This window comes from Bacillus sp. 7_6_55CFAA_CT2 (assembly GCF_000238655.1).
In the GTDB taxonomy this organism is placed as follows: Bacteria; Bacillota; Bacilli; order Bacillales; family Bacillaceae_G; genus Bacillus_A; species Bacillus_A cereus.
This window is the reverse complement of record NZ_JH414710.1, coordinates 393,929-439,908: the sequence shown is the minus strand read 5'-3', so window position 1 is coordinate 439,908 and position 45,980 is coordinate 393,929. Positions and strand designations below refer to the sequence as shown.

The following is a 45,980-nucleotide window of genomic DNA, read 5'->3' as shown; positions in this document are numbered from 1 at the left end:
CCTTATTTTATCTATTATTTATACGATTTAAATACTAATACTGCGTTATGACCACCGAATCCTAATGAATTACTTAACACTGCGTTTACTTCTTGATGTCTCGCATTATTCGGTACATAATCTAAATCACACTCTGGATCTGGTGTTTCATAGTTAATTGTTGGAGGAATTACTCCGTCTGTAATTGATTTAATAGAGAAGATCGCTTCAACAGCACCAGCTGCTCCTAATAAGTGACCTGTCATTGATTTCGTTGAACTGATCGCTACTTTATACGCGTGCTCACCGAACGTTTCCTTAATTGCCATCGTTTCATACTTTTCATTCGCATCCGTACTTGTACCATGCGCATTAATGTAATCAATATCTTCTGGCTGTAGGCCTGCATCAGCTAAAGCTTGACGCATTGCACGCACGCCGCCTTCACCGCCAGGAGCCGGCATTGTAATATGGAATGCATCACCAGTTGCACCGTAACCAGCAATTTCCGCGTAAATGTGAGCACCACGAGCTAATGCGTGCTCTAATTCTTCAAGAATTAAAATACCTGAACCTTCACCCATTACGAAACCACTACGGTTTTTATCGAATGGACGACAAGCTGTTGCTGGATCTTCATTAAATGTTAATGCTTTCGCTGAGCTAAATCCTGCGAATGCCATACTTGTTAACGGCGCCTCTGCCCCGCCCGTAATCATTGCATCAGCATCACCGCGCTGAATCGCTTTAAATGCATCACCAATTGAGTTTGCACCAGATGCACAAGCCGTTACAGAACAAGTGTTAATTCCTTTTGCTCCTGTTGCGATCGATACTTGACCTGCTGCCATATCTGGAATCATCATCGGTACGAAGAATGGGCTCACGCGGCGCGGGCCTTTCTCAGTAAAAATCTTAAATTGTTCTTCGTATGTTTCCATACCACCAATACCAGAACCAATCCACACACCAATTCGCGGTCCGTTTTCTTCTGTAATTTCAAGCTTTGCATCTGCAACTGCCATTTTCGCTGCTGCTACTGCATATTGTGTAAAGCGATCCATACGGCGCGCTTCTTTTTTATCAATATATTTCTCGACTTCAAAGTCGTTAATTTCTGCTGCTACTTTTGCTGGAAATAGTTCCGGATCAATTCTTGTAAGTCGTCCGATTCCAGATACACCCTTTTTAATGTTTTCCCACGCTGTTTCAACATCTGTACCGACCGGTGTAACAGCTCCTAGTCCTGTAATTACGACCCTCTTTTTTTCCATACAAAATACACTCCTTTTTTTCTCTCAGTCCTTATTTACCCCAACGAAGAGCGACTGCTCCCCATGTTAATCCGCCGCCAAAACCAACAAGTATAATTAAATCACCATCTTGAATACGTCCGTTTTGCAATTCCTCTACCATTGCAATCGGAATTGAAGAAGCCGATGTATTACCAAACTTTTCAATTGTCATACTCATTTTTTCTTGTGGCAAATTTAATCTCTCTCTTGCAGATTCCATAATACGAATATTCGCTTGATGCGGTACTAAGAAATCCACATCCTCTTTTGTAAGACCAGCCTTATCCAGCACGCGAAGACAAGATTCACCAAGTTGACGAACGGCAAATTTAAAGACTTCTCTGCCATTCATCATAACATACTCATCTTGATATAGATGCTTACCGCCGCTTCCGTCTGCTCCTAATTCGAAAGATAGAACGCCTCTTCCTTCTGAAACTGCTCCCATTACGATAGCACCGGCTCCGTCTCCAAATAATACCGCTGTATTTCGATCATTCCAGTCTACAATTTTAGATAGCTTATCACTACCAACTACTAATACGTTTTTATAAGTCCCCGTTTGAATAAATTGCTGCGCTGTAATCATTCCGTACATAAAACCAGCGCATGCTGCACCTACATCCATTGCAGCTGCATGTTTCGCTCCAATCGCTTCTTGAATGACACAAGCTACTGCTGGAAACGCACGATCTGGTGTTACTGTCGCCACTAAAATAAGATCGATATCTTCTCCGCTAACCCCTGCATCTTCAAGTGCTTTTTTTGCAGCCTCTACGGCCATATATGAAGTATCTATTGTATCATCGGCAATGCGTCTTTCTGCAATTCCCGTTCTCGTACGAATCCATTCATCGGATGTATCCATTATTTTTTCTAAATCGTGATTTGTGACTACTTTTTCTGGCACATATCTTCCGATCCCTAAAATGCCCACGTTCACATCGCAGCCCTCCGTTTTATATCAATTATTATGACTTGGTACTAATTTTAAAACATAAATGTATTTTTGTCTAGAATATATTTCGCATAAAACAGAAAGCTAACGCATTATCCACTTTATTTTTCATTAAAAGAAACAGAAACATACCTCTCAAATATAAAAAGACTCAAACCGCTTCTGTTCACGGTTCGAGCCTCTCTTCCATCTAAAAAGATGCTTTTTATTCTTTATCTGCTTTCCCGAGCTCATAAGCCTCGTTCATAACTTTCATTAACAACTCTAACACCGGCTGTGCCTTCTCCATATCAAGTGCAATTCCATTATCATCTAAAATTGCCTTTGCTTCCGGTAAATGCTTCATTGCGATTTGTAAAAACTGCATGCTTTTTTCGTTCATATTATACTCTTCCTCTCCATTAAAACTTTCACATACAATAGTGTAACACGCGTACTACCCTTCGTATAACTCTTTATATTTTTTCATGTGTGCCAGTTGCTTATTTAAACCGTATTCTAACGGAGTATTTCTTTTTATCGAAATTACTTCGATAGCCTCATCTCTTACTTCGCTATTATTTTTATTTACTTTATCATCCGCGCGTAAAAGATTCATACCTTTTTCCCATAATGACTGTTTACCACTAAGTAAATTGTATATACCAAGATGCGCCCCGTTCGTTCCATGTTCCCATAAGTATTCACATACATCTTCAACGTAAAGTAAATCATTCCCCTTTTCCTCAATCGTACAACGGCACTCTTTTTCAACTAATTCTGATAAAATAAGCTGATGAAACATCATAAAGGACGGTTGCCACGGTCCATATAATGTTGGAACTCGAAATACACTATATTGTAAATTCCCTTTTTTCAATCCTTCTTCTACTTTCAAAAATAGGCGCTTATTTTCGGATTCATCTGTACTTCCTACTTCAATAGAAGAAATTAAATTTAACTTCACTTTTTGTTCTTCACACATTCTTATAATTCGCTTTAAATATTGTAATATGACTCTTTCATTCCGAAATCCACTTTGCTGATTTGGCTCATATAAGCAAAAGTAAACAGTATCGAATCTCTCTTCCTCAACCGATCTCCATCCATCTTCATCTCTTATCGAATAATACGTAAATAACGCATTTCGCCCAATTAATAATAACTTCTCTTCATTAATTTTGGTCATACTATCGAATTCATCAAAATCAAGACCATAGACTTCCACTTCTTCTGCAATCATTTTATTTACAAGGTGATAACCTACAAACGTAAGTGCACCTATTATCAGCACGCGTTCCATACCACCAACCCTTTCCCTCTGAAACAAATAGCTCCTCATTTATGTATATGGGAGCTTCATAATTCTTCTTCATATTTTTTAAAGAAATCGGTCGTTTGCCTAACCATTTTATATTTCACATCTTGCAGATGGAACAAGACAGAAGTATCACATTGATTTAGTTGCCTCATTTTCTCATATCTACGCAACTGCTGTTTTCTTCCTCTTTTTTCTTGTGTTGATACGAAAATTTTGACAGGTACACAAGATGGAAGAAGCGTAAATGATTTCTTATTTATTTTTAATTCTAATTCTTCTTCTTTGGAATCATACGCCAAACTTAATTCCTTCACCAGTCTCTTGTAAAAAAACTTATGCTCTTTCTCAAACTCCACATATTCTGGTAAATCTAAACACGGATTTAACATAATGACAGAGCGTATACACTCAGGATATTTGTTCATCATTTCAAGTGCTACAAGTGCTCCCATACCATCTGCCATAATGTGCATTTTCGCATTCAATGTCTCTTTTCTCAACACAACGTCATATAAACGTTTTGCTAGACGAACAGATTGGTCGTTTCCCCAATGTCTTCCGTATAAATTAGAAGAAAAGACAGTGTAGCCTTGCTCAATAAGGCCATGTAAAAAATAAGATCTACCCGCATGCTGTGTCCATAAACTTGTACCATTCTCAATAAAGTAGTTGTAATCACCAAGAAGCATTACAGAAAATCCATTTGGCTTCTCCGGTAAATAAATGACACATGGTTCTTTTTCTAAGTAAAAAAAACGTTCCGTAATACTCATTTTTCCCCCGCCTTATTTTCTAAACATATAAAACCACTCTTTTATAATGTATGAACGGAATGCAAATTTGCGTTGAAAAATCTACAAATATTTTTCTATATTCTTTTTTCAATTGTGTTACAATAAGGACAGATTGAACGAATAGAGGTGTAAAATATGCGTTTCATTTGGGCATTAATTTGGTCGTTCTTACTTGTACATATGATGAGCTATGTAATCGGCTCTATGACTGGCGGTACATACGACTTTAACCAAGCGTCTATTTTCTCAGTTGTTCTTGCTGTGTTAGTACTCGCAATTTCAGCTGCAATTCCAAACGAGCCAGTAGAACAACACTAAAAAAAGAGTCCGGATTTTATCCGAACTCTTTTTTTATTTTTATTTCACATGAACGACTAATTCGTTATTTTCTACATCAACAACTACGTGACTATTGTCAGTAATTGTTCCTGCAATTAATTCTCGTGCTAATTTCGTTTCCACTTGACGTTGTACGTATCGTTTTAATGGACGAGCTCCGTACATTGGGTCGAAACCAGCTTCCACAACAAATTCTTTTGCTGCATCTGTTAATTCTACTGTAATGTGACGGTCAGCTAGACGACCTTGTAGTTCTTTTACAATTTTATCAACAATGCTTTTAATTTCATTCGTTGTAAGAGGTTTGAATAAAATAATTTCATCAACACGGTTTAAAAATTCAGGGCGGAAATGTCCTCTTAATTGTCCCATTACAAGGTCTCTTGATTCCTCTTTAATCGAACCATCTTCTTCTAATCCATCTAGTAAATGAGCAGATCCGATATTTGAAGTCATAATAATAACTGTATTTTTAAAGTCCACTGTACGACCTTGCGAATCTGTAATGCGCCCATCATCTAACATTTGTAATAAAATGTTGAATACTTCTGGATGTGCTTTTTCAATTTCATCTAATAAAACAACGGAATATGGTTTACGTCTTACCGCTTCAGTTAATTGACCACCTTCCTCATATCCTACATATCCAGGAGGTGCACCAATTAAGCGTGACACTGCGTGTTTCTCCATATACTCAGACATGTCAATGCGAATCATTTGCTCTTCACTATCGAATAAAGACTGGGCTAGCGTTTTTGCAAGTTCTGTTTTACCAACACCTGTTGGTCCTAAGAAGATGAAAGAACCAATCGGGCGGTTCGGATCTTTAATACCAGCGCGAGCACGAAGAACTGCGTCTGACACTAAGCTTACTGCTTCCTCTTGTCCGATGACACGCTCTGATAAGATTTGCTCTAAGCGTAATAATTTCTCGCGTTCACCTTCCACGAGTTTCGCAACAGGAATACCAGTCCAGCGTGAAACAATATCTGCAATTTCTTCTTCACTTACTTCCTCACGTAATAAACGATTTTCTTGTTTATTATGCGCGCCCATTTCTTCCGCTTCTTTTAACTCTTTTTCAATTGCTGGAATTTTTCCGTGACGAAGTTCGGCTGCTTTATTTAAATCGTAATTACCTTCTGCTTCTTCTAATTCACGACGCAGACGTTCTAAATGTTCACGTAAGTCACGAACTTTGTGAATTTCTTCTTTTTCTTTCTCCCATTTCGCTCTCATACCACTTGCAACTTCTTTTAAATCCGATAATTCACGTTGCAATGTTTTTAGACGCTCTTGGCTACCACGATCCGTTTCTTTTCCAAGAGCCGCTTCTTCAATTTCCAGCTGCATAATGCGGCGCGTTACTTCATCTAATTCTGTTGGCATAGAATCGATTTCTGTACGAATTGTTGCACACGCTTCATCAACAAGGTCAATTGCTTTATCAGGTAAGAATCGATCTGAAATATATCGATCTGATAAAACTGACGCTGCTACAATCGCACGGTCATGAATATTTACACCGTGATAAATTTCAAAGCGTTCTTTTAATCCACGTAAAATTGAAATTGTATCTTCAACAGTTGGTTCTTCTGCTAATACTTGTTGGAAACGTCTTTCTAGCGCTGGATCTTTCTCAATATATTTGCGATATTCATCGAGCGTCGTCGCCCCGATACAATGCAGTTCACCACGCGCAAGCATCGGTTTTAACATATTTCCTGCATCCATGGCTCCTTCTGTTTTACCAGCTCCAACTATTGTATGAAGTTCATCAATGAATAATAAAATGCGTCCTTCACTCTTTTTAATTTCATTTAATACAGCTTGCAGACGCTCTTCGAACTCACCACGGAATTTCGCACCTGCTACGAGTGCACTCATATCTAACGCAAAAATCGTTCTATCTTTCAATCCTTCAGGTACATCCTTTTTCACAATACGCTGTGCTAATCCTTCAACGATTGCTGTTTTACCAACACCTGGCTCCCCAATTAAAACCGGATTGTTTTTCGTTTTACGTGAAAGAATACGGATTACACGTCGTATTTCACTATCACGGCCGATTACAGGATCGATTTTCCCTGCTCTCACTTCCGCCACTAAATCACGGCCATATTTTTCTAACGCTTCATAAGTTGCTTCTGGATTTTGACTCGTCACTCTTTGATTCCCCCGAACTGTCATTAAAGACTGTAATAAGTTATCTTTCGTAATATGCAATCTTGTAAATAATTGATTTATATCGCCTTTTTCTTCAGAAAAAGCAAGCAATACATGTTCTACTGAAATGTAATCATCCTGCAGTTTTTCTGCTTCTTTCCCTGCTCTTACAAGCAGTTGTTGCAGAGCGCTCGTTACATACAATTTTCCAACTTCTGCACCGCTCCCCGTTACAGAAGGTTTCTTTTTAATTAAACTTTCTGCACCTTGCTTTAATGCTTCTATATCAACATTCATTTTTTGAAATATACGTACTGCTAATCCATCTTGCTCTTCTAATAATGCAAGTAATAGATGAACAGTATCCACCTCTTGGTGATGATGAGATACCGCTAAAGATTGGGCACTCATAATCGCCTCTTGTGTTTTTGTTGTCATTTGATTTAAGTCCATCTTTACAGCCCTCCAAAAGTTTGACTTTCTTTGACCTTTGATTTGATTATACGCCAACTGACTTTTTTATACAATAATTTTGCCTATGTATTTTCAAACTTATTATTTGAAAAAGAAAAAGAGAGCATTCATTATACTGCTAAAAAATACGGTAAATGAAATTACAATGTATAACGACAAAAAAGCCGCAATAATGATTGCGGCTTCTGTTACGGTTTTCTTTTATATGTCCACTGGCGGTTATGATTCGTGTTATCCGGAAACTTTTCACCGGCAGTTAATTTCACCATTTGCGGATCTTTCACCATACTTCCCGTTTCACCAATTTCTACGTAAATGCCATCATTCGGCGCTTTTTGTCCAGAACGAAACCTGCGATTTTGTCCCATCTTCATTCTCCTTCCATGACGTCTTGCCTCATTAGTATATCCATTTTAAAAGAAAGCTTTTCTGTCATGTTTAGGAAACAGTACTACATCTCATTCTTGTACATATATATGAATGACACAAGCGTAAGCAGGGATTTCTTTCCTACTTGTAGAAAAAAAAGAAACCAACCTACTCTAGGCTAGTTTCAAAGGAGAGTCAAACATATACGAGAAGATTACATGTTCATTATATGCCTCATCACACGAGCAATGTAACCCTTTTCACAATTTGTACATAATGAAAGAAACATTGTTTGAACTTTCTAAAAAGATGTTGACTTTTCTTAATTTCCAACGATAAATAGTAGACACCACAGCACTTTGAGACGTAAGATGGATATATAGTGAAATTTCCATCTATGGTGATTCCACCGAGTCTAACCTCTTATTTCTGCATATTAAAAACGGAAATACAGATAGATACAAAAAAATTATTATAAGAGGTGAAATTATGAACAAACAACATTTAATCGCATTAGACTTAGACGGCACTTTATTAACAGACAACAAAATAATTTCCACTCGAACGAAACATACAATTGCAAAAGCAAAGGAACAGGGACATATTGTTGTTATTTCAACAGGACGTCCATTCCGTGCTAGTTACGATTACTATAAAGAACTTGATCTTAACACACCTATCGTAAACTTTAACGGCGCTTACGTACATCATCCTCTTGATTCAAACTGGGGAACACATCACTCTCCTCTTGAGCTAGCAACAGCGCAAGAAATTGTCCGAGCTTGCTTTGATTTTGGCGTAAAAAATATATACGCGGAAGTAATGGACGATGTGTATGTTCGTGAAATTGATGAAGATAAAAAACATATTTTCGAATTCGGCTCTCCTAAGATTTTTACCGGAGACTTATTAAATATTTTAAACGATCATCCAACTTGCTTATTAATTGACGCACATGACGAGCATTCTACTGCAATTCGTCAACATTTAACGGATATGCATGCGGAAGTAATCGACCATAGAAAATGGGGCGCACCTTGGCCGATTATTGAAATTGTGAAAAGCGGATTAAATAAAGCAGTTGGATTACAAAAAATTTCTAGTCATTACAACATTCCACAAGAGCGAATTATCGCTTTCGGTGATGAAGATAATGATTTTGAAATGATTGAATTTGCTGGTCACGGCATCGCAATGGGAAATGCCATCCCTGAATTAAAATCACTCGCAAACCATACGACGTTAACGAACGAAGAAGATGGTATTGCTTTATATTTAGAAGAGGTTCTTGGGTTGTAATCTAAAAATTCCCTACTTATAGTTTCCTGCCAAATGTCCATACTATAAGTAGACGCATGAGACATTGCGTCGATTGTTTTCAGCTAAATAAAGGGGGTTTTTCGAATGGGTAAAAAGAACAAATCAAAACGTTTTATCCAACAAGGAGCCGATGCTGTTATGAAGCATGATGCAAGATTCCCGTACAGAGGTACATTAGCTGAGGCAGAAAAAGCAAGAAGTAACTCTTCTTTTGGAGGGGTTTAAATGGGGAACTTACTATTCCAACAAGCTAGAGATGCTGTTGAAAATGCCGTATCTTGTTCAAGCGGTACTGAGCAACAAGATCTCGTGTATAGAGCAAAAAATGCTTTGCAATCCGCTTACGCAAACTCTTCAACTGCTGAAAAAGTTCAGCTCCGTGAAATGCAAGAGCAATTGCAAAACATCACGAATTTACATTAAAAAAGAGGACCAACTTTGGTCCTCTTTAATCTTTCCGAAACAATCCGAACACCCCAACTGTTTGCAGTATATTTGTAAATGCACCTGGGTCCACTTGTTTAATAATCCTCTCTAATTCGTATAACTCGTAACGGGTAATAACCATCATTAACATTTCTTTATTTTCATTCGTATAAGCACCTGTTGCTGGTATCGTTGTAATCCCTCTTACTAATCGCGAGTGAATCGCCTTTCTTACGTCTGCCCCATTCTTCGTAACAATTAATGCTGTAATCTTTACATGACGAGTATGAATTGCATCAATAATTCTCGTTGATACATATAAAGTCACTAGCGTATACAACGCTTTTTCCCATCCATATACATAGCCAGCAGCGATAATGATAATTGCATTAAAAAAGAAAAAGTATGTACCGACAGGCTTATCTTTTATTTTTGATAAAATCATGGCGATAATATCTAATCCACCTGTAGAAGCACCCCACTTTAAAGCAATCCCTACTCCAATTGCCGAAATAATCCCGCCAAAAATCGCATTTAATATGATATCATTCGAAACCGCTCTAACAGGGATGATCTCTAGAAACAAAGTCATAAATATAACACAAAGAAAACTGAAAAAGGTGAAGGCCTTTCCAACCTTTTTCCACGCTAAAATAACGACAGGAATATTAAATAAGCTAAACAATACTCCCGTAGATATGTGAATCGATAAAAAATCACCTAATATTTGTGATAATAATTGAGACAATCCAGCAAAGCCGCTCGCATACACTTTTGCTGGCGTTAAAAATAAATTCATCCCAATCGCGTTTAATAAACCTGCGATGATTACAACGATTAACTTCTTTATAAGTTCAGTATAATTCAACTTCAAATCCATTTCGAATCCACCTTTACCCTTCATAAATGCACCGCTATACATAGTCTTTACGAAAAAGGAAATGATAAACGTACAACGTTTAGAAATGGAGTTGATACATATGCCACATACGAGTGATAACGACAAAAAAGCACGCGATAATAACGCAAAACGCACACAAAAAAATGAGCAAGAGCAAAAAAATAATTCAGCAAGGTAAACGTGCATACTCTAAAAAGACCGATCACCTTTGATTCCATCGTACATCAACAATTATGTTGATGTACTTTTTTACATTTTAAAGGAAAAAAACATTAAAAATTCACTTCATGTTCACTTCTATATTCTACAATAGCGATAACATATTCGGATGAGGTGTTGGCATGAGAGGGAAACATATTTTCATTATTACTGCACTAATAAGTATATTGATGCTATCTGCTTGCGAACAAAAAAATGGCTCAGCTACAGTCGCTACAGCAACAGACTCGACCATTACAAAGGATAACTTCGAAAAACAATTGAAAGATCGTTACGGAAAAGACATGCTATACGAAATGATGGCACAAGACGTCATCACAAAAAAATATAAAGTACCTGATGAAGAGGTAAATAAAGAAGTAGAAAAAGTAAAAAAACAATATGGAGATCAATTCAAAAAAGTATTAGAAAATAATGGTTTAAAAGATGAAGAGGATTTTAAAAATCAAATTAAGTTCAAACTTGCTATGAATGAAGCGATTAAGAAAAGCATTACAGAGAAAGACGTAAAAGACCACTATAAGCCAGAAATTAAAGCGAGTCACATTTTAGTAAGTGACGAAAATGAAGCGAAAGAAATAAAGAGTAAACTAGATGCTGGTGCTTCATTTGAAGAATTAGCAAAACAAGAATCACAAGATCTACTATCAAAAGATAAAGGCGGAGACCTTGGATACTTCAATTCAGGTACAATGGCTCCTGAATTCGAAACGGCTGCCTACAAACTAAATGTTGGACAAATTAGCAATCCCGTAAAATCATCAAACGGTTATCACGTTATTAAATTAACTGATAAAAAAGATTTAAAACCTTACGATGAAGTAAAAAACTCTATTCGCAAAAACTTAGAGGAAGAACGTACTGCTGATCCTGTATTCAGCAAAAAATTGTTACAAGAGGAATTAAAAAAGGCAAATATTAAAATAAATGATAGTGATTTGAAAGATACATTTACTCTTGTTTCTCCGCAAGGAAATTAAAAAAAGCACACCCTTATCTTTTTAGATAAGGGTGTGCTTTTTAATCTTTCATCTTATTTCTTAAAGTAAGTCCAACCTTCTTCTTGGTAAACCTTTTCTTCTTTCATCAACTTACCAAGTGCGCGCTTAAATGCAGCTTTACTCATGTTAAAGCGTTCTTTAATATCTTCTGGATGGCTCTTATCCCAAAACGGCATTGCTCCGCCTCGTTCTTCCATATATGCATAAATTACTGCAGCATCATCTTCCATTCCTTCTTCTTTACGAGGAAGAAGTGAAATGTTAATTGTACCGTCATCTTTTACGTCAATAATACGGCCCGTTACACGCTGACCGATGCGGACTTGTTCTTTTCTTTCTGTATGGTGTAGGAAAGCACGGAAATGCTCATCCGTTAGTATGAATGAACCAACTTGAAGTGAACGATATACACGTCCGTTTACGTTTTTATTACGCATAGATGGCGTTGCATCTACGATAATTTCTTGCATATCACTGTCTCTTGCCGGAAGAGCAATTAAACGATCACGATTCGTTAATTTTAACGTACAATATAATTCGTCGCCTACTTCTGGCCATACCGGCATATAAATCGGGAACTCATCAGCTGGAATTAGTATATCTTTTGACACACCAATATCAACAAACACACCTAAACTAGGAATAACTTCTACAACCTTTACCCAGTTCCAATCATAAGTTGTAATAATTGGTTCCTTCATTGTTGCTGAAATACGATTTTGGTGATCAAGGTATAAGAATACATCAATCGTATCGCCTTCTTCAATTTCTCCAGCCACTTCGTTTTTATGTAGGAAAATTTCTTCATTTTCATTCCCAACCATATATCCGATTTCCGTTTCGCGTAAAACAGTTACCTGTTCAATCGATCCTATTTGCAAATACATATTTTTTAATTCCCTTCTATATATATAAAATTATCTTTTTTATCATTCCAAACAAAAGTTAATTATAACATGATTTTTCCTATATTTGTCCAACTGCCCAAAATTCACTATAATAAAATGAGGTTACATGAATATAAGTACGAAAACACTTAAGTCTAGACTCGTTTTCAGCTATACTTTAGTATGTACAGTACATAAAAAGATTAGAAATTTATTTGGAGGTGCTAACTATGGCAAAAGATAGTTCTTTTGACATCGTTTCGAAAGTAGAATTACCTGAAGTAACAAACGCAATTAATATCGCATTAAAAGAAATCCAAAACCGATATGACTTTAAAGGAAGTAAAAGTGATATTAAATTAGAAAAAGAAGTACTTGTTTTAACTTCTGATGACGAGTTTAAATTAGAGCAAGTAAAAGACGTTCTTATCTCTAAACTTGTAAAACGTAACGTTCCAATTAAGAACTTAGATTACGGAAAAGTTGAAGCTGCAACTGGCAACACTGTTCGCCAACGCGCAACACTTCAACAAGGTATCGATAAAGATAACGCGAAAAAAATTAACAACATCATTAAAGAAATGAAATTAAAAGTAAAAACACAAGTACAAGATGATCAAGTACGTGTTACAGCAAAAAGCCGTGATGACTTACAAGCAGTAATCGCAGCTGTTCGTAGCGCTGATTTACCAATCGACGTACAGTTCATTAACTACCGCTAAAAAGAAAACTCCTCTTAATTAGAGGAGTTTTCTTTTTTGTCTTGTAGAGACAATATTACGAGAACAAACTATAGAAAAAGGTATATGCGGTGAAAATCGCTAAGTGAACAGGGTCTAACCATACGCATACTTTACAAGTGACCGTATGATTAAACTAGGCCTTATTGTAGAATTTGTTTTATACATGTATTTAGCAGACCTTATTGAAAATAAGAAAAAGACACCTCAAGACGTTTCCCCCTTCGATTTGAATTACTTTTCTTAGTAACTACACCCTAGACCAAAGTCATCTTAAAAATTGCTATAACTCATAATTCCTCTCCTCGCCAAAACGTAACAATTTATGAGTATAAGAATATTTTCCAACCTTTAATGTAATGTAAAATTAATACGTATTTTAAAAAATGTTAATTAAAAAAGAGTTAGAAGTGGTTATTTGAAGAAATTAATATTATGGTTTTTATTGGCCACATTCTCCCTAAATACTGTAGGATGTTCTAATAATACGAATACACTAACGGATAAGTCTAACTGTATCAACAAAGCTTGGTACAAAAAAATATGTCATGTAATCATTTAAAAAACATTAAATAGTTAATGATAAAGGTCATAAAAAAAGACACCTCAAAGTGCCTTCCTCCGACTTGAACCATCTTAATTTCAATCATATTTGGATGGAGTTAAAAAGAAGCATAAATTTTTAATAAAGATGCAACTATTGTTTATTTCAAAGGCCTTTCTCTATCCGTATGGACACAAAAACAGGTTAGGAAGAAGGCTTTTTCTCCCTAACCTGAAATCCCCCTCTCATTAGAGAAGTTTTCATTTTCGTATCGTTTCTCTTAAGAAATTTCATATCAACAGAATAACACTATTGCCCACCGAACAAACTTACAAATACAATAAGAAGACATGAACATAGAACGAGCAACTTCTCATCTACGTTTCCTTTTAACCGCAATTAAAAACGCAATAAATAATACATTTACACCAACGATTAAGGAGATAAATAACCAATTCACACCTGTTTCTCCGTTAACTTTATACACGTTTGATTCTTCACGCTTTAAAACGAGATAAAATTTTCCGTTTTCCTCTCTTATAATTTCATCCTGCAACAATCCTCTTAACTCTTGTTTTTCACCAATTGCACTTGCAGGTAAGGAGACTTTTTGTGTTTCTTTCGTATTATTAATTGCTACTAAAGTTACTTCATCTTTATATTTTCGTTTTAGTATGCTCATCCCGCTCTTATCATACAGAAGCTCAAACGTACCGCGTCGTAAAGACGGTCTCGCCTGCCTAAGTTCACCTAGTTTTGCTATGTGTTGCATAAACTTTTCGTCTGACTTAAAATCCATTAATCGTCTATTATCGGGTACACTTCCTCCATCTAATGCAATTTCAGTTCCGTAATAAAAATTCGGAATTCCAGGTGATGTTAACAAATAAGTAAGCGCCAGTTTTAAACGTGATGGCGGATAATACATATGTTCTTTTGCAATACGCGCATATCTTTTTGTTTCTTGATTATCTAAGAACGTAACAAATTCTCCTTCTTTTTTACTCACATCGTATAACGATTTCACCGATACATCTGCTTTAGAAAACGACTCTACTATTTTTTCGTTTGTATTCGCTATCCTCCTTTGTCATAATACGAAAATCTTTCTTTATCACTTGCATATCTTTTTGCGCGTTATCCCAAAAGGAACGCGGCTTTTTTTCACTATGTATAACATAACTTCCGTCTAAATCAACTTCTTTTATCCACCATTTCATTGCGTTAATTACCTGTTGTTCGTTTTCTCCAAGCGGAAATTGAAATACAACTTTCATCCCTTTTGCATGAACTTCTTTTACAAGTTCTTTCACATCATTGTCTGTCCCGAAATGTTCATTTACCTTTTTAAAATTTCGCACATCTAATCCATCGTACTTTCCACTTTCAAAAAGTGGTGAAAGCATAACGGTAGTAAAACCCATTTCTTTTATGTAATCCAACCTTTTTATAATTCCTCTTATATCCCCTCCTTGATACCCTTCTAAATTACCAACTTCTAACTGTTTGTCATTTTTCGGTTCTCCATTATTGAAGCGATCAATCATAATGGAGTATATAACTTCATCTCGCCACTCTCTTTTTTCGTCTGCAAAAGTATGTATTGGTACAAACAAAACAATAGCTAAGCAAAAACAAATGAATAGTTTCCTAGTCCGTATTTTTCCCACACGCATCCCCCAAGTTTTTTAATTGTAAGAATATTATACCAATTATCCGAATGAAACGCATATGTCGATTTTAATCCTCACAAAATAATTCATGTTAGGTTTCATGACATCATTCATATAATTTTCTGAATTTTTAGTTGATTTTTAGTTTAATTTCGAATATGATATGAAACATAACAAATAGATGTTATTTTTTCTAACATTACAGGAGGAGAGATCATGGATATGGGAGATACAGTTTTTATGTTTGTAACGACAGTAATGGTCATGTTGATGACACCAGGATTGGCACTTTTTTATGGAGGTATGGTTCGCAGCAAAAATGTACTCAGCACAACGATGCATAGTTATAGCGCAATGGCTATCGTTTCGATTCAATGGATTGTTATCGGCTATTCTTTATCATTCGGACCAGATTGGCACGGGCTTATCGGTACACTTGATTGGTTCGGTCTAAACGGAGTTACCTACGCACCAAATCCAGACTACTCCTCTACTATTCCTCACAATTTATTCATGATGTTTCAACTCATGTTCGCCATTTTAACTCCAGCTTTAATTTCAGGTGCATTTGCTGAAAGAATGCGATTTTCTGCCTTTCTTATTTTTATCCTTCTATGGACAACGATCGTTTACAATCCTGTCGCTCATTGGGTATGGGGCGTCGGCGGGTGGCTAAGGGAACTTGGTGCACTAGACTTCGCTGGCGGAAACGTCGTTCACATCACTTCTGGAGTTGCCGGTCTTGTATTAGCTATTTTCCTTGGAAAACGAAAAAACATAAATGGTTCTTCTCCTCACCATTTGCCATTTACAATGTTAGGAGCAGGTTTATTATGGTTTGGCTGGTTCGGTTTTAACGTCGGCAGCGCATTATCCTTAAACGACGTAGCGTTAACTGCATTTATTAATACAAATATAGCCGCCGCTGCCGCCGCTCTAACTTGGATGCTTTCTGAATGGTTCTTCCAATCAAAACCAACCGCAATGGGAGCTGCTTGCGGAGTTGTTTCTGGTCTAGTCGCTATTACACCAGCTTGCGGGTTCGTTACACCTTTCTCCGCCCTTCTTATCGGAGCAATTGGTGGCATATTATGCTTTGGCGCCGTTTTCTTCTTAAAAACAAAATTTGGGTATGACGATACACTTGATGCCTTTGGATGCCACGGCATCGGAGGAACTTGGGGCGGTATTGCAACAGGACTATTTGCAACTACTACCGTAAACGGGGATGGTGCGAACGGATTGTTTTACGGAAACGCCGCGTTACTGTTTAAACAACTTATAGCGATTGGCGCAACATATGCATTCACAATCATCATGACGTATGCCATTATTAAAGCGATCAACTTCTTCCTCCCTGTTCGAGTAGATGAACATGAAGAACACATGGGTCTTGATATTTCAATGCATGGTGAGAAGGCTTATGAACATGCAGAGCGAGCAAACTAAAAAAGAGATGCAATCTATCGATAGTAGATTGCATCTCTTTTTAATATACTGTCAGGAATATATCGACGTTCCGACACAGGATACCTATTTACCAACAAATTCCAACATGAAGAAGAAGAAAAATACCCCGGCATAAATTTACACACAAAAAAGACGACCGAAGCCCGGTCGTCTTTTCCTATTTATTTCGGAGCATTTCCTACATATTGCGTAATATCAACATTTAATGCCTGCGCTAAACGCATACCGTATTCTTGATCTGCACGGAAGAAGTTACAAACAGCTAATAATTTTGTGCGTTCATTTACGTCTTTTAGATCATTTGTTAAGTTTGCAATTAAGTTATCTTGCTCTTCTTTAGAGAATGAACGGTAACGCTCACCTGCTTGTTTGAAGTCATTTGGTTTCTCAATTTTTTCACGAGATACATAGCCTTCTACTTTCATAGTTGAATCGCGGTAAGCTTTGTCTTCAACTGGATTCTCTGCATGACGACTCGGTTCGTAGTTGATTGTAGATGGGTTTTGATTCACTTGCATCGCACCATCACGTTGTTGATTCTGAACAGCTGCGTATGGGCAGTTTACAGGAATTTGTAAGTAATTTGCACCAAGACGATAACGCTGTGTATCTGGGTAAGAGAATAAACGACCTTGTAATAATTTATCTTCCGATGGCTCAATACCATTTACAGTTGCACTTGGAGAGAACGCTACTTGCTCTACTTCTGCAAAGAAGTTTTTCGGATTACGATTTAACGTCATTGTCCCTACTTCCATTAATGGGAAGCGATCTTCTGGCCATACTTTCGTTGGATCTAGTGGATCAAAGTCTAAAGAGTCCATTTCATCTAATTGCATAACTTGTACGTGTAAATCCCATTTTGGGTAATTTCCTTTCTCGATTGCATCGAACAAGTCACGAGTTGCATGATTGAAGTCTTTCCCTTGTACTTCTTGCACTTCTTTCGCATTTAAGTTACGTACACCTTGCTGTGGTTTCCAGTGGTATTTAATATAAACAATTTTACCTTCTTCATTAATCCATTTAAATGAATGGACGCCGAAACCTTCCATTTCACGATAGCTTGCTGGTGTACCGTAATCAGAAAATACCCATGTCATCATATGTGTAGATTCTGGACTTAACGTCATGAAATCCCAATAACGATCCGGCGTTTGAATATTCGTATCAGGTGCTGGTTTTAAGGAATGTACCATATCAGGGAATTTAATTGCATCACGAATGAAGAAAACTGGTAAATGATTACCTACGATATCGTAGTTTCCTTCTTCTGTATAAAATTTAACAGCAAACCCACGTGGGTCACGTGCTGTTTCAGGAGAACCTTGACCATGAATAACCGTTGAAAAACGAACAAATACAGGCGTTTCAGTTCCTTCATTTTGTAAAAATGCTGCTTTCGTATATTGCTTCATACTATTTTTCGTTACGAATACACCGTGAGCACCTGCACCACGTGCATGCACAACACGCTCCGGAATACGTTCACGATCAAAGTGCGCAAGTTTTTCTACTAAATGATAGTCTTCTAATAATACTGGTCCACGACGACCAGCTGTACGAGAATTTTGGTTGTCTCCAACTGGAGCACCTTGGTTTGTTGTTAAGCGATTATTTGGATTCATCTAGGGGGATCCTCCTCTTTCTTTCGTAGTAATCATTATTTATTTAAAATTATTATAAATTAATTATTATTCAAAACTAAATCTTTGTCAACTATTTCCTTCACTTTTTTGGAAACAATTTCAGCCAAACAGTCGATAAATGCAGATTGTGCATTCGGCATATTTGGTCTGAAATATTTGGCATTTAATTCATCCGTTACAACTTTACATTCATAATCGTTGTCATATAAAACTTCTAAATGCTCCGCTACAAAACCAACTGGGCAATATACGAAAGATTCGTACCCATGCTCTTCATATAAATCTTTCGTTAAATCTTGCACATCTGGACCAATCCACGGATCTGGAGTATTCCCAGCACTTTGCCAACCGATTGTATAGTTTTGAATATTTGCAGCTTCTGCAATTAAATCTGCCGTATGCTTTAGTTGTTCTACATATGGGTCTCCTGTTGCAATAATTTTTTCTGGCAAACTATGCGCTGAAAAAATTACGACTGCTTTCTCTTTATTATCAATTTCTGTAAACGTCTCTTTTATTTGGTCTGCCCAATACGAAATAAATTTCGGTTCATCATACCATTGTTCAATTGGTTCAATAACAGGACCACCAATTTCTTGCGAAAGACGAATAGCACGGTCATTATACGCTTTAATGCTAAATGTAGAGTAATGTGGCGCTAATACGATACTAATCGCTTGCTCAATCCCATCACGCTTCATTTCTTCTACCGCATCTTCTATAAATGGTGCAATATGTTTTAAACCTAAGTAACAAGTAAATTCATACTCTGTAAATATGTTATTCATTGAATCTGTTAATTTATGCGCCTGTTCTTTCGTAATTTTTGCAAGCGGCGAAATTCCACCAATCGCTTTATAGCGCTCGATTAAATCTTGGAGTGCCTCTTTGGAAGGTTTACGACCGTGGCGAATATGTGTGTAGTACGCTTCTACATCATCTAATGATTCTGGCGTTCCATACGCCATTACGAGTAAACCTATTTTTTCTTTGTCATCTATATAACACCTCAATTTTATAAATGAGAATCTTTTTCAAGAACGTTTGTTTCCAATTATAACAAACAATAATAAGTACGTAAAGATAATTATTCTAAATAAGTATTTTTTCTAATATGATTTTAAATTTCATTTGACAATTTCTTTAATAAAAAGCGACTTACATAAAAGTAAGTCGCTTTTCCCTTATTCCCTAATATTTACCCCATACTCTTTAAACCAAACGTGAATTTGTGCTAAATGAGCTAAAAGTTGAGGACCTGTCATTAATTGCCCGAACCAAGGTGATTGAAATGCACTGCCGCCAGACTGAATCAATCCGCTCAACTGCTCTTTATCAAATAGTTCGTGTAAAATTGAACCTTTATCTGTTAATAAATCTTGTAGCCATACTGTGACTGCTTTCGTATAGTGCGGATTATGCGTTTTCGGATAAGGACTCTTCTTTCTATATAAGATGTCATGTGGAAGCACATCTTCTAACGCTTTACGTAATAGACCTTTTTCGCGGTTTTTATACATTTTCATTTCCCAAGGAATATTCCACGCATATTCGACAAGACGATGATCCGCAAATGGAACACGTACTTCTAAGCTTGCCCCCATACTCATGCGGTCTTTTCTGTCTAATAATGTTGTCATAAACCATACCATATTTAAATAAAATAATTGGCGTCTTTTTGCTTCTAGCGGACTTTCTCCCTCTAAAATAGGAACTTCTTGAATCGACTCTTCATAGCGCCTTTGTACATATTGTTGTAAATTTAATTTATTTCTCCATTCTTTTTTTAGAAGTTGTTCACGCGCTTCTGTAGAGCGCATCCACGGAAATGCACTCGATTGTAGATCATCTTCTCTATAAAACCACGGATATCCACCAAATATTTCATCTGCACATTCTCCAGATAAGCCGACGACAAAATCTTGTTTAATTTCGCGGCAAAACCATAATAATGACGAATCGATATCTGCCATACCAGGCAAATCACGAACGAGTACCGCCTCCGTTAAATACTCTGCTAGTTTTTCATTCGAAATGACGCAACGATGATGGGTTGTTTGAAACGTCTCTGTCATCAAATTAATAAACGGAGCATCTGAATTTGGCTGAAACGCATTCGCTTTAAAGTATTTGTCATTATCTTCGTAATCAATTGAATACGTGTGTAATTGTCCTTTTCCTGATCTCTCGTATTCTTTCGCCGCAATAGCTGTAATAGCGCTCGAATCTACACCACCTGATAAAAAGGTACATAGTGGTACATCAGAAACAAGCTGTCTTGTAATGGCATCTTGTAGTAAAAAGCGCGTTTTCTCTACTGTTTCTTCAAAAGAGTCTTCATGTTTTTTACTTTCTACATTCCAATATCTCCATATACACAAACCGTTCTTTGAAAATGTCATCGCATGACCTGGACGTAATTCTTTTATACCAGCATAAATACCGTGGCCAGGCGTTCTTGACGGTCCGAGTCCGAATATTTCTGATAACCCTTCTAATGTTACTTCCGCCTTCACATCTGGATGCGACAATATCGCTTTTAACTCCGAACCAAATAGTAAGCGTCCGCTATCATATTTATAAAAAAGTGGCTTTACACCTAATCGATCTCTCGCAATAAATACTTGTTCTTTCTGTTCGTCCCATACTGCAAACGCATATATACCGTTTAAATGATCGACACATTCTTCTTTCCATTCAATATAAGAAGCTAATAATACTTCTGTATCAGAATGACCTTTGAACGTATACCCTCTTCTTAATAATTCCTTTCGAATGTCTTCTGTGTTATAAAGTTCACCGTTATAGCAAATGGCGTAATTCGTTTCATCTTTTAAACAAGTCATCGGCTGTTTACCGCCCTCAGGGTCTACAACGATTAACCGTTTATGCCCAAATGCGACATTTCCTTTAATCCAAACTTTATTATCATCCGGCCCCCGCTTCGCTAACGTCTCAGCCATCTTCGTAACGACATCTCTTTCTCCTTCTAATGAGCGTTTATAATCCACCCATCCTGTAATCCCGCACATATAAATCATCCTTCCATCTTATTTCTTTTCTTGAACGTGCAGTAATCCCCACCCTAAGAGTGCGGATCAAAAAATGAAAAACTTGACGATAACCTACTATCCACATATGGAATAGCATTCTCACTCAGTAAAACGTGTTTTATTGTATGCCCACCTATGTCTAGATGTGTCTAGTTATAAAGAACGCACGAACTGTCTATAACAGGAATAACTACTTTTCATAAAGGAGAAATCGTATATGATACAACGTAAACATATTTTATATAACCAGCCCCGTGCTCATACAGTCGGTAATGTAGAATATATAAACAATGAATGGGTATTCTTTGATGATGAAAATGATGAAGCGTTTCTATTAGAAGATATTGCCGAAGATGGGTTTGAAATTTTGTATAATAACAATTGGTTACCAGCCCGTTTCTATGAACAAGATGTATTACAAATCGCCAACGAGCAACACCATTTGCAAAATGGTGAAATGGTACGTATTCGAAAAAAGTTACTTCTTAGCTATAATGAATGGCTCGAGGAATTACCTGACTCTGTCTTCACATTATTAACTGAATCATTGCAATCACTTCACTACTCTTTATATGATTGCATGTATTGTCATAATTATTTATCTTTCTTACCGAAAGAGGAGTCACACGAAGGAGTAAATATTCTTTTGTTTGATAACGAAGAAATGATCTGTACACTGCAACACCATTTCGTCCGTCACACTACGTCAAATAAAAATATGTTCCGTTTTACGAAAGTAAATGGAGAAGAGTTGCATATCGATGCGACATAAAAAATAAAAACCACCTTATCTCCCAAGTCTTTGAGATTATAAGGTGGTTTTATTTTTATTTGAATACGTACCAGCCAAGTGGCAATTTCAGTCCTAAGTATAATACTGCTACTAGCGCAACAATAAATAAGCCCCAAACCGCCCCTGTTGGTTTGTTTTTGCTCATTTTTACAAGAACCATTTCCATTCCGCCGATAACTAAAATACCAGCTAACATTTTCAGGCCGTACCACATGTGCATGCTACCTGTTGCTGTCTTCACAATACTCATGTACAACATGAAGCCTGTCACAATAATGATGATATACATTAGGCGAAGCCCCATATGTACACCTTTACCTTTTCTTCCTGCTGAATAAAGTGAATACGCAACGAAGAATAAAATTAAACCTAACGCCCATGCTGTAATATGCATATGTACCATCGTATCCCTTACCTCCTCTTTTCACACTTTTTCACTCTATATGATAACATGTTCATTTATTTTCAGGAAATGTTTCGCTTTTTTACATTTAAATGATATAATATTTAGAGTATTTACAAACTTCTTGTAATAACAAAAGGGGGAACAATCATGATTCAAACTAAGGATATTATCGAACTTACAGACACATATGGAGCAAATAACTATCACCCACTTCCAATCGTTATTTCTAAAGCAGAAGGTGTTTGGGTAGAAGATCCTGAAGGAAACCGCTATATGGACTTATTAAGTGCATATTCTGCAGTAAACCAAGGTCATCGTCACCCAAAAATTATTAACGCTTTAATTGACCAAGCAAATCGTGTTACGTTAACTTCTCGTGCTTTCCATAGCGATCAATTAGGTCCTTGGTACGAAAAAGTTGCGAAACTAACTAATAAAGAAATGGTACTTCCAATGAATACAGGTGCTGAAGCTGTTGAAACTGCAATTAAAACAGTTCGTCGCTGGGCTTATGATGTGAAGAAAGTAGAAGCAAACCGCGCTGAAATCATCGTTTGTGAAGATAACTTCCACGGACGTACAATGGGTTCTGTTTCTATGTCTTCAAACGAAGAGTACAAGCGTGGATTCGGTCCAATGCTTCCTGGCATCGTTGTAATTCCTTACGGTGATTTAGAAGCATTAAAAGCCGCAATTACACCAAATACAGCAGCATTCATTTTAGAGCCAATTCAAGGTGAAGCAGGAATTAACATCCCGCCAGCTGGTTACTTAAAAGAAGCTTTTGAAGTATGTAAAAAAGAAAACGTTTTATTCGTAGCAGATGAAATCCAAACAGGCTTAGGCCGTACTGGTAAAGTATTTGCTTGTGACTGGGACGATGTAACTCCTGACATGTACATACTTGGTAAAGCACTTGGTGGCGGCGTGTTCCCGATCTCTTGTGTTGCAGCAAACCGCGATATTTTAGGTGTATTTGAGCCAGGTTCTCACGGTTCTACATTCGGTGGTAACCCACTTGCATGTGCTGTTTCTATCGCAGCTCTTGAAGTGTTAGAAGAAGAAAAATTAACAGAGCGTTCTCTTCAATTAGGAGAAAAATTAGTTGGGCAATTAAAAGAGATTGACAACCCAATGATCACTGAAGTTCGCGGTAAAGGTTTATTCATCGGTATCGAATTAAACGAGCCAGCTCGTCCTTACTGTGAACAACTAAAAGCAGCTGGTCTACTATGTAAAGAAACACATGAAAACGTAATTCGTATCGCACCACCTCTAGTAATCTCTGAAGAAGATTTAGAGTGGGCATTCCAAAAAATTAAAGCTGTATTATCGTAATGATAGAGAGGTTGTCCGACATGTTGGGACAACCTCTTTCTTTTTATATTCATTTATATTAAGATGAAATTTTAATTTTCTGTATTTTAAAATCGTAAAGGAGGTGCGATATGCTATTAAGATATGGTAAACATATTAACTATTTAGCTACATCTTTTATTTTAGTTACATTCTTTGGCTTCCTACTTTCCACAACATGGCTTACTCACTACTCAACTCCTACTACATTCACACTACTGAAAGCATCATTTTGGACTGCTGTTATTCTTACTATCATTGGTTTTGGACGAGAAAAAAGCGCACTTACGGTTATACTATTTGGCATTTGCACACTTGCATTCATTGGTCTTTACACTTTTTCCGTTATTGATTACCTCTATAACCCAAGGCCATAAAAAAGAGCTATCTTTTAACAAGATAGCTCTTTTCTTCACTTCACTACATTTCGCAAAGTACCAATTCCTTCTACTGTAATAACCACTTCATCACCAGCATGTAAAAACTTCGGTGGTGTGAAACCTTTTCCGACACCAGCCGGGGTTCCTGTTGCGATAATATCGCCTGGTTCTAAAGTCATTCCTTTACTTATCGTTGAAATAATTTCTTCTATTGAAAAAATCATTTTATTTGTGTTGGAAGTTTGCCTTACTTCTCCATTTACTACCGTTTCAATGTGTAATGCATTCGGCGCATTAACCACCGATTTATGAATTAAATACGGTCCCATCGGACAAAATGTATCGAAGCTTTTCCCAAGGAAAAACTGTTTATGTTTTCTTTGAATGTCTCGAGCTGTTACATCATTGATAATCGTATAACCAAAAACATGCTCAAGCGCTTTTTCTTTTTTAATTTGTTTCCCTCGCTTACCAATAACGATAGCTAATTCTCCTTCGTAATCTAGTTCGTCCGTTGCATGAGGGTGACCATTAATTTGCTCATTTATGCCAATAACTGTTGTTGGTGCTTTCGTAAAGATCATTATATTTTCTGGAATAGACTCTACTCCACCCATTTCTACCGCATGCTCACGATAGTTTTTTCCAACGCACAAAATATTCTTTCTTGGCCTTGGAATCGGTGCTAATATTTTCACCTCTGTTAACGGATAATACGCCGCTTCCCCGTTTTCTTTTGCCCAATTTACAATTTCACATACTTTCTCAAAGCATTCAGTCCCTCTTTCAATACACTCTAACATTGTAATAGGGATTGTAACCTTTTCCCCTTTTTGTCTTTGCGCTTCTCTTAAGTGTAATACCTTTTCTTCTTCTTCATCCACAATACCTACAAATACCTTTTCTTCTTTCTTCGCCGTTACAAAACGCAATATTTCCACTCTCCATCCTAAAACTCATGCCCTTTAATTGTATTCGCATCCTTAAGAAAAAAACCTTCTCATGCACGCTAATTTTTACAATATTCTTCTCATACCCTATTCGTTACCCTTTATCATTTGGCATAAAATGTAGAAATTTTACTTTTTTTAGCGAATGCATTTCTTTTTTATGAAGTTTTTGTATAATATGTACTACATATATACTAAAAATTTCATTTAGAGATGGAGCCGATTTCAATGTTTGAGCAAGCGATTGAAAAAAAACGTGAAAAAATGATTTATTTTGCTGAACGCTATGGAATGACTTCTCAAAAAACAGTGGATTGTAGCCAAGAACTGGACAGGCTCTTAAATGTAATTTGTCATGTACATACGGATTTACACCCTAATCAAACATTCAAAACACACACGCAATAATGCGTGTGTTTCTTTTATTTCAAAAAAATACACATTTTATTGGAAACGCCCATACAATAGTAGAAAAGAAAATTTTAAAAACGAAGGGTGTTTTGTATGCCAGCTATGGTCGGACATATTCGTATCGTCAATATTGGATCAAGTGGTATTTTTCATATTGGAGATGTATTTGCGATTAGGCCTATTAGTTACTCACGTGCTTTCGCCGGGGCCGGCTCTTTTAATGTTGGAGATAACGTTTCTGTCTACAATTATCAAAGTGCAACGACTGTCAACGATTCAGATGTCGTCGATCAAGCGATAATTGGTTCAACTTAAAGGGGGCGATTGTATTGAATTTTTACGTAAACCAAAGCATCATCATTAACAGCATTAAAATTGATAGCATTACAACCTCTTCTGTGTTCCAAATTGGTACTGCCGGAAGTATTAAAGCCCTATCTAAATTTTCAAATACGGGCGGATTTACGGAGCCGCTTCGCCCATTACAAGCGAAAGGACAAATTATTTCTATCAAACCATCAACTAGTTCTTCTTAAGACATCCTTGTCATAAATATATAGCAGGAATATTTTTACCCTCCCTATTGAAAAGGAGGTTTCACAAATGAATCAAGATATATATACTTACTTACACCAACTTCAACAAGCTCTTCAAACACAACAAGCAGCCATCCTGAATTTAGAAGATCAAGTGCGCCAACTCCAAGAAGAGCTTAACGAATTAAAAAATCGCCCCTCCTCTTCTGTAGGAAAAGTGGAATACAAATTCGATCAATTAAAAGTCGAAAATTTAAATGGTACTTTAAATATTGGTTTAAACCCATTTTCAGCAAAAGGACAACAAATTGAAGACCTTCAAGTGGATACAGAAACATTGAAGGTAAACCCTGAAACCGAAACAAACCCAGACTTTTATCAAGGTATCCTCCAAGAAATGCATCGATACTTAGATGAAGAAGCATATAATCGTATTCTCCATTTTGAACAAGAAGAGCGAACACCGCTTGATGAAATGTATCGACAAATGATGGTGGATGACATAAAAAAACAGATGGAGCATCGACTCCCTTATTATTTATCACAAGCGCAATCATATGAAGGTATTTCAACAGATCCAGATTATTTACGAGATATCATTATTCAGGCAATGAAACAAGATATTGACAAAGCCTTTCTCTCCTTTATTCAGCACATACCGGGAAATTTCCGAAAGGAGTAAGTATGTATGAACCTTAACGTTGTAAACCGTGAGTTAAAAGTCGGACAGATTAAAATGAACGGTGTATCGTCGTCCGCACTCTTTTTAATTGGAGATGCAAATCTCCTCATTCTATCTTCTATTCTCGATACACCATTTGAAACAGTTACAGAGGGTCCATTTGTACCATTAGTAACAGATGTCCCTCCTACTCCAGGTTAAGGAGACTGAGAAATTATGTTGCATCATGTGTCTATTGTCCAAAATGTTTCTATTATTTCTTTAGGGATTGCTGCTGTATTTCAAGTTGGAGATGCAAACCAAATGGAATTAAAAAGTAGAGCTATTGCCGTCCACCGTGAAATTCCTTTTTATATACGGGGAGAAGGTCGCTTTGATGCTTTTGAAATCTTTACAGATGAACACATTACAATTCCAAAACGAACGACAGATGTAAAATTAAACATTGTAAATGAATGCCCTTTTATTGAAGTTAATAACGTTGAATTACGCACACTTTTAAATTCTGGTTGCTTTCAAATTGGAAATGTTGATTATGGTTTTAATAACTCTCGTATTATACAAATCCGCCAATATATTACGGATGAACCTTCCGCACAATAATTCATATAGTAATTAAAAAGCTTAGTAAAGTAGGTGGATGGTATGCCTTCGGTTGTAGGAAATCTCGTCGTGCAAAACAGTAACGGCTCTTTCAACTTAGGAGATTTTTATAACGTATCTCCGAAAGAAAACACGAAAGCCTATAACGGATCTGGAGCTTCCAATGTTGGGTTTGTCGTGAATACGTTTAACGGTGTTAGTGCAACGAATACATTTGATTCTGATGTGGCAGATCAAGATCAGATTGGAACAGCGTAAAAAAAGTAGGAGAATATCTCCTACTTTTTTCTTTTATCTAATTCAAAATTATTAAAATAAAATTTTAATAAGCAAGAGCTTTACTGTCCACAAATAGTGGTATAAACAAGTAAGTAGTGAAGAGGCACTATTTCATTTTATTTAAATGATAACCCGCTCTCCTCCAAAGCCTTCCTAAGCTTCGGCAAAGACGCAGGCCCCATACCATGCAGTTTTGAAATTTCTTTTTCACTATATTTTGAGAGTTCTTCTACAGTTTGAATTCCATGGTGTTCTAATGCCCTTCTTGCTGGCGCTGAAAGAAGAGAGAGAAAACCTTCTTTTGGTTTTCTCTCTTTCTCACAGGTTGGGCAAGTTGGACAATCGCTACTTTTATAGTACTCGTGTCCCTGTTCACAAGTTCTTAACGTTTTTTCCGTTACCATTTTCAAGCCCCTCTATTCTTCAATATTTACAACGTGATTCCCATCAAAGAAATATAAACATTTCTCTTTCACAGGATGTTGTAAGCTTTTCTCCAGTGCTTTTGCATATAACGAAAGCTGCACTTTATATCGATCTTCTAAAATTGGTTTCGCTTGTTCGAATCCGCCTGGGAATTTCCCTTCAATCGTATCTGTTTTGAAGTCGATTAACGTAATGCCATCTTCCTCTTCAATCATGCAGTCGATAACCCCTTGGACAAGGATCGATTCCCCGCTATTCCCTTTCCAATCTTGATATGCTTCTTCTGCTGCAAGCATCATCGTAAATGGTACTTCACGCTCAACACTTTTCGCCGCTAATACCCTTTTGCCTAAGTCACTGTCAAAGAATGAAATTACTTTTTCAATCGCTATTTCTTCCGCCTGCTCGAATGTTAATAATTCCTTATTTACCATTCCAGCAATTTGCTCTTGAAGAACTTCAACCGTAATCGGCTTCTTCAAATCAACATGCTGCATAACGGCATGGACTGCTGTTCCGCGCTCTGCGTACGTTAACCCTTTTTTCTCCATAAAGCGCGGACGTGTTTTAATTGGTGCACGTAGTTTTTTAATAAAGGCGTTATCGCTACCTTCTTCAGATTGATAATTTCTCTTTATTTCTGTAACAGATTGCTTCGCACGATGAGATGTCGCATCCTCATATCCGTACTTCCACATTAATCTGTCGTACACTTCTTCTTTCCGTTCACTTTGTAATGGCACAGCCTTTTTCTCACGAAGCGCTTCTAATAATTCTTGTTTCTCTTCTTGAACTGGCTCTGGTGCAAGTAGCGTATTACCATCCACAACTTCTACTTTCCAGCTCGTGTCATACCCGTAAATTTCATCCGGAATGCTTCCTTGTCCTAATTCAAGAAGCATTTCACTATCACGGTGTCTATATAATGAAGGTGCAATCCAGTCTAAATAACAAGACGCCCCGGCACGTATATGATCTGGTAATAACCATTCACTATGTTCCCTCGCATCGAGCCATTTTTCCATTTCCTTATTTGCATCCTTAACTGTTCCAATTAAAATTAACTTCTCTTTCGCACGCGTCAATGCTACGTATAGTACGCGCATTTCTTCCGCAATTAATTCCATTTTCATTTTACGCTTAATCGCAAGCTGTGATAATGTTGTATATTTAATTCGTTTACGCGGATCGATAAATTGCGAACCGAAACCGAAATCTTTATGCAATAAGAAACGTTTCATTAAGTCTTGTGTATTAAAACGACGACCGAGTCCAGCTACAAATACAACTGGGAACTCTAGCCCTTTACTTTTATGAATCGTCATAATGCGAACAACGTCTTCTTGTTCACCGAGGGCCCTCGCCGTACCCATATCATCACCGCGTTCTAAAATACGTTCAATAAAACGTAAGAAGCGGAATAATCCTCTAAATGATGTTGCCTCATATTGTCTTGCACGGTCATATAGTACGCGTAAGTTTGCCTGTCTTTGCTTTCCAGCTGGTAAACCGCCAACAAAGTCGTAATAACCTGTCTCACCGTACACTTTCCAAATTAAATCAGAAAGTGATTGTTGGCGCGCGAATTCACGCCATCCTTGCAGTAAGTTATAAAACCACTCTAATTTATCATGAAGTTCTTGCTCCTCTTCAAGTGGTGCCCCTTTTAAGAATGAGCTCATTACTTCATAAAATGACCCTTTCTTTCCGTGAGCACGAAGCGTCGCAAGTTCTTCGTCATTTAATCCAACGATCGGTGAACGAAGTACTGCTGCAAGCGGGATATCTTGCATCGGATTATCAATAACGCGGAATACGTTCATCATAATATTTACTTCTGTCGCTTCAAAGTAACCAGTCGCAAGGTCTGCATATACTGGAATTCCTTGTAGTTTTAACTCTTCCATAATTTGCGGTGCCCACGGCATGGAGCGAAGTAAAATAACGAAGTCGCGGTATTGTACTGGGCGCATACTATCATTTTTACGGTCATACACTTCATAACCTGAATCAACCATCACTTTAATGCGCTGCGCCATAAGACGAGCTTCAAGCTGTGCTTTTTCGACTTCTGCACCTTCTTCTCCGTCTATTACTTCTTCTTCCGTTTGCTGAATGCACAGTAGTTCTGCCGCTACATCTTCACCTTCTGGATAGGTAGCACCTAACTTTAATTCAGCGTCTGCATCGTAGTCGATTTCTCCGACTTCTTCACCCATAATTTGTTTGAAGATAAAGTTCGTACCTGCTAGTACTTCATGACGACTACGGAAGTTTTTCGCTAAGTCGATCTTCATTCCACCGCCCAATCCTTCTTGTGTGAAGCGTTTATATTTTCCTAGGAATAGTCCTGGTTCGGCTAGTCGGAAACGATAAATCGACTGCTTTACGTCACCAACCATGAACAAGTTTCCTTCACTCTCAGAATCTTTCGTTACGAATTTAATAATCGATTCTTGTACGAAATTCGTATCTTGATATTCATCGACTAATACTTCAGCAAATTTATTACGATATTGAAGCGCCACTGCTGACGGATTCATTTCACCATTTTCACTTTGTTCACTTAAAATTTGTAAACAGAAATGCTCTAAATCTGTGAAATCGACCATTCCTTTATCTCGCTTCATCGCTTGGAAACGCTCTGTAAATACTTTTACAAGTTGAACAAGCTTTTCTAATACTGGGTGCATATCTTGAAAATCTCGTAAGAAACTTTCAGGTTTTCGGCTAAATAACTCTTCTTGTAATTTCTTCACTTCATCTTTCGCTTTATTACGAAGAGAGTCTACTTGTTTTACAACATCTTCATTGTAATCACTTTTCTTAATACGCTTTAACGTTTGCCACGATACGTTTTGCATCGCTTCATACAAACTTGTCCACGACTCATGAGCAGCTGATGATAGCGTTCCAAGTAAAGCTACATCTGCTTGCAGGGTTTCAATGCGAGGCGCTGGACCGTCAGGAAGCATTGCGAGTTCAGTTGCCTTACGAATATGCTGTTCCGCTGTTTCAAGCTGGAATTTCACATCTTCTAATAAATAAGAAGCATATACTAAATCTTCAATTGTCTTTCCTTCTACGTCATATGCTTCTACTAATTTATCAAGCCATTTTTCCGGATTTGGATGCGCTCTTGACTCTGTATGAAGCGCTAAAATCATACGTTGTAAGTCATCATCACTACGGTCACTCGTATAACGATCAACAAGTTCAAAGAAGATTGTATTATCTTCGATTCCGTACTCTTCTTCTAATATGTCATCTAGCACTTCTTCTTTTAACAATTCATTTTCTGTTTGATTCGCAATACGGAAACGAGGATCAACATCAAGCATGTAGTAATATCCTCTAATTACTTGTAAACAGAATGAGTGAATTGTTGAAATGGAAGCTTTATTTAATAGGCTCAGCTGCTTTCTTACGTGTTGAGAGCCTGGTTCATCAATTAATACCTTTTCTAACGCTTCCCCGATTCGGTTTTTCATCTCTTGCGCCGCTGCATTCGTAAATGTTACAACGAGCAGGCGGTCGACATCGACTGGATTCTCTTCATTAATAATCTTTTTAATAATACGTTCAACTAATACTGCTGTTTTACCTGATCCAGCTGCAGCCGCAACTAAAATATCACGTCCGTTCGCTACAACAGCTTTCCACTGGTCATCTGTCCATTGACTACCTTCTGGTTTTTCAGGCCAATTTTCTATCATTCTCCGCCAACCTCCTCTCTTATTTTCTCCATCGCTTCGCTATCTTTCATATCTTTTAACGATCGGAACTGATTATCTTCAAGTGACTCATCAAATTGACAAACAGATTTGAAGTTACAGAACGTACATGCTGCTTTATTTCCCATTTTATAAGGAGCAATATCGATAACACCTTCTGTAATATCTTTTCCAATATTTTCAAACGTATGGTGTACATATTTTTGCAGTACGTTAAACTCTTGCTCACTTGCAATACTTGAACGCGCACTAAAGCTACCGTCTTTTTTCAGGCCAGCAGAAATAATATCTGAACTTCCTGTTGAAAGTTTGTTATCCATTAAACGAACAACGTCAGCATCTCCTAATACGAGTCCTTTCATTTTAAATTTCTTTAAAATTTCTTTTTCAATTTCAGCTTCAGATGCGTCACCTTTCATCTCAACGATTGGGTTATGAATATGGAAATACAATACACCAGCTGGTGATGCTGCGTGACCTTTTTTCATCCACGTCTGCGCATTCGAAGTAACAACATCTAAATACGTTAACATTTGAAGTGCTAATCCGTAATACACTTCCGTTAAATCTAACGCTTTTGAACTTGATTTATAATCAATAATACGTAGGAACGTCCCGTTTTCATCTTCTGCCTTATCAACACGGTCAATACGGCCGACAACTTCCATCTTCACACCATTTGGTAATGAGAATTCCATCGGCGGAAGTGAGCCTGTACCACCCATACCGAACGGCACTTCTAAATCAACTGGTACGAATCCGCTTGACTTCGCATGTTCACGAAGAATGATTGACGTACGGAAAATGATTTGTTGTAGTTTTTGTTTTAAATAGAAATGACGGTTTGAACTTAATAAAATTTGTCGTTGTAATAACGGTGCGATTTCTTCTATTACTAAAACAGAAAGATGCTCACACTCTTTTATGGATAAATCCGCCCAAGTACGGTTTTCACGCAATAACTTGTCCGCAATTTTCTTTAATGCCGCATGGAATAATTCGCCGATATCCGGCGCATCAAGCTTGAAAATATCACGCTCTCTAAGCGATAAACCGTGCTGCGCAAAATGAGCGTATGCACAACGGTTAAATAGTTCCATACGAGAGACGCTTCCTTTAATTATATCTCCGTATAAATCTCTACTTACTGCTGTACTTAGTTTCTTCGCACGATTTCGATAGAATAAACTTGATAAGACGCGGCTACTTTTTTGTTTCCATTCATCTGAAGTTACGTAGAAATTATATACGTCCCACCAAAAGTCTAAATTCCCTTCGAATCCGTATCGCTTCCACGTTTGTAGTTGCTGCATAACGTAAGATAACGTTACTTCTGGCGTTGCTACGTATGAAATTTGTTCTGAACGTGATAAATCGTTTACGTCATTCGTAATAAATGAATCTTTCACATTAGGGAACATTCTTTTTATTTTCTTAATAAAGCTAGACGCAAGTAACGTCTTTCCTTCTTCATCTGCAAGCGGGCATGAAATATATAACTTCTCAGATGCTCTCGTTACCATTTGATACATAACGAACTGTTCTTCTAACAAAGTTTGTCTCGTCGTTGGCGCTAATTCAATCCCTGCTGCACCAAGAACTTCTCTTTCTTCATCAGAAAGCATACCTTCGTCCATAGGTGCTGCTGGAATAACACCCTCATTTACACCTATAATAAACGTTGCTTTCACGTCAGATAACCTGGAGTGATCAATATTAGCAATTAACACTTGGTCTAATGACGGCGGAATGTTAGCAAATTGAAGTGCCTCAAGACCTGTCGACATAACGTCCGTAAACATAGAAAGAGACATTTTCTCTTCACCAAGCATCTCTACAAACGTATCAAGAAGGCTCATTACTTCTTCCCATACTTGTTCATGATCTGTCGCAAATAAGAAATCTCCACTTTCTTCTGCACGTATACGTAATTCTTCTAGTTTTTTCGGAACATCCAGCTCTTCTAGAAATAAGTAAACTGCTTCACACATTTGCATAACTGTTCCTGCACGCTTTAACCTTTTTTGCATGCGAATAACAGGTGTTCTTACAACGTCACGTAACCTATTTATTTTCTCTTCCATTTCACGTTCACTGTCTGTAATCATCCCGTTCGTATCATCAAGAGAACGATAACGGCGATACATCCATGGATCCTCTGAAGTCCACCTCTTTCCTTGTACACCGTACGCTAAACAGTAATTTTCAAATTCATCCATTTCTTCACGCATCGTTTCTTTTCTTACGTCTAATGGATATAAAAGCTCTGTTTTCACGCAGCGGAACACCGCATCATAACGCCAATTCCCACTAATAATCTCGAGTGCAGAACGAATACATTCTACTAATGGGTGGTGTGACATCGGGCGCTTTTCATCGATGAAGTGCGGGATATTGTAATCTGTAAATAACGTGCGCATCACATCGTAATAACTTTCCCCATTACGAAGAAGCACTGCAATATCTCGGTAACGATATTTTTCATTCGCAACAAGTTTACGAATTTCACGAGCAACACCTTCTACCTCCGCTCGTAAATTCGCAGCTGTGCTAATCGTTACACTCGCTTCACCGTTAAATTTTTCATTCGGACGCGCTTCATAATGAGCTTCTAAATGCGCTAATGCGGGAGAATGAAAACGCGGCTGTTCCATAAGTGGAATTGTTTTTTCAATTTCTATTTTCTCTTCACGCGCTACTTGTTTTATTTTTTCATACGTTAACGTCGTTTCATAAAATAAATCGAGTTCATTTACTGGCTGTGCTAACGTTTTTTCATCTATCGTTAACGTAATCGTAACTCTCGCTCCGCAAATCATAAGCTGTCTTACAATCTCTAACTCTTGCGGGGAGAATGAATGAAATCCATCTATATAAATTTCCGCACCATTTACATATTCAGACTGCGGAAGCTTTTCCACTAGCAATTGCAGGTAGTCTTCTGAATCTAAATATTTTCCAATTAAAGCACGTTCAAAATCATCGTATAATAGCTGTAAATCATACACTTTATTCGCTAGTAACTTTTGTTCGGCACTGCTACTATGCGCATCCAATTGTTGCCACATTTCATATACGTTAGATGGCGTTACATTGTAACGTTTAAACTCTGCAATCATACTGCCAAGATGTTCAAAGAAACCGTTTTGCTCCGCTGCTTTTTGGAACACCGATAATCCATCTTTACGAGACTCTACAATTTTACGGAGTAACATATGTACACCCGCTTCATCAATATGAAGACGACTCGCTCCGCCAACTTCTTGTAGTACCTTCCACGCTAATCGTGAAAAACTAAAAACTTGTGCCCGAATAGAACCTCTTACATCCTCACTTCCAATTAACGCCTGCTGCGTCTGGAATGTCATCTGTTCTGGCACAAGATATAATATTGTTTTCCCTCTCGGGCGTTGTTTTAACTCTTCTTGCACTTCGCGTAAACAAAGTGTACTTTTTCCACTTCCCGCTCTACCAATTACAAATCGAAGTGACATGTAACCCCACCTTTCACTTACATAACGAACGTTAGTTTGCTACTATAATTGTATTATAGTACACGAAAAAAGACAAACTGAGTTGTTTGTCTTTTCTATACTTCTACTTCATTATATCAACCTTTTGAAAAATTCGTTTGCACCTCTTGAATTGGCCAATATCGCAAATCAACTTTACCGACAACTGTATCAGCTTTTACAAAGCCAAAGTGTCTACTATCCCAGCTCCCGAGCCGGTTATCACCTACTACAAAAATAAACCCGGGTGGCACCAGCTTTTCTTTCGTTAACTCTTCTAATGTAAAGTCGCCTGTTAGTTGCCTTCCATTTATCTCTTTCTTATACTTCTCTAAATACGGCTCATCAATAAATTGACCGTTTATATATAACTTATCCTGCTTATATTCAATATGATCTCCAGGTAAACCGATAACCCGCTTTACATAGTCCTCTTTTTTATTCGCATGAAATACCACAACGTCAAATCTGTTCAAGTCCCCAACTTGATAACTCACCTTATTTACAACTAGCATATTGCCATCTTGCAATGTCGGCATCATTGACTTCCCCTCTACAACATACGTTGAAAAGAAAAACGTTCGAAAAAATACAGCTAATAATACACCAATTAAAATTGTTCGTATCCACTCTATGCCTTCTTTTTTCAAAGTTTTCTTCATCTGCTTCTCCCCTTATCCTTTAATACTGAAGCTTTCCTTTACAAAGAAGACTATTCTTAATGTAGTTCTAACTTTACTTCGATTTTCTTACCGACATACCATAAAATAAAAATACCAATCCCTACAATAACTGATTTCACTGGATTATGAATAAATGACATTAAATCATGACCGATATACGTTAAAATAAAAATCATCACAAGTTTTCCGAATGCTAACGCTAGACCAAACTGTTTTACACTAATTCGGGATAAACCAGCGACAACATTTATTAGCGCTGACGGTGTAAACGGAAAACAAAATATAACAAAAATCGGTGCGAATCCTTTCCTTTCAATCCACCCCATTGCTTTTCGTACTCTCTCATGCTTATTTACAAACGAAAAGAAACGACTGCGACCAAAATGGCGGATGATGAAAAAGACAAGTAATGCACCCATTACTGATCCAAGCCATGAATAAAGAAAACCGAGCCAAAAGCCAAATGCAACAGCATTCGCCAGTACAAATACAATAAGCGGTAATACCGGAATCAACGCCTCTATCATCGGTAAACCAATACCAAGAAGTGGTCCGAACGCTTTATAACTCTCAACAATATGATCCATATTTTCTGGTGAAAAATACTCTTTGATTGTCTGAAAATCCATTCTACACTTTACCCCTTTACTCTAAATACTATCCCTACTGTATCATTGCTTATATGAAAGAGGAAATGGTAGATACGACATACGGAGATGTATTTATTAAAGTTTCCATATCTTTCATAAGAATTCCTTCATTATTTAGCTATGATAATCTATCAATATTCGACAGGACGTGTCGTTCATTTTGTTATTTAGATTGTTTTTCGGTTTTTATCGGTAAATGAAATTATACTGGTGATTTTCTAAATATATCGCCTTATCTACAAAGACTGACTGACAAACAAAAAAAGAATGGGGATTCCCCCATCCTTTCACACTTCGCCTTCCTTCACAAAATACACCTTCTCATAAGCGGGTCTTAATGTTGATTCCTCTTTTTTATCGACCTCTTTAAAACAAGGATTCCCTTGTTTTTTCCTACGATCTTCATATTCAGTACGTAATTTCGCTGTACGATTTTGTTGATTTTCAAAACTAGTTTTTGATATTTCTAATTTCACAGCAAAGCCATTTATAAATCTAATAATAAGATTTCCATCTTCTAATTCTTTATTACTTTCAATATAAAAATGAGACAACCAAGCGCACTCTTTTCTAGAGTAAGAATAGGTAGGGAAAAAATAAAGTTGATCTGCTGGACTAATCGCAATCGGTGCTTTATGTGTAATATGAGTTAACTCTTTCGTTCCTTCTTTTCTGCCTAAGAAACTAGAGCCATGCTTGCGGCAACTTCTTTCTATAATATCTAGAGGTTTTTGAAATACGAAAAAAGAATCATTCATTTCAACGACTCGCGTAACAATTTTCTTTTCACTTAGAATAACAGGAAGTAAGGCCATCGTATTTTTCGTTACAACATAATTTTCGACATAGCGTTCCACTTTACTTTCCATACTCCATTATCTCCTTTTTTCCATTTATATTAGCAGCTGCATATATAATTTTAGCATCTATGAAAAGGAAATAGCTTACAAGTTCCGCTTTTTTACAATTTTTTATCATTTATCAAACATTTGTTAAACAATAAAATCAAAATATATAAATTAATTAATTTTAAAGTTATAAAAACAGCATTTATACTACCTATAAATATTTATTATCCATTCCTCATTTCACATCATTACAACAACTAACTTTGCTATAATTAAAATGTAAATCCAATATATGGAGGGCCACTATGGAAGAAAAAGAGATCCAACCATCGATTCAAATGAAAAATAGTAGCGTCATTATCGTGAAAAACTCAGCTAGTATTATATTCGGTTTATTTTTCATTCTGCTATTCTTTGCCAAACCGTTTCGTAAATCAAAATGTCCAGAATGTAAAAAACGTGAGAAGAAAAAATCAGGGCAAGAACAATAAAAGGCCTTCCTTTATGGAATGCCTTTTTACATTTGTAGTATCATTTTATTTATTCTTCTTCACCCTAAAAAACGACTATATTTTCTTCCAAGGTTCTCTACATCTTTTTTGATTTGTAATATGATCCTTATATAAAACATGAGAAAGAGTATTTGTACTTGTTACCCGCTTTTAATTTTTATTAAAAAATTAAAATTTGTACATCTTTATCCATCACTAACAATTCGTTAATTAGTTAACTTTGCAATATAAGTTTTGTATATAATGTCATTCAAAAACACAATATATATAAGTAGCTATTTATAATTACATTGCTTTTTATCGAATTCTAAAAAGGAGTTGTATACTATGGATAAAGAAAATCCATTAAATCAGCAGGTTAATAGCATTCCCTCAGATGCTCTGAATACCCCTAGTAAGGAACAAGAACAACTGTTAGAAACATCATCTCAAAACGTACAAAATTCCAACAACAACGCTAACAAAAAAGATGTTACTCAAGGTCTATCTGGAAAAGATTTCCCCATTTCAACAGAGAATACAAATTTATAGTTATTTACTATCATACGCAGCAAATGCTCTTGCTGAACTAATTCTTCTACAGAAACTAATACGCATTCCAGATATTTTTTTACCAGTTGTAACATCGAAAAAGAGATTTAGATATAAAAACAGGCTCTAAAAAAACTTTCTCCACAACAAAAAAAGGATGGCATTAGCCATCCTTTTTTCCATCATCAACTATAAAATTATAGTTTGATTACGTTTTTAGCTTGAGGTCCACGGTTACCGTCTTCGATTTCGAAGCTAACTTTTTGACCTTCTTCTAAAGATTTGAAACCGTCAGTTTCGATTGCTGAGAAGTGTACGAATACGTCGTTTTCGCCTGGAACTTCGATGAAACCGAAACCTTTTTCGTTGTTAAACCATTTTACTTGTCCTGTTACTGCCATAATTATTTCCTCCTAAGAAAATACAAATTTTAAATTTTTTAGTCTTCCTGTCTAAAAAAAGAATCCACACATTATCAAATACGAAACATAAACTAGTTCTCACATACTTTTTCTCGTTCGTTTTCAGCACTTGATAACATATGGATTGCTTAATTTAACTATTCAACTGACATCATCATAGCACATTAAAATAAAATGTACAATCTTTTTCGAAAATAGAATTTCTAATTTTTAGTATTTCTTATAAAATATAATTATCTCTATTCTAAATAAGGAGGAGTTTATGACCAATAAAATTCCTAAAAAAACATTAAAAAGAATTGAAGAGGATATTGAAAATAATAATCTTGGAAAAGCAAGAGATAGGTTGCATGGCCTCATCTTTACATACCCAAATGAATTACATCTTCGAAAACAACTCGGAGATATTTATTATAAATTACAATATCCAGAAATGGCTGGACGTTACTGGTATCTAGAAGAGCATAAAACAGATATTATGCATGAATCATGTTTATCATTTGAAAAATCAATGGGAAATAGTCCTCATCATATTGCACGTGCTTTAAAGTTTAAAGGCGATTCTAACCATATAAAAGGTTTGTATAAAGATCAACCTTTATCTTCAGTGCAGAAGAAAGTAGCAGAGGAGTTAATTTATGAGTATAAAGAAACATGGAAAGATAAGCTAGTTCCTTTTGGCTGTCTAGCATTGCTTGCTTCCCTTCTCTTTTCTGCCGTTGTTGGTCTATTCACTATTTGGAATTGGATTTTTTAATCACAGGGGGAATTTTCACATGTCAAACTACGCTAAAGAAGAAAGGCTAACAGGGGGAAACGTCTCAAGCGTATATCGTTCTGAAAATACTGTTCGGCGAGAGTTAAAGCCAGGCAGTGAAAAGATTCATAAGCTATTGCAACATTTAGAAAACAAAGGATTTCATTATGCTCCAAAGTTTTTAGGTGTAGATGAAAAGGATAGAGAGATTTTATCCTTTATTGAAGGAGAAGCTGGCAATTATCCTTTAAAAGAATATATGCGATCTAATGATGTATTAAAAAAAATAGCAAAGATGCTCCGCCTTTACCATGATGCTGTAAGTGATTTTCCGTTATTAGCTGATTGGAAACCGATGGATCATACTCCAAATAACATTGAGGTTTTATGTCACAATGATTTTGCCATATATAACATTATTTTTAATAATGAGAAGCCAGTAGGGATTATTGATTTCGATGTTGCTGCTCCTGGTCCAAGACTATGGGATATCGCTTATACACTCTATACTTGTGTGCCTTTAAGTAGAGTGTATTATACTGAATCCGGTGAAGCCGTTCATTATGACTCATCGCAACATGCAGATCGTATTAAAGAGAGAGTGAATTTGTTCGTTCAGTCCTATGATAAAAATATGGATGAAGATTACTTAGGAATGGTGTTGCTTCGATTAGAAGGGTTATGTACATATATGAAACGAAAAGCTCAAGAAGGCGACTTGAATTTCCAAAGAATGATCGATGAAGGACATCTAGAGCATTATGAGAAAGATATGAAGTTTATTCGTGATCATAGGGCTGAGTGGAGTTGATTTAGTAATAAAGAAAAGTTAGTATCGTTTTTTGCCGACAACTCAATCTCTCTTTTCGAATCGTTTAGAAAATAACAAGGGGCACCTTTCAAAAAGGTGCCCCTTCCTTTTATTTCGTAAACTGTGCTTCTTCCGTAGATCCTTTTAACGCTGTCGTTGATGAAGTTCCGCCTGTAATCACTTGTGCCACTTCATCAAAGTAACCTGTTCCTACTTCGCGTTGATGACGTGTTGCAGAGTAGCCATGTTTTTCAGCTGCGAATTCTGCTTGTTGTAGTTCAGAGTATGCTGCCATGCCGCGCTCTTTATAGCCACGTGCTAGTTCAAACATACCGTAATTTAATGAATGGAATCCAGCAAGTGTTACGAATTGGAACTTGTAACCGTAAGATGCGATTTCCTTTTGGAAGCTTGCAATTGTTTTTTCATCTAGTTTTTGTTTCCAGTTGAATGAAGGTGAGCAGTTATATGCAAGTAGCTTCCCTGGATGCTCCTTATGAATTGCGTCCGCAAATCGTTTTGCATCTTCTAAATTTGGTTCTGACGTTTCACACCAAACGAGGTCTGCGTACGGTGCATACGCTAAACCGCGCGCAATTGCTTGATCAAGACCTGCATTCGTACGGTAAAACCCTTCTGGTGTTCTTTCTCCTGTAATAAATGCTTTATCAACAGGATCAATATCGCTCGTAATTAAATCAGCTGCATCCGCATCTGTTCTTGCAACGATAATTGTCGGCACTCCCATTACATCTGCTGCAAGGCGTGCAGAAATTAAATTGCGTACTGCTGTTTGCGTTGGTAGTAGTACTTTTCCGCCTAAATGGCCACATTTTTTCTCTGAAGATAATTGATCTTCAAAATGCACACCTGATGCACCTGCTTCAATCATACCTTTCATCAGTTCGAATACATTTAATTGCCCACCAAATCCAGCTTCTGCATCTGCTACAATCGGTACGAAATAGTCTGTATCATCGCTTCCTTCCATATGCTGAATTTGATCCGCACGTTGAAGCGTTTGATTAATTCGTTTTACTACAGCAGGTACGCTGTTCGCTGGATATAAACTTTGGTCTGGATACATATGCCCAGAAAGGTTTGCATCAGCTGCTACTTGCCAACCACTTAAGTAAATCGCTTTTAACCCAGCTTTTACTTGTTGCATCGCTTGGTTTCCTGTTAATGCGCCAAGTGCGTTAATATAGTCTTCTGTATGAAGCGATGTCCAAAGCTTCTCAGCACCACGACGCGCTAACGTATGTTCAATATCAATTGACCCGCGCAGGCGAATTACATCTTCTGCCGAATATGGACGTGTGATCCCTTTCCAACGCTCATCTAATTCCCAGCTTTCTTGTAACTTCTCGATTCTTTCGTTTTTCATTTGTTCCATCCCCTTTTCATTTTTTATAAAATTTCATAACCCGGTAATGTTAAAAATGGTACGAATTCATCATTTCGAACGAGATTTGTAAACAACGTTGTCGCCTCTTGGAATCTCCCTTTCTTAAAGGCTTCCTTACCAATCTCTCTTTCTATTTTTGCTAATTCTTCTTCTTTTAATTCTTCCATTAATTCAAGCGTAATATTACGACCATCATTTAGTTTTCCACCTTCATGACGAATCCATTGCCATACTTGTGCTCTTGAAATTTCAGCTGTTGCCGCATCTTCCATTAAGTTATAAATGGGTGCTGCTCCCCGTCCGCTTAACCAAGATGCAATATATTGAATACCTACGCTAATATTCATGCGAAGGCCCTCTTCTGTAATCGTTCCCACCGGTACCTCTAGTAAATCGTTTTCTGTTACACATATTTCTTCACGTTTTCTAAAAATTTGATTTGGTGTTTTCATAATGTGATTAAACACTTCCATTGCAACCGGTACAAGTCCAGGGTGGGCAACCCAAGTCCCGTCATGACCGTCTAAAGCTTCGCGTTCCTTATCAGCACGCACTTTTTCAAAAGCTGCTTCATTTGCTTCTGGATTATTTTTAATCGGAATTTGTGCCGCCATTCCTCCAATTGCTGGTGCATTACGGCGGTGACATGTTTGAATTACTTTCAAAGAATACGAACGCATAAATGGCGCCGTCATCGTGACTTGTGCTCTATCTGGTAGTAAGAATTTATTATGATTACGGAAACTCTTTAAAAAGCTAAAAATATAATCCCATCTTCCGCAGTTTAAGCCAGCAGAATGATCTTTTAGCTCATACAAAATTTCATCCATTTCAAACGAAGCGTGAATCGTTTCCAGTAACACAGTTGCTTTAATCGTTCCATTTGGAATGCCGATATATTTTTGAGCAAATACGAATACATCATTCCATAATCTCGCTTCTAAATAACTTTCCATTTTCGGTAAGTAAAAGTATGGGCCGCTCCCTTTTGCTAAAAGAGCTTTCGCATTATGGAAAAAGTACAAGCCGAAGTCTACTAAGCTACCCGACATATTTTTCCCATCAACTTGCATATGCTTTTCCTCTAAATGCCATCCTCTTGGACGTACAATGAGTACAGCTGTTTTCTCATTTAATCTATATTCTTTCCCTTTATCATTTTCATGTGAAATCGTTCCCTTTACTGCATCTCGTAAATTGATTTGGCCTTCCACTGCATTTTCCCAAGTTGGTGAATTCGAATCTTCAAAATCTGCCATAAAAAGATGCGCTCCTGAATTTAAAGCGTTAATGACCATCTTTCTATCTACCGGTCCAGTAATCTCTACACGGCGATCCTCTAAGTCTTTTGGCAGCTTGGCAATTGTCCAATCCGCTTCACGTATGTGTTTTGTTTCTTCTAGAAACTTCGGAAACTCCCCTGCATCAATTCTCTTTTGTTTTTCTACACGTTTTTGTAAAAGTTCTATGCGGCGCTCATTAAAATTCTCATGTAGTTCCTTCAAAAAACTAAGCACCTCAGGTGTCAATATTTCGCTGTACGCTGGTAACATTTCTCCAACGAGTGTAACCCGTGAAGTTTGCGTCGACATATTAGCATCCCCTTCTTAAACTGTTTTATAACAGATTTGATTTCATGTTTTATATTATATAACAAATCTTCAGAAAAGGAAGTTTTTTTTGAAAATTCATTTCGTTTTTTTTCAAAACGCCATTCTTTCGCGCTTTATTTCATACAAAAAAGGCCGCTGTTATACAACAACGACCTTTTTGTATTATTTTTGAATTTCACTTTGACTAGTTAAACTTTATTACTGCCCTTGTTCCATATCATGCAATATTGCTCTATGTAAAAACTGTGCGTATTGTTCTCTCGTTACCTTCATAGACGGACCGAATTTACCTTCTCCGATTCCCATTGTAATACCATTTGTTTGTACTGCACTAATTGCATTCGTTGCCCATGAATTTGCTGAAACATCATTAAAGTTATGAGATCCCTTTGCCTGTAGGTCAAAAGCATTCGTAAGAACTTGTGCCATTTCCGCACGCGTTAACGTCGCCTTCGGTCTAAAGTTTCCATTCTCGTCTCCCTGGAAAATTCCGATTTCCGTTAGAGCCAATATCTCCTCGATAAAGCTTGTTGAATTTTCATCGATATCTCCATATGGGTTTTCATATTCATCTTGTTCTTCCATATCAAACACACGGTAAATTAAAGCTGCAACTTGCTCACGTGTTACATTATCCCCAAAACCGAATATTCCATCGCCATATCCCAAAATTATTTCTTGTTCCGCTAATTCATGAATTGCCTCATATGCCCAATGTCCTTTTGGTACATCTTTAAATACAATTGTATTTGCTTTTTGCAACGGTGCACTTTCCGCTTTTACACTATTACTCTCTGCTGAGAATAACACCCCACCCATAATTGTTAATGCTGTAGCTGTTTTTAATAATTTTTTTGCTCATCAAATTATCTCCCCAATATGTATATGTTTTTTTAAAAATATACAGAATAAATGGTATAGTGACAATATATTTTCCGACACATTTCGTGACGGTTTTGTGAATCATATTACACATCATGTCTTTTTCATCGGGTTGATTATAAAGCTTGTTTATAACCATAAAAATACATAAATACGAATAATAATTCTTTTTTAAACAAACAAAAAAGCACAAATTTTTCTATTTGTGCTTTCATATTTCACTCTACTTCCAATCCTCTTTCAAATGATAATTAATAATCGCATTATTAATAAACTGAGCATATTGCTCTCTAGGTACAGGGCGATTTAATTCATACATGCCATTCCCAGTTCCTCTCACAACATTATTAGATTGTAACGCACTAATTGCATCTTCTGCCCAGTGACCTTTTGGAATATCTTTAAATGTATGTTTTTGTTTCGTTTCAAAATTAAATGCTCGTTTTAAAATGACAGCCATTTCCGCTCTAGAGATTGGTGCTTTCGGCCTAAAATCCCCTTGGCCATCCCCTGTAAAAACACCACGTTTTGTTAACGCTAAAATTTCCTTTTTAAAAGTGGTTGTACTATCAGAAACATCTTTATATGGATTCGCTACTGGCCCTTCTTCTTTTATCTCAAGTGTTCTGTAAATAGTCCCAGCTACTTGTTCACGTGTTATAAGATCGCCAACACCATACTTCCCGTTTCCATACCCTAATATAATTTTATGATACGCTAAATCCATAATAGCATCATATGCCCAAAATCCGTATGGAACATCTTCAAACACAATCATTTTTGGATACTCTTCCGCTTTTACAGGTGTCACATTCGCCCCTGCAAATATACCTCCTGCCATTGTCGCAATCATCATTACACCCAATATTTTTTTCTTCATTATCCTCTCTCCCTATTTCATTCAAATAAAATGAACTTCATTGTTTCAGGAGTACTATTTTTTTGTGAATGTAAGATAAAATGCAAATCTTCTAGAAGAAATATTTCCACTACCTTTCTGCTTTATACCCCCTTCTTTCTTTTTCAAAAAGGAAGTTGTCACATCTAAGGTGTTATATACTAAAACATTCTACAATCTCTTTATAAACTCCTTTTCACTTTATAACTTCCCTTTATTGGCACCTAAAGGAGATGCCTAATGGAGATTACTATATTCATGGTTTATATTTCAGAGGTAGCATTTTCCGCTGAATTTTGAGGTGGGGGTCTTACTGCCCAGCAAATAACGGGATAAAAAA

Annotated in this window: 46 protein-coding genes and 2 pseudogenes; 22 read left to right on the top strand and 26 right to left on the bottom strand. The window is 36.8% G+C overall.

The genetic code is table 11. The annotated features are described in order from the left end of the window. Nucleotides 1–14 precede the first annotated feature (14 nt). The 5 genes from fabF to HMPREF1014_RS17845 all read right to left on the bottom strand — a co-directional run bounded on the left by fabF (nucleotide 15) and on the right by HMPREF1014_RS17845 (nucleotide 4,305). A complete protein-coding gene (gene fabF / locus HMPREF1014_RS17865) occupies nucleotides 15–1,253 on the bottom strand; it encodes a beta-ketoacyl-ACP synthase II (protein WP_000412652.1) in 1,239 nt (412 codons plus the stop codon). 31 nt (nucleotides 1,254–1,284) lie between these two features. Beyond that, the gene (gene fabH / locus HMPREF1014_RS17860; RefSeq protein ID WP_001100533.1) at nucleotides 1,285–2,217 is read right to left on the bottom strand and encodes a beta-ketoacyl-ACP synthase III; all 933 of its coding nucleotides are present in this window, start codon (nucleotides 2,215–2,217) and stop codon (nucleotides 1,285–1,287) included. Between the two features lie 220 nt (nucleotides 2,218–2,437). Beyond that, entirely contained in the window at nucleotides 2,438–2,614 is a 177-nt protein-coding gene (locus tag HMPREF1014_RS17855; RefSeq protein WP_001986215.1) for a ComZ family protein, read from the bottom strand. A gap of 54 nt (nucleotides 2,615–2,668) precedes the next feature. After that, nucleotides 2,669–3,541 carry an NAD-dependent epimerase/dehydratase family protein gene (locus HMPREF1014_RS17850; RefSeq protein ID WP_001986101.1) on the bottom strand — a complete coding sequence of 291 codons (873 nt, stop codon included), beginning with the start codon at nucleotides 3,539–3,541 and terminating at the stop codon, nucleotides 2,669–2,671. A gap of 29 nt (nucleotides 3,542–3,570) precedes the next feature. Next, nucleotides 3,571–4,305 carry a lipase family protein gene (locus tag HMPREF1014_RS17845; protein ID WP_000028714.1) on the bottom strand — a complete coding sequence of 245 codons (735 nt, stop codon included), beginning with the start codon at nucleotides 4,303–4,305 and terminating at the stop codon, nucleotides 3,571–3,573. A 156-nt stretch (nucleotides 4,306–4,461) separates the two neighbouring features. Here HMPREF1014_RS17845 and HMPREF1014_RS17840 point away from each other — a divergent pair, with 156 nt between their 5' ends. Further along, nucleotides 4,462–4,644, top strand: coding sequence for a YjzD family protein (locus HMPREF1014_RS17840; RefSeq protein ID WP_001211116.1), 183 nt, complete (start codon nucleotides 4,462–4,464; stop codon nucleotides 4,642–4,644). A gap of 39 nt (nucleotides 4,645–4,683) precedes the next feature. Here HMPREF1014_RS17840 and clpB read toward each other — a convergent pair whose 3' ends face one another. Beyond that, nucleotides 4,684–7,284: an ATP-dependent chaperone ClpB gene (gene clpB, locus HMPREF1014_RS17835; protein ID WP_000365404.1), complete on the bottom strand. Its 2,601-nt coding sequence runs from the start codon at nucleotides 7,282–7,284 to the stop codon at nucleotides 4,684–4,686. 209 nt (nucleotides 7,285–7,493) lie between these two features. Then, nucleotides 7,494–7,673, bottom strand: coding sequence for a YjzC family protein (locus HMPREF1014_RS17830; protein WP_000531421.1), 180 nt, complete (start codon nucleotides 7,671–7,673; stop codon nucleotides 7,494–7,496). Nucleotides 7,674–8,163: 490 nt separating this feature from the next. Here HMPREF1014_RS17830 and HMPREF1014_RS17820 point away from each other — a divergent pair, with 490 nt between their 5' ends. The 3 genes from HMPREF1014_RS17820 to HMPREF1014_RS17810 all read left to right on the top strand — a co-directional run bounded on the left by HMPREF1014_RS17820 (nucleotide 8,164) and on the right by HMPREF1014_RS17810 (nucleotide 9,417). After that, nucleotides 8,164–8,973: a Cof-type HAD-IIB family hydrolase gene (locus HMPREF1014_RS17820; protein ID WP_001041232.1), complete on the top strand. Its 810-nt coding sequence runs from the start codon at nucleotides 8,164–8,166 to the stop codon at nucleotides 8,971–8,973. Between the two features lie 105 nt (nucleotides 8,974–9,078). Then, the gene (locus HMPREF1014_RS17815) at nucleotides 9,079–9,219 is read left to right on the top strand and encodes a hypothetical protein (RefSeq protein WP_000516816.1); all 141 of its coding nucleotides are present in this window, start codon (nucleotides 9,079–9,081) and stop codon (nucleotides 9,217–9,219) included. Then, nucleotides 9,220–9,417, top strand: a complete 198-nt coding sequence (locus HMPREF1014_RS17810) for a DUF3813 domain-containing protein (protein WP_000527407.1) — start codon at nucleotides 9,220–9,222, stop codon at nucleotides 9,415–9,417. A 25-nt stretch (nucleotides 9,418–9,442) separates the two neighbouring features. Here HMPREF1014_RS17810 and HMPREF1014_RS17805 read toward each other — a convergent pair whose 3' ends face one another. Further along, a complete protein-coding gene (locus HMPREF1014_RS17805) occupies nucleotides 9,443–10,300 on the bottom strand; it encodes a YitT family protein (protein ID WP_000364431.1) in 858 nt (285 codons plus the stop codon). 100 nt (nucleotides 10,301–10,400) lie between these two features. Between HMPREF1014_RS17805 and HMPREF1014_RS17800 the strand changes: the two are divergent. Together HMPREF1014_RS17800 and prsA are read left to right on the top strand one after the other, a co-directional pair. After that, a pseudogene (locus HMPREF1014_RS17800) lies at nucleotides 10,401–10,533 on the top strand (DUF3941 domain-containing protein). Nucleotides 10,534–10,662: 129 nt separating this feature from the next. After that, nucleotides 10,663–11,520: a peptidylprolyl isomerase PrsA gene (gene prsA / locus HMPREF1014_RS17795; RefSeq protein WP_001214202.1), complete on the top strand. Its 858-nt coding sequence runs from the start codon at nucleotides 10,663–10,665 to the stop codon at nucleotides 11,518–11,520. Between the two features lie 53 nt (nucleotides 11,521–11,573). On the opposite strand, the gene HMPREF1014_RS17790 is transcribed toward prsA, so the two are convergent. After that, nucleotides 11,574–12,428 (bottom strand): CvfB family protein, encoded by an 855-nt coding sequence (locus tag HMPREF1014_RS17790; RefSeq protein WP_000281271.1) that lies wholly within the window; start codon nucleotides 12,426–12,428, stop codon nucleotides 11,574–11,576. A 230-nt stretch (nucleotides 12,429–12,658) separates the two neighbouring features. Here HMPREF1014_RS17790 and HMPREF1014_RS17785 point away from each other — a divergent pair, with 230 nt between their 5' ends. After that, nucleotides 12,659–13,150, top strand: coding sequence for a YajQ family cyclic di-GMP-binding protein (locus HMPREF1014_RS17785; protein WP_001040149.1), 492 nt, complete (start codon nucleotides 12,659–12,661; stop codon nucleotides 13,148–13,150). Nucleotides 13,151–14,085: 935 nt separating this feature from the next. Here HMPREF1014_RS17785 and HMPREF1014_RS17780 read toward each other — a convergent pair. Further along, a pseudogene (locus HMPREF1014_RS17780) lies at nucleotides 14,086–15,388 on the bottom strand (alpha-amylase family glycosyl hydrolase). 213 nt (nucleotides 15,389–15,601) lie between these two features. Between HMPREF1014_RS17780 and HMPREF1014_RS17775 the strand changes: the two are divergent. Continuing rightward, entirely contained in the window at nucleotides 15,602–16,834 is a 1,233-nt protein-coding gene (locus tag HMPREF1014_RS17775) for an ammonium transporter (protein ID WP_000367131.1), read from the top strand. Nucleotides 16,835–17,016: 182 nt separating this feature from the next. Here the strand turns inward: HMPREF1014_RS17775 and katB are convergent, their stop codons facing one another. The 3 genes from katB to asnB all read right to left on the bottom strand — a co-directional run bounded on the left by katB (nucleotide 17,017) and on the right by asnB (nucleotide 21,536). After that, nucleotides 17,017–18,483, bottom strand: coding sequence for a catalase KatB (gene katB / locus HMPREF1014_RS17770; RefSeq protein WP_001069181.1), 1,467 nt, complete (start codon nucleotides 18,481–18,483; stop codon nucleotides 17,017–17,019). Between the two features lie 59 nt (nucleotides 18,484–18,542). Beyond that, entirely contained in the window at nucleotides 18,543–19,472 is a 930-nt protein-coding gene (gene hemH / locus HMPREF1014_RS17765) for a ferrochelatase (protein WP_000323293.1), read from the bottom strand. A gap of 216 nt (nucleotides 19,473–19,688) precedes the next feature. Continuing rightward, the gene (gene asnB, locus HMPREF1014_RS17760; protein ID WP_000334002.1) at nucleotides 19,689–21,536 is read right to left on the bottom strand and encodes an asparagine synthase (glutamine-hydrolyzing); all 1,848 of its coding nucleotides are present in this window, start codon (nucleotides 21,534–21,536) and stop codon (nucleotides 19,689–19,691) included. 238 nt (nucleotides 21,537–21,774) lie between these two features. Here asnB and HMPREF1014_RS17755 point away from each other — a divergent pair, with 238 nt between their 5' ends. Further along, a complete protein-coding gene (locus HMPREF1014_RS17755; protein WP_000616048.1) occupies nucleotides 21,775–22,329 on the top strand; it encodes a DUF2777 domain-containing protein in 555 nt (184 codons plus the stop codon). Nucleotides 22,330–22,384: 55 nt separating this feature from the next. Here the strand turns inward: HMPREF1014_RS17755 and HMPREF1014_RS17750 are convergent, their stop codons facing one another. Continuing rightward, nucleotides 22,385–22,753 (bottom strand): YisL family protein, encoded by a 369-nt coding sequence (locus HMPREF1014_RS17750; protein WP_000233495.1) that lies wholly within the window; start codon nucleotides 22,751–22,753, stop codon nucleotides 22,385–22,387. A 150-nt stretch (nucleotides 22,754–22,903) separates the two neighbouring features. Here HMPREF1014_RS17750 and rocD point away from each other — a divergent pair, with 150 nt between their 5' ends. Together rocD and HMPREF1014_RS17740 are read left to right on the top strand one after the other, a co-directional pair. Next, nucleotides 22,904–24,094, top strand: coding sequence for an ornithine aminotransferase (gene rocD, locus HMPREF1014_RS17745; protein ID WP_000616657.1), 1,191 nt, complete (start codon nucleotides 22,904–22,906; stop codon nucleotides 24,092–24,094). A 110-nt stretch (nucleotides 24,095–24,204) separates the two neighbouring features. After that, nucleotides 24,205–24,489: a hypothetical protein gene (locus HMPREF1014_RS17740; RefSeq protein WP_000926864.1), complete on the top strand. Its 285-nt coding sequence runs from the start codon at nucleotides 24,205–24,207 to the stop codon at nucleotides 24,487–24,489. 35 nt (nucleotides 24,490–24,524) lie between these two features. Here the strand turns inward: HMPREF1014_RS17740 and HMPREF1014_RS17735 are convergent, their stop codons facing one another. Beyond that, complete coding sequence (locus tag HMPREF1014_RS17735) at nucleotides 24,525–25,424, bottom strand: fumarylacetoacetate hydrolase family protein (RefSeq protein WP_001213075.1); 900 nt, start codon at nucleotides 25,422–25,424, stop codon at nucleotides 24,525–24,527. A 246-nt stretch (nucleotides 25,425–25,670) separates the two neighbouring features. On the opposite strand from HMPREF1014_RS17735, the gene HMPREF1014_RS17730 reads away from it, so the two are divergent. From HMPREF1014_RS17730 to gerPF, 7 genes are all read left to right on the top strand, one after another. Beyond that, nucleotides 25,671–25,850 carry an aspartyl-phosphate phosphatase Spo0E family protein gene (locus HMPREF1014_RS17730; RefSeq protein WP_000462841.1) on the top strand — a complete coding sequence of 60 codons (180 nt, stop codon included), beginning with the start codon at nucleotides 25,671–25,673 and terminating at the stop codon, nucleotides 25,848–25,850. Nucleotides 25,851–25,946: 96 nt separating this feature from the next. After that, the gene (gene gerPA, locus HMPREF1014_RS17725; protein WP_001111188.1) at nucleotides 25,947–26,168 is read left to right on the top strand and encodes a spore germination protein GerPA; all 222 of its coding nucleotides are present in this window, start codon (nucleotides 25,947–25,949) and stop codon (nucleotides 26,166–26,168) included. A 14-nt stretch (nucleotides 26,169–26,182) separates the two neighbouring features. Then, nucleotides 26,183–26,389 (top strand): spore germination protein GerPB, encoded by a 207-nt coding sequence (gene gerPB, locus HMPREF1014_RS17720; protein WP_001012508.1) that lies wholly within the window; start codon nucleotides 26,183–26,185, stop codon nucleotides 26,387–26,389. Nucleotides 26,390–26,456: 67 nt separating this feature from the next. Further along, complete coding sequence (gene gerPC / locus HMPREF1014_RS17715) at nucleotides 26,457–27,071, top strand: spore germination protein GerPC (protein ID WP_001070762.1); 615 nt, start codon at nucleotides 26,457–26,459, stop codon at nucleotides 27,069–27,071. A 6-nt stretch (nucleotides 27,072–27,077) separates the two neighbouring features. After that, entirely contained in the window at nucleotides 27,078–27,272 is a 195-nt protein-coding gene (gerPD, locus tag HMPREF1014_RS17710; RefSeq protein WP_001052807.1) for a spore germination protein GerPD, read from the top strand. 15 nt (nucleotides 27,273–27,287) lie between these two features. After that, the gene (locus tag HMPREF1014_RS17705; RefSeq protein ID WP_000902319.1) at nucleotides 27,288–27,674 is read left to right on the top strand and encodes a spore germination protein GerPE; all 387 of its coding nucleotides are present in this window, start codon (nucleotides 27,288–27,290) and stop codon (nucleotides 27,672–27,674) included. A gap of 42 nt (nucleotides 27,675–27,716) precedes the next feature. Then, on the top strand, nucleotides 27,717–27,932 hold the full coding sequence (gene gerPF, locus HMPREF1014_RS17700; RefSeq protein WP_001141566.1) for a spore germination protein GerPF: 216 nt from the start codon (nucleotides 27,717–27,719) through the stop codon (nucleotides 27,930–27,932). Between the two features lie 137 nt (nucleotides 27,933–28,069). Here the strand turns inward: gerPF and HMPREF1014_RS17695 are convergent, their stop codons facing one another. The 6 genes from HMPREF1014_RS17695 to HMPREF1014_RS17670 form a co-directional block, all read right to left on the bottom strand. Next, nucleotides 28,070–28,357 carry an RNA polymerase alpha subunit C-terminal domain-containing protein gene (locus HMPREF1014_RS17695; protein ID WP_000255724.1) on the bottom strand — a complete coding sequence of 96 codons (288 nt, stop codon included), beginning with the start codon at nucleotides 28,355–28,357 and terminating at the stop codon, nucleotides 28,070–28,072. Nucleotides 28,358–28,369: 12 nt separating this feature from the next. Continuing rightward, nucleotides 28,370–32,095, bottom strand: coding sequence for a helicase-exonuclease AddAB subunit AddA (addA, locus tag HMPREF1014_RS17690; protein WP_000572258.1), 3,726 nt, complete (start codon nucleotides 32,093–32,095; stop codon nucleotides 28,370–28,372). After that, nucleotides 32,092–35,607, bottom strand: a complete 3,516-nt coding sequence (gene addB / locus HMPREF1014_RS17685; protein ID WP_000058600.1) for a helicase-exonuclease AddAB subunit AddB — start codon at nucleotides 35,605–35,607, stop codon at nucleotides 32,092–32,094. The genes addA and addB overlap by 4 nt, the downstream gene beginning before the upstream one ends. A 116-nt stretch (nucleotides 35,608–35,723) precedes the next feature. Continuing rightward, entirely contained in the window at nucleotides 35,724–36,287 is a 564-nt protein-coding gene (gene lepB, locus HMPREF1014_RS17680; protein WP_000751910.1) for a signal peptidase I, read from the bottom strand. A gap of 56 nt (nucleotides 36,288–36,343) precedes the next feature. Next, on the bottom strand, nucleotides 36,344–36,937 hold the full coding sequence (locus HMPREF1014_RS17675) for a TVP38/TMEM64 family protein (protein WP_000347520.1): 594 nt from the start codon (nucleotides 36,935–36,937) through the stop codon (nucleotides 36,344–36,346). Nucleotides 36,938–37,245: 308 nt separating this feature from the next. Beyond that, nucleotides 37,246–37,827, bottom strand: a complete 582-nt coding sequence (locus tag HMPREF1014_RS17670; RefSeq protein ID WP_000444439.1) for a competence protein ComK — start codon at nucleotides 37,825–37,827, stop codon at nucleotides 37,246–37,248. A 284-nt stretch (nucleotides 37,828–38,111) separates the two neighbouring features. Between HMPREF1014_RS17670 and HMPREF1014_RS17665 the strand changes: the two genes are divergently transcribed. After that, nucleotides 38,112–38,297 carry a hypothetical protein gene (locus HMPREF1014_RS17665; protein WP_000391373.1) on the top strand — a complete coding sequence of 62 codons (186 nt, stop codon included), beginning with the start codon at nucleotides 38,112–38,114 and terminating at the stop codon, nucleotides 38,295–38,297. Between the two features lie 348 nt (nucleotides 38,298–38,645). Next, on the top strand, nucleotides 38,646–38,849 hold the full coding sequence (locus HMPREF1014_RS17660) for a hypothetical protein (RefSeq protein WP_000356922.1): 204 nt from the start codon (nucleotides 38,646–38,648) through the stop codon (nucleotides 38,847–38,849). Nucleotides 38,850–39,046: 197 nt separating this feature from the next. Here HMPREF1014_RS17660 and cspA read toward each other — a convergent pair whose 3' ends face one another. Then, complete coding sequence (gene cspA / locus HMPREF1014_RS17655) at nucleotides 39,047–39,250, bottom strand: RNA chaperone/antiterminator CspA (protein WP_000301518.1); 204 nt, start codon at nucleotides 39,248–39,250, stop codon at nucleotides 39,047–39,049. A gap of 283 nt (nucleotides 39,251–39,533) precedes the next feature. On the opposite strand from cspA, the gene HMPREF1014_RS17650 reads away from it, so the two are divergent. Together HMPREF1014_RS17650 and HMPREF1014_RS17645 are read left to right on the top strand one after the other, a co-directional pair. Next, on the top strand, nucleotides 39,534–40,028 hold the full coding sequence (locus HMPREF1014_RS17650) for a DUF6584 family protein (protein ID WP_000182385.1): 495 nt from the start codon (nucleotides 39,534–39,536) through the stop codon (nucleotides 40,026–40,028). A gap of 19 nt (nucleotides 40,029–40,047) precedes the next feature. Beyond that, nucleotides 40,048–40,839 carry a phosphotransferase gene (locus HMPREF1014_RS17645; protein ID WP_000073796.1) on the top strand — a complete coding sequence of 264 codons (792 nt, stop codon included), beginning with the start codon at nucleotides 40,048–40,050 and terminating at the stop codon, nucleotides 40,837–40,839. Between the two features lie 109 nt (nucleotides 40,840–40,948). Here the strand turns inward: HMPREF1014_RS17645 and aceA are convergent, their stop codons facing one another. The 4 genes from aceA to HMPREF1014_RS17625 all read right to left on the bottom strand — a co-directional run bounded on the left by aceA (nucleotide 40,949) and on the right by HMPREF1014_RS17625 (nucleotide 45,622). Next, nucleotides 40,949–42,226: an isocitrate lyase gene (gene aceA, locus HMPREF1014_RS17640; protein ID WP_000787346.1), complete on the bottom strand. Its 1,278-nt coding sequence runs from the start codon at nucleotides 42,224–42,226 to the stop codon at nucleotides 40,949–40,951. Between the two features lie 23 nt (nucleotides 42,227–42,249). Continuing rightward, nucleotides 42,250–43,839, bottom strand: coding sequence for a malate synthase A (aceB, locus tag HMPREF1014_RS17635; protein ID WP_000107347.1), 1,590 nt, complete (start codon nucleotides 43,837–43,839; stop codon nucleotides 42,250–42,252). 219 nt (nucleotides 43,840–44,058) lie between these two features. Beyond that, nucleotides 44,059–44,679 carry an S-layer homology domain-containing protein gene (locus HMPREF1014_RS17630; protein WP_009327237.1) on the bottom strand — a complete coding sequence of 207 codons (621 nt, stop codon included), beginning with the start codon at nucleotides 44,677–44,679 and terminating at the stop codon, nucleotides 44,059–44,061. 286 nt (nucleotides 44,680–44,965) lie between these two features. Further along, nucleotides 44,966–45,622, bottom strand: coding sequence for an S-layer homology domain-containing protein (locus HMPREF1014_RS17625; RefSeq protein WP_000727093.1), 657 nt, complete (start codon nucleotides 45,620–45,622; stop codon nucleotides 44,966–44,968). Between the last annotated feature and the right edge of the window lie 358 nt (nucleotides 45,623–45,980).

Excerpts from the sequence above, each read along its gene's own strand:
- gerPD (WP_001052807.1), top strand. The coding sequence starts at position 27,078 with ATGAACCTTAACGTTGTAAACCGTGAGTTAAAAGTCGGACAGATTAAA.
- asnB (WP_000334002.1), bottom strand. The coding sequence starts at position 21,536 with ATGTGCGGGATTACAGGATGGGTGGATTATAAACGCTCATTAGAAGGA.
- aceB (WP_000107347.1), bottom strand. The coding sequence starts at position 43,839 with ATGTCGACGCAAACTTCACGGGTTACACTCGTTGGAGAAATGTTACCA.
- HMPREF1014_RS17805 (WP_000364431.1), bottom strand. The coding sequence starts at position 10,300 with ATGGATTTGAAGTTGAATTATACTGAACTTATAAAGAAGTTAATCGTT.
- HMPREF1014_RS17785 (WP_001040149.1), top strand. The coding sequence starts at position 12,659 with ATGGCAAAAGATAGTTCTTTTGACATCGTTTCGAAAGTAGAATTACCT.
- gerPF (WP_001141566.1), top strand. The coding sequence starts at position 27,717 with ATGCCTTCGGTTGTAGGAAATCTCGTCGTGCAAAACAGTAACGGCTCT.
- HMPREF1014_RS17650 (WP_000182385.1), top strand. The coding sequence starts at position 39,534 with ATGACCAATAAAATTCCTAAAAAAACATTAAAAAGAATTGAAGAGGAT.
- HMPREF1014_RS17775 (WP_000367131.1), top strand. The coding sequence starts at position 15,602 with ATGGATATGGGAGATACAGTTTTTATGTTTGTAACGACAGTAATGGTC.
- gerPC (WP_001070762.1), top strand. The coding sequence starts at position 26,457 with ATGAATCAAGATATATATACTTACTTACACCAACTTCAACAAGCTCTT.
- gerPA (WP_001111188.1), top strand. The coding sequence starts at position 25,947 with ATGCCAGCTATGGTCGGACATATTCGTATCGTCAATATTGGATCAAGT.
- HMPREF1014_RS17740 (WP_000926864.1), top strand. The coding sequence starts at position 24,205 with ATGCTATTAAGATATGGTAAACATATTAACTATTTAGCTACATCTTTT.
- cspA (WP_000301518.1), bottom strand. The coding sequence starts at position 39,250 with ATGGCAGTAACAGGACAAGTAAAATGGTTTAACAACGAAAAAGGTTTC.
- HMPREF1014_RS17845 (WP_000028714.1), bottom strand. The coding sequence starts at position 4,305 with ATGAGTATTACGGAACGTTTTTTTTACTTAGAAAAAGAACCATGTGTC.
- HMPREF1014_RS17755 (WP_000616048.1), top strand. The coding sequence starts at position 21,775 with ATGATACAACGTAAACATATTTTATATAACCAGCCCCGTGCTCATACA.
- hemH (WP_000323293.1), bottom strand. The coding sequence starts at position 19,472 with ATGGCGTATGGAACGCCAGAATCATTAGATGATGTAGAAGCGTACTAC.
- HMPREF1014_RS17830 (WP_000531421.1), bottom strand. The coding sequence starts at position 7,673 with ATGGGACAAAATCGCAGGTTTCGTTCTGGACAAAAAGCGCCGAATGAT.
- lepB (WP_000751910.1), bottom strand. The coding sequence starts at position 36,287 with ATGAAGAAAACTTTGAAAAAAGAAGGCATAGAGTGGATACGAACAATT.
- HMPREF1014_RS17790 (WP_000281271.1), bottom strand. The coding sequence starts at position 12,428 with ATGTATTTGCAAATAGGATCGATTGAACAGGTAACTGTTTTACGCGAA.
- HMPREF1014_RS17820 (WP_001041232.1), top strand. The coding sequence starts at position 8,164 with ATGAACAAACAACATTTAATCGCATTAGACTTAGACGGCACTTTATTA.
- HMPREF1014_RS17750 (WP_000233495.1), bottom strand. The coding sequence starts at position 22,753 with ATGGTACATATGCATATTACAGCATGGGCGTTAGGTTTAATTTTATTC.
- HMPREF1014_RS17645 (WP_000073796.1), top strand. The coding sequence starts at position 40,048 with ATGTCAAACTACGCTAAAGAAGAAAGGCTAACAGGGGGAAACGTCTCA.
- HMPREF1014_RS17630 (WP_009327237.1), bottom strand. The coding sequence starts at position 44,679 with ATGGGTGGGGTGTTATTCTCAGCAGAGAGTAATAGTGTAAAAGCGGAA.
- katB (WP_001069181.1), bottom strand. The coding sequence starts at position 18,483 with ATGAATCCAAATAATCGCTTAACAACAAACCAAGGTGCTCCAGTTGGA.
- fabF (WP_000412652.1), bottom strand. The coding sequence starts at position 1,253 with ATGGAAAAAAAGAGGGTCGTAATTACAGGACTAGGAGCTGTTACACCG.
- HMPREF1014_RS17660 (WP_000356922.1), top strand. The coding sequence starts at position 38,646 with ATGGATAAAGAAAATCCATTAAATCAGCAGGTTAATAGCATTCCCTCA.
- rocD (WP_000616657.1), top strand. The coding sequence starts at position 22,904 with ATGATTCAAACTAAGGATATTATCGAACTTACAGACACATATGGAGCA.
- aceA (WP_000787346.1), bottom strand. The coding sequence starts at position 42,226 with ATGAAAAACGAAAGAATCGAGAAGTTACAAGAAAGCTGGGAATTAGAT.
- addA (WP_000572258.1), bottom strand. The coding sequence starts at position 32,095 with ATGATAGAAAATTGGCCTGAAAAACCAGAAGGTAGTCAATGGACAGAT.
- HMPREF1014_RS17675 (WP_000347520.1), bottom strand. The coding sequence starts at position 36,937 with ATGGATTTTCAGACAATCAAAGAGTATTTTTCACCAGAAAATATGGAT.
- clpB (WP_000365404.1), bottom strand. The coding sequence starts at position 7,284 with ATGGACTTAAATCAAATGACAACAAAAACACAAGAGGCGATTATGAGT.
- HMPREF1014_RS17855 (WP_001986215.1), bottom strand. The coding sequence starts at position 2,614 with ATGAACGAAAAAAGCATGCAGTTTTTACAAATCGCAATGAAGCATTTA.
- HMPREF1014_RS17810 (WP_000527407.1), top strand. The coding sequence starts at position 9,220 with ATGGGGAACTTACTATTCCAACAAGCTAGAGATGCTGTTGAAAATGCC.
- HMPREF1014_RS17840 (WP_001211116.1), top strand. The coding sequence starts at position 4,462 with ATGCGTTTCATTTGGGCATTAATTTGGTCGTTCTTACTTGTACATATG.
- HMPREF1014_RS17670 (WP_000444439.1), bottom strand. The coding sequence starts at position 37,827 with ATGGAAAGTAAAGTGGAACGCTATGTCGAAAATTATGTTGTAACGAAA.
- addB (WP_000058600.1), bottom strand. The coding sequence starts at position 35,607 with ATGTCACTTCGATTTGTAATTGGTAGAGCGGGAAGTGGAAAAAGTACA.
- HMPREF1014_RS17730 (WP_000462841.1), top strand. The coding sequence starts at position 25,671 with ATGTTTGAGCAAGCGATTGAAAAAAAACGTGAAAAAATGATTTATTTT.
- HMPREF1014_RS17695 (WP_000255724.1), bottom strand. The coding sequence starts at position 28,357 with ATGGTAACGGAAAAAACGTTAAGAACTTGTGAACAGGGACACGAGTAC.
- HMPREF1014_RS17665 (WP_000391373.1), top strand. The coding sequence starts at position 38,112 with ATGGAAGAAAAAGAGATCCAACCATCGATTCAAATGAAAAATAGTAGC.
- HMPREF1014_RS17815 (WP_000516816.1), top strand. The coding sequence starts at position 9,079 with ATGGGTAAAAAGAACAAATCAAAACGTTTTATCCAACAAGGAGCCGAT.
- prsA (WP_001214202.1), top strand. The coding sequence starts at position 10,663 with ATGAGAGGGAAACATATTTTCATTATTACTGCACTAATAAGTATATTG.
- HMPREF1014_RS17625 (WP_000727093.1), bottom strand. The coding sequence starts at position 45,622 with ATGAAGAAAAAAATATTGGGTGTAATGATGATTGCGACAATGGCAGGA.
- HMPREF1014_RS17705 (WP_000902319.1), top strand. The coding sequence starts at position 27,288 with ATGTTGCATCATGTGTCTATTGTCCAAAATGTTTCTATTATTTCTTTA.